Annotated in this window: 48 protein-coding genes, 1 tRNA gene and 1 riboswitch (2 of these 50 cut by a window edge); of the genes, 26 read left to right on the forward strand and 23 right to left on the reverse strand. The window is 70.3% G+C overall.

The annotated features are described in order from the left end of the window. The 8 genes in view from AB0C01_RS17720 to AB0C01_RS17755 are tightly spaced (at most 60 nt apart) and all read right to left on the reverse strand, a layout consistent with a single transcriptional unit that may run on beyond the window. On the reverse strand, positions 1 to 240 hold the start of the coding sequence (locus AB0C01_RS17720; protein WP_357571625.1) for an aldo/keto reductase. 744 nt of this gene lie to the left of the window's left edge; only the first 240 of its 984 coding nucleotides appear in the window; the start codon lies at positions 238 to 240; its stop codon lies beyond the left edge, outside the window. Then, positions 197 to 1438 carry a GNAT family N-acetyltransferase gene (locus AB0C01_RS17725; protein WP_357571626.1) on the reverse strand — a complete coding sequence of 414 codons (1242 nt, stop codon included), beginning with the start codon at positions 1436 to 1438 and terminating at the stop codon, positions 197 to 199. Before AB0C01_RS17725 ends, AB0C01_RS17720 begins: the two co-directional genes overlap by 44 nt. After that, complete coding sequence (gene lysA / locus AB0C01_RS17730; protein WP_357243119.1) at positions 1438 to 2754, reverse strand: diaminopimelate decarboxylase; 1317 nt, start codon at positions 2752 to 2754, stop codon at positions 1438 to 1440. Before lysA ends, AB0C01_RS17725 begins: the two co-directional genes overlap by 1 nt. A gap of 60 nt (positions 2755 to 2814) precedes the next feature. Continuing rightward, positions 2815 to 5016, reverse strand: a complete 2202-nt coding sequence (locus AB0C01_RS17735) for an ATP-grasp domain-containing protein (protein ID WP_357571627.1) — start codon at positions 5014 to 5016, stop codon at positions 2815 to 2817. 58 nt (positions 5017 to 5074) lie between these two features. Beyond that, on the reverse strand, positions 5075 to 6337 hold the full coding sequence (locus AB0C01_RS17740; RefSeq protein WP_357243125.1) for an MFS transporter: 1263 nt from the start codon (positions 6335 to 6337) through the stop codon (positions 5075 to 5077). A gap of 11 nt (positions 6338 to 6348) precedes the next feature. Next, positions 6349 to 7923 carry a cobalamin-dependent protein gene (locus AB0C01_RS17745; RefSeq protein WP_357243128.1) on the reverse strand — a complete coding sequence of 525 codons (1575 nt, stop codon included), beginning with the start codon at positions 7921 to 7923 and terminating at the stop codon, positions 6349 to 6351. Positions 7924 to 7939: 16 nt separating this feature from the next. Next, positions 7940 to 9493 (reverse strand): cobalamin-dependent protein, encoded by a 1554-nt coding sequence (locus AB0C01_RS17750; RefSeq protein ID WP_357243131.1) that lies wholly within the window; start codon positions 9491 to 9493, stop codon positions 7940 to 7942. A 28-nt stretch (positions 9494 to 9521) separates the two neighbouring features. Beyond that, positions 9522 to 12581 (reverse strand): amino acid adenylation domain-containing protein, encoded by a 3060-nt coding sequence (locus AB0C01_RS17755; RefSeq protein WP_357243134.1) that lies wholly within the window; start codon positions 12579 to 12581, stop codon positions 9522 to 9524. 462 nt (positions 12582 to 13043) lie between these two features. Here AB0C01_RS17755 and AB0C01_RS17760 point away from each other — a divergent pair, with 462 nt between their 5' ends. From AB0C01_RS17760 to AB0C01_RS17775, 4 genes are all read left to right on the forward strand, one after another. Beyond that, positions 13044 to 13862, forward strand: a complete 819-nt coding sequence (locus AB0C01_RS17760; protein WP_357571628.1) for a basic amino acid ABC transporter substrate-binding protein — start codon at positions 13044 to 13046, stop codon at positions 13860 to 13862. 169 nt (positions 13863 to 14031) lie between these two features. Further along, positions 14032 to 15564, forward strand: coding sequence for an acyl-CoA carboxylase subunit beta (locus AB0C01_RS17765; protein ID WP_357571629.1), 1533 nt, complete (start codon positions 14032 to 14034; stop codon positions 15562 to 15564). A gap of 78 nt (positions 15565 to 15642) precedes the next feature. Continuing rightward, on the forward strand, positions 15643 to 16791 hold the full coding sequence (locus tag AB0C01_RS17770; RefSeq protein ID WP_357243143.1) for an acyl-CoA dehydrogenase family protein: 1149 nt from the start codon (positions 15643 to 15645) through the stop codon (positions 16789 to 16791). A 132-nt stretch (positions 16792 to 16923) separates the two neighbouring features. Then, positions 16924 to 19566, forward strand: coding sequence for a helix-turn-helix domain-containing protein (locus tag AB0C01_RS17775; RefSeq protein ID WP_357571630.1), 2643 nt, complete (start codon positions 16924 to 16926; stop codon positions 19564 to 19566). A gap of 208 nt (positions 19567 to 19774) precedes the next feature. On the opposite strand, the gene AB0C01_RS17780 is transcribed toward AB0C01_RS17775, so the two are convergent. Then, the gene (locus tag AB0C01_RS17780; protein WP_357243149.1) at positions 19775 to 20281 is read right to left on the reverse strand and encodes a MarR family transcriptional regulator; all 507 of its coding nucleotides are present in this window, start codon (positions 20279 to 20281) and stop codon (positions 19775 to 19777) included. 99 nt (positions 20282 to 20380) lie between these two features. Here AB0C01_RS17780 and AB0C01_RS17785 point away from each other — a divergent pair, with 99 nt between their 5' ends. Further along, positions 20381 to 20962 carry a YceI family protein gene (locus tag AB0C01_RS17785; RefSeq protein WP_357243152.1) on the forward strand — a complete coding sequence of 194 codons (582 nt, stop codon included), beginning with the start codon at positions 20381 to 20383 and terminating at the stop codon, positions 20960 to 20962. 297 nt (positions 20963 to 21259) lie between these two features. Further along, positions 21260 to 22738, forward strand: a complete 1479-nt coding sequence (locus tag AB0C01_RS17790; protein ID WP_357243155.1) for a glutamate--cysteine ligase — start codon at positions 21260 to 21262, stop codon at positions 22736 to 22738. Between the two features lie 90 nt (positions 22739 to 22828). On the opposite strand, the gene AB0C01_RS17795 is transcribed toward AB0C01_RS17790, so the two are convergent. Beyond that, on the reverse strand, positions 22829 to 24256 hold the full coding sequence (locus tag AB0C01_RS17795) for a hypothetical protein (protein ID WP_357571631.1): 1428 nt from the start codon (positions 24254 to 24256) through the stop codon (positions 22829 to 22831). A 126-nt stretch (positions 24257 to 24382) separates the two neighbouring features. Between AB0C01_RS17795 and AB0C01_RS17800 the strand changes: the two genes are divergently transcribed. Together AB0C01_RS17800 and AB0C01_RS17805 are read left to right on the forward strand one after the other, a co-directional pair. Further along, on the forward strand, positions 24383 to 25069 hold the full coding sequence (locus tag AB0C01_RS17800) for a PASTA domain-containing protein (protein WP_357571632.1): 687 nt from the start codon (positions 24383 to 24385) through the stop codon (positions 25067 to 25069). A 158-nt stretch (positions 25070 to 25227) separates the two neighbouring features. Further along, a complete protein-coding gene (locus AB0C01_RS17805; RefSeq protein ID WP_357571633.1) occupies positions 25228 to 26037 on the forward strand; it encodes a PASTA domain-containing protein in 810 nt (269 codons plus the stop codon). A 7-nt stretch (positions 26038 to 26044) separates the two neighbouring features. Here AB0C01_RS17805 and AB0C01_RS17810 read toward each other — a convergent pair whose 3' ends face one another. The 3 genes from AB0C01_RS17810 to AB0C01_RS17820 form a co-directional block, all read right to left on the reverse strand. Continuing rightward, positions 26045 to 26497, reverse strand: a complete 453-nt coding sequence (locus tag AB0C01_RS17810) for a hypothetical protein (RefSeq protein ID WP_357243168.1) — start codon at positions 26495 to 26497, stop codon at positions 26045 to 26047. Positions 26498 to 26601: 104 nt separating this feature from the next. Then, positions 26602 to 26886, reverse strand: a complete 285-nt coding sequence (locus AB0C01_RS17815; protein WP_357243171.1) for a hypothetical protein — start codon at positions 26884 to 26886, stop codon at positions 26602 to 26604. Between the two features lie 604 nt (positions 26887 to 27490). Further along, positions 27491 to 27694, reverse strand: a complete 204-nt coding sequence (locus AB0C01_RS17820; protein WP_357571755.1) for a hypothetical protein — start codon at positions 27692 to 27694, stop codon at positions 27491 to 27493. Between AB0C01_RS17820 and AB0C01_RS17825 the strand changes: the two genes are divergently transcribed. The 3 genes from AB0C01_RS17825 to AB0C01_RS17835 all read left to right on the forward strand — a co-directional run bounded on the left by AB0C01_RS17825 (position 27603) and on the right by AB0C01_RS17835 (position 29194). Then, a complete protein-coding gene (locus tag AB0C01_RS17825; RefSeq protein ID WP_357571746.1) occupies positions 27603 to 28394 on the forward strand; it encodes a helix-turn-helix transcriptional regulator in 792 nt (263 codons plus the stop codon). The two genes, AB0C01_RS17820 and AB0C01_RS17825, sit on opposite strands and share 92 nt — an antisense overlap. Beyond that, positions 28364 to 28585 carry a DUF397 domain-containing protein gene (locus tag AB0C01_RS17830; RefSeq protein ID WP_357244072.1) on the forward strand — a complete coding sequence of 74 codons (222 nt, stop codon included), beginning with the start codon at positions 28364 to 28366 and terminating at the stop codon, positions 28583 to 28585. The genes AB0C01_RS17825 and AB0C01_RS17830 overlap by 31 nt, the downstream gene beginning before the upstream one ends. Positions 28586 to 28792: 207 nt before the next feature. Then, the gene (locus tag AB0C01_RS17835; protein ID WP_357243177.1) at positions 28793 to 29194 is read left to right on the forward strand and encodes a hypothetical protein; all 402 of its coding nucleotides are present in this window, start codon (positions 28793 to 28795) and stop codon (positions 29192 to 29194) included. On the opposite strand, the gene AB0C01_RS17840 is transcribed toward AB0C01_RS17835, so the two are convergent. Beyond that, positions 29162 to 29761 (reverse strand): hypothetical protein, encoded by a 600-nt coding sequence (locus AB0C01_RS17840; protein WP_357243180.1) that lies wholly within the window; start codon positions 29759 to 29761, stop codon positions 29162 to 29164. The two genes, AB0C01_RS17835 and AB0C01_RS17840, sit on opposite strands and share 33 nt — an antisense overlap. Before the next feature lie 215 nt (positions 29762 to 29976). On the opposite strand from AB0C01_RS17840, the gene AB0C01_RS17845 reads away from it, so the two are divergent. Further along, on the forward strand, positions 29977 to 31533 hold the full coding sequence (locus tag AB0C01_RS17845) for a S8 family serine peptidase (RefSeq protein ID WP_357243183.1): 1557 nt from the start codon (positions 29977 to 29979) through the stop codon (positions 31531 to 31533). 63 nt (positions 31534 to 31596) lie between these two features. Here the strand turns inward: AB0C01_RS17845 and AB0C01_RS17850 are convergent, their stop codons facing one another. The 3 genes from AB0C01_RS17850 to AB0C01_RS17860 form a co-directional block, all read right to left on the reverse strand. Continuing rightward, positions 31597 to 32403, reverse strand: a complete 807-nt coding sequence (locus AB0C01_RS17850; protein ID WP_357243186.1) for a WecB/TagA/CpsF family glycosyltransferase — start codon at positions 32401 to 32403, stop codon at positions 31597 to 31599. Further along, positions 32400 to 33515 (reverse strand): NAD-dependent epimerase/dehydratase family protein, encoded by a 1116-nt coding sequence (locus AB0C01_RS17855; protein WP_357571634.1) that lies wholly within the window; start codon positions 33513 to 33515, stop codon positions 32400 to 32402. The genes AB0C01_RS17850 and AB0C01_RS17855 overlap by 4 nt, the downstream gene beginning before the upstream one ends. Before the next feature lie 64 nt (positions 33516 to 33579). Further along, positions 33580 to 33665: transfer RNA gene (locus tag AB0C01_RS17860), tRNA-Leu, on the reverse strand. Positions 33666 to 33871: 206 nt separating this feature from the next. Here AB0C01_RS17860 and AB0C01_RS17865 point away from each other — a divergent pair. The 8 genes from AB0C01_RS17865 to AB0C01_RS17900 are packed head-to-tail and all read left to right on the forward strand — an operon-like array spanning position 33872 to position 43593. Then, positions 33872 to 34660: a DUF3662 and FHA domain-containing protein gene (locus AB0C01_RS17865; RefSeq protein WP_007454122.1), complete on the forward strand. Its 789-nt coding sequence runs from the start codon at positions 33872 to 33874 to the stop codon at positions 34658 to 34660. 6 nt (positions 34661 to 34666) lie between these two features. Continuing rightward, positions 34667 to 35152 (forward strand): FHA domain-containing protein, encoded by a 486-nt coding sequence (locus tag AB0C01_RS17870; RefSeq protein ID WP_357243192.1) that lies wholly within the window; start codon positions 34667 to 34669, stop codon positions 35150 to 35152. Beyond that, on the forward strand, positions 35149 to 36612 hold the full coding sequence (locus tag AB0C01_RS17875) for a PP2C family serine/threonine-protein phosphatase (RefSeq protein WP_357243195.1): 1464 nt from the start codon (positions 35149 to 35151) through the stop codon (positions 36610 to 36612). The genes AB0C01_RS17870 and AB0C01_RS17875 overlap by 4 nt, the downstream gene beginning before the upstream one ends. Positions 36613 to 36642: 30 nt before the next feature. Then, positions 36643 to 38133, forward strand: a complete 1491-nt coding sequence (locus AB0C01_RS17880) for an FtsW/RodA/SpoVE family cell cycle protein (protein ID WP_357571635.1) — start codon at positions 36643 to 36645, stop codon at positions 38131 to 38133. Beyond that, positions 38130 to 39635: a penicillin-binding protein 2 gene (locus AB0C01_RS17885; RefSeq protein ID WP_357243201.1), complete on the forward strand. Its 1506-nt coding sequence runs from the start codon at positions 38130 to 38132 to the stop codon at positions 39633 to 39635. Before AB0C01_RS17880 ends, AB0C01_RS17885 begins: the two co-directional genes overlap by 4 nt. A gap of 1 nt (position 39636) precedes the next feature. Continuing rightward, positions 39637 to 41046 carry a protein kinase gene (locus tag AB0C01_RS17890; protein WP_357243204.1) on the forward strand — a complete coding sequence of 470 codons (1410 nt, stop codon included), beginning with the start codon at positions 39637 to 39639 and terminating at the stop codon, positions 41044 to 41046. Further along, positions 41043 to 42860, forward strand: a complete 1818-nt coding sequence (gene pknB, locus AB0C01_RS17895; protein ID WP_357243207.1) for a Stk1 family PASTA domain-containing Ser/Thr kinase — start codon at positions 41043 to 41045, stop codon at positions 42858 to 42860. Before AB0C01_RS17890 ends, pknB begins: the two co-directional genes overlap by 4 nt. Before the next feature lie 13 nt (positions 42861 to 42873). Further along, complete coding sequence (locus AB0C01_RS17900; RefSeq protein ID WP_357571636.1) at positions 42874 to 43593, forward strand: ElyC/SanA/YdcF family protein; 720 nt, start codon at positions 42874 to 42876, stop codon at positions 43591 to 43593. Positions 43594 to 43640: 47 nt separating this feature from the next. Here the strand turns inward: AB0C01_RS17900 and AB0C01_RS17905 are convergent, their stop codons facing one another. Genes AB0C01_RS17905 through AB0C01_RS17920 form a run of 4 tightly spaced genes read right to left on the reverse strand, consistent with a single transcriptional unit; the run spans position 43641 to position 46876 of the window. Beyond that, positions 43641 to 44291: an aminodeoxychorismate/anthranilate synthase component II gene (locus AB0C01_RS17905; RefSeq protein ID WP_357243213.1), complete on the reverse strand. Its 651-nt coding sequence runs from the start codon at positions 44289 to 44291 to the stop codon at positions 43641 to 43643. 2 nt (positions 44292 to 44293) lie between these two features. Continuing rightward, positions 44294 to 44566, reverse strand: a complete 273-nt coding sequence (locus AB0C01_RS17910) for a hypothetical protein (protein WP_357243216.1) — start codon at positions 44564 to 44566, stop codon at positions 44294 to 44296. Between the two features lie 4 nt (positions 44567 to 44570). Continuing rightward, positions 44571 to 46079: a class E sortase gene (locus AB0C01_RS17915; RefSeq protein ID WP_357571637.1), complete on the reverse strand. Its 1509-nt coding sequence runs from the start codon at positions 46077 to 46079 to the stop codon at positions 44571 to 44573. Continuing rightward, complete coding sequence (locus tag AB0C01_RS17920; RefSeq protein ID WP_357571638.1) at positions 46076 to 46876, reverse strand: DUF881 domain-containing protein; 801 nt, start codon at positions 46874 to 46876, stop codon at positions 46076 to 46078. The genes AB0C01_RS17915 and AB0C01_RS17920 overlap by 4 nt, the downstream gene beginning before the upstream one ends. 221 nt (positions 46877 to 47097) lie before the next feature. Here AB0C01_RS17920 and AB0C01_RS17925 point away from each other — a divergent pair, with 221 nt between their 5' ends. The 5 genes from AB0C01_RS17925 (at position 47098) to AB0C01_RS17945 (ending at position 53373) form a co-directional block, all read left to right on the forward strand. Next, positions 47098 to 47361 (forward strand): cell division protein CrgA, encoded by a 264-nt coding sequence (locus AB0C01_RS17925; protein ID WP_357243225.1) that lies wholly within the window; start codon positions 47098 to 47100, stop codon positions 47359 to 47361. 209 nt (positions 47362 to 47570) lie between these two features. Beyond that, on the forward strand, positions 47571 to 49769 hold the full coding sequence (locus AB0C01_RS17930; RefSeq protein WP_357571747.1) for a (Fe-S)-binding protein: 2199 nt from the start codon (positions 47571 to 47573) through the stop codon (positions 49767 to 49769). A 106-nt stretch (positions 49770 to 49875) separates the two neighbouring features. Continuing rightward, positions 49876 to 51198 carry a hemolysin family protein gene (locus AB0C01_RS17935; protein WP_357571639.1) on the forward strand — a complete coding sequence of 441 codons (1323 nt, stop codon included), beginning with the start codon at positions 49876 to 49878 and terminating at the stop codon, positions 51196 to 51198. Beyond that, positions 51191 to 52192 carry a hemolysin family protein gene (locus AB0C01_RS17940; protein WP_357243231.1) on the forward strand — a complete coding sequence of 334 codons (1002 nt, stop codon included), beginning with the start codon at positions 51191 to 51193 and terminating at the stop codon, positions 52190 to 52192. Before AB0C01_RS17935 ends, AB0C01_RS17940 begins: the two co-directional genes overlap by 8 nt. 167 nt (positions 52193 to 52359) lie before the next feature. After that, on the forward strand, positions 52360 to 53373 hold the full coding sequence (locus AB0C01_RS17945) for an NlpC/P60 family protein (protein ID WP_357243234.1): 1014 nt from the start codon (positions 52360 to 52362) through the stop codon (positions 53371 to 53373). Between the two features lie 55 nt (positions 53374 to 53428). On the opposite strand, the gene AB0C01_RS17950 is transcribed toward AB0C01_RS17945, so the two are convergent. Then, positions 53429 to 55405, reverse strand: a complete 1977-nt coding sequence (locus tag AB0C01_RS17950) for an N-acetylmuramoyl-L-alanine amidase (RefSeq protein ID WP_357571640.1) — start codon at positions 55403 to 55405, stop codon at positions 53429 to 53431. Between the two features lie 234 nt (positions 55406 to 55639). Beyond that, positions 55640 to 55775: riboswitch (cyclic di-AMP (ydaO/yuaA leader) on the forward strand. Positions 55776 to 55788: 13 nt separating this feature from the next. On the opposite strand from AB0C01_RS17950, the gene AB0C01_RS17955 reads away from it, so the two are divergent. Next, positions 55789 to 56829 carry an NlpC/P60 family protein gene (locus AB0C01_RS17955; RefSeq protein WP_357243241.1) on the forward strand — a complete coding sequence of 347 codons (1041 nt, stop codon included), beginning with the start codon at positions 55789 to 55791 and terminating at the stop codon, positions 56827 to 56829. Between the two features lie 63 nt (positions 56830 to 56892). Here AB0C01_RS17955 and dcd read toward each other — a convergent pair whose 3' ends face one another. Then, positions 56893 to 57459, reverse strand: partial view of a dCTP deaminase gene (gene dcd, locus AB0C01_RS17960; protein ID WP_285792496.1) — the 3' portion only. The gene runs 12 nt beyond the window's last position; 567 of the gene's 579 nt are visible here — the last part of the coding sequence; its start codon lies beyond the right edge, outside the window — the gene reads right to left on this strand; the stop codon is at positions 56893 to 56895.

Consider the following 57459-nt stretch of genomic DNA (forward strand, 5'->3'; position numbering starts at 1 on the left):
CAGCCGGGTGCCGGGGTTGGCCCGCACCAGGTCGCCGAGCACCTGCTCGCTGTGCCCGCGCCCGTACACCCAGGCCGTGTCGAAGAAGTTGCAGCCCAGGTCGACGGCCCGCTGGAGGGCGGCGAACTTCTCGTCGTCCTCGACACCGGTCCAGCCGTGGAGGCCGCCGCCGACCCCCCACATGCCGTACGAGATCTCACTGACCTGCCAGCCCAGCCGACCGAACCTGCGATAGTGCATGGTCACCTTCCTGCTGTGAGGGGATGGTGGGGACGGGACCGCCCCAGGTCCGCACCGCCTGCCGGTAGTCCGAGCCGTCGATCGCGAAGGCGCGCGTCAGCTCGTCGGGGATGTCCACCGGAGGCCGGACCAGGCTTGCCGTCCACCTCGGCTCGGCACCCCGGGCGCGCTTGGCGCCGTAGGTGCCGGCACCGAGGTGCACCAGGGGCAGGCCGCGCTCCGCGGCCAGGCCCCGTGGGCGGTACATGGTCAGGTTGAAGTACGAGTACGCCGCCGCCAGCGGGTCGAAGCCGGCCGCGCGGACGTACACCCCGTCGGGCCACAGGTAGTTGAGGCTGAACCCGACCACGTCGTCGCCCGCGAATTCCAGGAGTACCAGGCTGTACGCGTCCAGCGCCGGCACCTGGGACGCGAAGTAGCGGTGCATGTCGGCGTCGGTGTCCGGGCCGCCGTACTTGCGCTGGGTCGCGCCGAGCAGCGGCGCTATCACGTCCACGCACTCGGAGAGGCGGACCGTCTCCATCCGGTCCACGGCGTCGCCGTACCGTCGGCGTTCGCGTCGCCACTCCCGCCGGTCCGCCGCCTCGGCGGCCCGGTCGGAGACCTCGCCGCCCGGGGCGGGCAACACCGCCTCGGCCGACAGCATCGCCGCCACCGGACCGCGGCCGGCCGGGCCGACCGCCCGATGCCAGGCCGCCTGGTACGCGGCCACGTGCTCGGCAGGGGTGTAGAGCAGCGCGACACTGGCCGCCCCGAGCCGCACGGCGAGCGCCTCCACCTCGGTGAAGAGGGCGGTCAGCACGGCGTCCCGCCGGTCGCCGGGCAACTCCTTGGAGATCGCGACAGCGCCGTGGTAGCCGGCCCGCGAACCCACGAGCAACGCGGGCAGGAACGCCGCGTGTTCCTCCGGCGACAGCGGCCGCTCCAGATTCTCCTCGGCGATGTGACCCGGGCTGTACGCCAGGTTCATCGACGGCACGCTCGCGCCGGCCCAGAGATAGGTCGCCACCGCCGCCACGGTGGCACCCGTGGCGTCCCGGGCCACCAGATAGGTGGTGACGAACGACGGGTCGGTCTCGGCCCAGGCCATCCACGGGTAACCGAGGTAGAACCCCTCACCCTCGGCGAGGCCGTTCCACACCTGCTCGCCGATCTCGCGGACGGACCGCAGGGCCGTGACCGACACGTCGTCGCTCATCAGCCGTCCCGGTCGCTACCGTCGTCGAGCAGCTCCAGCGCCACCAGGTCGTCGTATGTCTCCCGCCGACGGATCAACGAGATCTGGTCGCCGTGCACCAGCACCTCGGCGGGGCGCAACTGGCTGTTGTAGTTGCTGGTCATCGACATGCCGTAGGCGCCAGCCGTGAAGATCGCGAAGTGGTCGCCGGCCTTCAGCGCCGGCAACGACCGGCCCCGGGCCAGGTAGTCGCTCGACTCGCAGATCGGGCCCACCACGTCGTACGTCGTCAGACCCTCGATGCCGGACACGTCGCGGGAACTGGGGATCGCCTCCGCGGATGGCTGCACCGGCCACATGAAGTGGTAGCTGTCGTACATCGCCGCGCGGGCGATGTGCGTCATGCCGGCGTCGATCACCGCGAGTTGCTGGTCACCGGCCTGCTTGAGATAGCGGACCGTGCTGAGCAGAATTCCGGCATTGGCGGCGATGGTGCGGCCCGGCTCGAATATGACCTGACCGCCCTGCCGGGTGAACGCGGTGAGCCGATGCACGATCACTTCGGCGAAATCGTCCCAGCTCGGTGCGGTGCGATCGATGTATTCGGCCGGAAAACCGCCACCCAGGTTGAGCGTCGTGATCCGGTGCCCGGCCGCCTCCAGTCGGGCGACCAGGGCGAGCAGCCGATCCAGGGCGATGGCGTAGACCTGCGGGTCGAAGATCGGGCTGCCCAGGTGGATGTGGAAGCCCTCGATCCGCAGCGCGTCGTCGTCGGCGGCACGAGCGAACAGCGCGCCGGCCCGCTCGATGTCGACACCGAACTTGCCGCCCCGGGTGCCGGTGGTCGTCCGGGCCGGGGTGCGCTGGTCAGGCGCGACGTCGGGGTTGACCCGGATCGCCAGCCGAGGACGTACGCCCTCCTCACGGGCGATCCGTGACAGCAGCTCGACCTCCGCCTCGGACTCGACGTTGATGCAGCGGATGTTGCGGCGGACCGCCTCCCGAAGCTCGGCCTCGGACTTGCCCACCCCGGCCAGCACCGTCCGCTCGGGGTCGATCCCCGCCACCACCGCCCGGTGCAGCTCGCCCCCGCTGACCGCGTCGATGCCGGCGCCCTCCCGGCCCAGCAGCCTGAGCAGGTGGACGTTGCCCAGCGCTTTCGCGGAGAAGCAGACCAATGGGCTGACCGCGTCGAAGGCCTTGGCGAATCGGCGGTAGTGATCAATCAGGGTGCTCGCGGAGTAGACGTATGTGGGTGTGCCGTACTGCTCGGCCACCGAGGTCAGCGACACCCCTTCACACCAGAGGGAACCGTCGCGATAGGTGAACTCATCCATAAAATCCTCATTCGGGAGATCAGCGCTCAGGATATCGCCCACCCAACGAAGATCTACCCCTTATCTGTACTCGTACAGGTCCTTCTGTTCGAGGGCACGAATCCGCTGGTAGTCGTCCTCCAGCTGGCTCGGATCCTCCGCGATCAGGTAGAGGTGGCCGGGCGAGGTGAACAGGTCGATGGTCCGGTGCACCGGGGTGCCGGGCAGCAGATCCAACGCCGACCCGCAGAAGACCGAGGGAATCTCGGCCAGCCGCTGCGCCGCGCCCTCGGCGACCGTGCCGTCGTGGGGCGCCACCAGACAGACGACCATCAGGGCGCGCTGCCGCTGGTAGCCGGCGCCGATCCGCCGGGCGAAGCGGTCCGGGTCGGTGTACCGCTCGACGGTCAGCGACAACTGACTCACCCCGGTCGCCCGCTCCGGCCCGGCCGGGGTGACGCCACCCTCCAGCCGCGCCCCGGACTCGATCAGGACCGGCCCCCGGTCGTCGACCAGCAGTTCCGTGTGCGCCGGGCCGGTACGCACACCGAGCGCGTCCAGCACCTTCTCGACGAACGGGCGGAGCACACCTTCGATCGCACCGGTCCCGTCCAGCAGGACCTGCCTGTCGTACACCGGGCGGCCGTCGATGAAGAAGCGGTCGTCGCGCCAGATCTCGTGGATGTGGTGGCGGCCGTCGAGGCTCACGCTGTTGACGAAGTACTGCTGGCCGACGAGCTGCTCCTGCACCAGCAACGAGTCGTTCGGCTGGCCCATGGCGTTCGTAGCGCCGAGCAGCTTCGCGGTCGCCGCCCGCGCCTGGGCCTCGTCCGTGCAGAAGTACACCCCTTCGGAGCCGGCGCTGGCGGCCGGCTTGACCACCACCGGCAACACCCGGCTGGTCGCGAGCCAGTCGTCCAGCTCCTCGACGCTGCCCACCTTCGCGCCGAGCGGCACCCGCAACCCCGCGCCGGCGACCGCGTTCATCATCGCGGGCTTCTCCCGCCGGGGACGGTCGGCCGAGCGGACGTTGCCGGGCAGCCCCAGCAGCTCCGCGAGGTCGTCGGCCACGTTGACGCCCCACTCGCTGCCCGCGATCACCTCGACCGGACGCATCGGTGCGAGCATCTCGGCGGCCGCGCCGAGGGCCTGCGGAGATTCGCCACGCACGGTCAACACGGTCCGGAAGTCGTCGCGGCGCAGACCGGCGGCGTACCGCTCGTTGATGGTGCCGGTGAGGACCGCGACGCAGCGCCGACCCTGCTGGTTGAAGGCGGGTGCCAGCAGCGCGCCGGTCGAGAACGGGTCGACGATCACGACCACCTCGCCCGCGGCCGCCCTGGCGCCCGGTGGAGTCACGACGGTCTCCGTGACGAAGGAGGCCCGGTACGGGCGCAGGTCGAGGCCGTGCGCCGGGCTGAGTACGTCGAGCCGCATCGGCAGCGGATCCGCCCAGGTGCCCGGCCGATCCGGTGGCCGGGCGTAACAGAGGCTCAACGCCGGCTCGCTGAGCCGTTCGGTGTTGAGCACCAACTCGGCCTCGTCGCAGCCGTCGTCGTTGGGGTCGAGGTGGTGCAGCGGCACCGGCACGAACCCGAGTCGGCTCTTGAAGGTGAACAGTCCGGCCTGGGCGATGTGGCCGTACAGGGTGGGGTCGGTGCCGAGCGAGATCCAGGCGAAGTCACGCCGGCGGGCCTCCTCGAACGCGGCCAGGTAGAGCGCCCGACTGATCATCGCCTGGCGGACCTGCGGCCGCGCGGCGGAGAAGGCGATCCGCATGGCCAGGTCGGACGCGGCGACGCGGCAGACGACACCGGCGATCAACTCGTTACCGGCGCGCGCCGCGACGAGGAAGAAGTCGGCGAGCCCGGCCTCGGTGGGGTCGACCCCGTGCGCCGCCGGCAGACCGTGCGGCATTGCGGCGATCTGCGCGTCGTAGACGGCGAGGAACTCGGCGAACAATTCCGGGGTGAGCCGGGCGTGCACCTCGATGGTGAGCCCCTGCGTGTCGACGTACCGGCGCACGTCCCGGAAGTTGCGGCGCTCCGCCTTGGAGAGCCCGGCGAGGAAGTCCTCCGCGCGGGCCGGGGTGGGTCGCCCCCAGGTCACCCACCCTGGCTTGATCCGGAAGCCGGCGGCCTGAAGGCTCGCCCAGTGCTCCCGGGGTGGGTCGGGCACGACGACCACGTCCGCGTCGTCCGCCCACCGTCGGTCCAGTGCCTCCTGCGCCGTCACGATGCATCTGCGCAGGCCGTAGTAATCTTCCGCGCCGTTTCCGGACACGTGTCCCCCCGCCTTTGCGATCCCCACCCCCCGGGCGTTCTTCGACCTCGCTGTCCCGTCACGCTCCGCTGTCGGCAGTGACCATTGAATCGACGCTGCTCAGCGTAGCCCGCATCGACAAGACGGCCGCCAACGCGATCAGGGCAGCCATCGGGGACAGCAGCCGCGCCTCGGTGGGGCCGAGCCAGCCCAGGACCGCGCCCGCCGCAAGCGTCCCGGCCGCGCTGCCCACCGCCATCATCGTGGCCGCCAGGGCGAACGACTCGTTGATCACTGTCTTGGGCACCAGGCTGCCGAGCAGCCCGAACTCCTCCGAGCTGAGCGCCGCCAGGGGAAGACCCGCGAGGAACAGGCACACCGCGAGCACCGGGACCGACGTGGCGAAGACCAGCGGCACCATGCACGCGAACGCCACCGCCAGCAGCACGAGGTAGCGGTTGACCGGCAGCCGGGTGTGGTGCCGCGCGCCGTAGACCAACCCGCCGAGGACGCTGGCCGCCGGGGGCAGGGACAGCAGCGCCACGCCGGTCGCCGCGGCGTCGCCGTGCGCCGACACGGTCGCCGGCACGGTGACCTCGAGTACGGCGAACGCCGCGGCCGCCCCGCCGGCGGCCACCAGGATCGCCACCACGCCGGGAATGCGCCACGGCCTCCGCCCGCCCCGGGCGGTGCTGCGCCCAGCGTCGGGTGCGCCGGGCTCGCTGTTTTCGGCCTCCCGGCGCATCGTCGAGACGGCCGGTGCGGTGCCGTACAGGAGGGAGCCGACGACGAGCATTCCGCCGGCCAGCAGCGTCGTGGTGAGTGCGCTGAACACGCCGGTCAACAGGCCGGTCAGGGCGGGGCCGATCACGAAGAAGACCTCGATCAGCACCGCCTCCAGGGCATTGGCGGTGTTCAGTGCCGCTCCGGGCGGCAGGATCAGCGCCCAGGCCGCGCGGACGGTCGAGCCCACCGGTGCCATGGTGAGCGCAACGGGCGCGACCGAGGCCACCAGCAACCAGGTCGGGCCGCTGCTCGCGACGAGGAAGAGGGCCAGCGCCACCGCGTGCAGCGCCGCCAGTGTCAGCAGTACGACCCGCAGCCCGCGTCGGTCGATCAGTCGGCCGTGCAGCGGCCAGGCGACGGCCAACGCCGCCGAGAAGACGCCGAGGGCCGTCGCGCCGGACGTGTAGGAACCGGTTTTGGCGCTGATGTGCAGGAATATCGCGAGGGGTTCGATGGCCACCGGTAGCCGGGCGAGCATCGCGGGCAACATCACCCGGGGAACGCCGGGCGTACGCCACAGTGCGGCGTAACGCCCGACGGCCTCACCCAGCGACATCAGTCACCAGTTCAGACAACGGGGACGGACTCCTTCTGCGTGCGCGGCCGGTAGATGCCGTCGTACTGGTCGATCAGCGAGCCGTTCAACGCCTCGGTGAGTCGCAGGCGTTGCTCGAACAGCTCGTAGTAGGAGAGGTGGTTCGACGGCATCGGCGAAAGGTAGACGCTGATCACTTCCGGCGTCTCCTCGATGTCGAACGATAGTCGGTCCGCCTTCTTCCGGAAGTCCGCGGTGCCCGGGAGCAGAGTCCGGTTGAAGACATTGAAGTAGTTGGTGGCCTCGGTGCTCGCCTCGTTGAGCCGGGCCTTCAACTGCAGGCACCGGTCGAGGTACATGTCGATCATCGCCTGGTCGTCGTCGTCATGCCCGATCAGCATGTTGAAGGTCAGATAGCGGACGCCGAGGTCCAGCATCGACGTGACGATCTGGAGCTGCTCCTGGAAGGGCCGCAGCTTGTTGAACTTCTTGGTGGGCTCGTCACCGAGGTACTCGAGCGGGATCTGCACCCGGTAGCAGCCGACCCAGCGGTCCCCGCTGGTGTCGTTCCAGAACAGGGTCTCCATCAGCTCCCGGTCGACCTCACCCAGGTCGAGGAACTTGCCGAACTCCAGTCCGTTGGCGAACTCCCAGGAGAACTCCATCTCGCGGGCGATCCGGAAGATCTCCAGAGTGTCCTCCCGCCCGCTGTCGTGCAGCAGCGTCCCCCGCCCCGAGCGCTGGATCCGGGACAGCGTGTTGTCCTCCTGGAACAGGATGTTCGAGATCCCCATCGACTTCAGGTACTCGAAGTGCCGCCGCACCACGTCCGGCTTCATGTAGCGGTAGTGCCCACGCATGGGGGTCGCGCAGAACGAGCAGGTCCGGTAGCAGCCGCGCGAGGTCTCGAAACAGGTGAACGGCGCCCGTACGGTCATCGGCGGCTGGCCCTCGCCGGTGTCGTCGTACACCGACAGGTCGTCGATCAGGTCGAGTGCCATTGGCGGCAGTTCGGCCAGGTTGAGCTGGGCGCCACCCATGATGACGAGCCCGTCGCCGACCCGCCGCGTCATCACCATCCCCTCGATGGGTTGGCCGGTCGCCCGGGCCTGGATCAGTTTGGCGAAGGTGAGCTCACCCTCGAGCTGGATCACCACGTCGAAGCCGTTGGCCAGATACCAGTCCGGTCGGGCGGTGACGTCCATCCCCCCGCCGACGATCAGCGCGTTCGGGTTCACCTGCTTGAGGAAGGTGGCGAACTCGGTCACCACCCGGGCCGAGTTGGTGAAGTTGTTGGAGATCCCGATGATGTCGGCGGCACGCGCCTCGTCCGCGTACGCCTCAAACGGGCCGCCGTAGCGATGGCAGTCGATGGTGCGCGGCCCGTACTGGAACGAGGCGTAGTGCAGCGGCTCGCCGTCGTCCACCTGGGTGTCGACGATCTTGAACTCCGCGTCGACCCCCCACTCGCGCAGGTAGGCGCGAGCACCGGCCGCCAACGTGACGAGCGCGCTCTTGGGGTTGCGGACCCGCACCGGGCTGATGGTGGTGTCCTCGTCGCGGAACGACTGCCCGGGGTACGGGGCGTACAACAGGGTGACACGCATGGCCCTAACCTCCTGGTCAGCCCGCGTAGATGCCGTCGTAGAGACGGTGCATCTCGCGATCGTTGAGCATGGTCGTCATCTCGAGACGCTTCTGGTAGATGTCCCAGTACGTGAAGTGGTCGGTGTTGATCGCCGACAGGAAGATCCCGATGACCTCCGGGTTCTCGTCGATGTCGAACTGGAGCAGGGAGTGCAGGGTGGTCCAGTCCCGGGCTCCCGGCAGCAACGACAGGTTGAACACGTTGAAGTACGGCTTGTACTTTCCCTGCCCGACGGCCGTGAGCTCCTCCTTCAACCGGAGGCAGTAGTCGGTGAACATGTCGATGCCCTCGCGGTCGTGCTCGGGATAGCCGATGAACAGGTCGTACGTCTGGTGGCCGACGCCGTGGTCGGTGAGCATCGTGGCCAGGACGTCCACCTGCTCGTCGAAGCCGAGCAGCTTGGGGAACCGGCGCTTCTTGACGTTCATGTTGTCCAGCGGGATCTGCACCCGGTAGCAACCGACCCACTGGCCGTCGACCATCTTGCTGCCGAGCAGCGCGTCGGCGAGTTCGTGGTCGAATCTGCCGTTCTGCATGAACTTGCCGAACTCGATGCCGTTGGCGAACTCCCAGGCGAAGCCGTAGTCCCGGAACATGTGGAACATCGCGAGCACGTCTTCGCGCCCGGAGTCGTACAGGTAGCGACCGGTGCCGTTCTGTTGGATCCGGGACAGCGGGTTGTCCTCCTGCCACACGATCGTCTTGATGCCGTACTCCTGGAACGTCTTGAGGTGCTTCTCCATCGTCGGCAGGCTCATGTAGCGGTATCCGCCGCGGGACGGGGCCGTGCAGAACGAGCACCGCCACGCGCAGCCGCGGGACGTCTCCCAGCAGATGAAGCTGCCCTGCACGCCCTCCGGCGGCGGACCTTCCGCCGTGTCCGTGTAGACCGACAGATCGGGGATCAGGTCGAGGGCCATCGGCTCGATCGAATCCATCGGTATGGTCTCGCCGGTGTCGACCTTCGTGGGGATCAGCCGGCCCTGCAGCGAGATGTTCGGCACGGTGCCCAGGTCCTGCTTGCGGTTGAGCGCGTCGATGATCCGGGCGAAGGTCAGCTCGCCCTCACCACGCACCACCACGTCCGCGCCCCGGGACAGGTAGTACTGCGGACGGGCGGTGCAGTCGACACCGCCCACGACGACGATGGCCTTCGGGTTGACCCGCTTGATGTGCTGCGCGAGGTCGCTGACGATGTGCGCGCTGTTGGTGAAGTTGCAGGTGATCCCGTGCACCTCGGCCGAGCGGATCTTCTCGTCGGCCTCCTCGAACGGGGTGCCGTACCGGTAACAGTCCATGATCCGAGGGCCGTACGGCAGCGACTTGTACTTGACCCGCTGCCCACCGAGTTGGAGATCGATGATCTCGATGTCGCAGGAGTAGCCAAAGTGCGGTGCGTACGCCCGCAGCCCGGCGGCGATGGTGGTCAGCGCGCTCTTCGGGTTGAGTGGCCGCTCGGTGTTGATCGGCTCGCTCTCCCCCTGGAAGATCTGTGAGGGGAACGGGGCGTAGTAGAGGTTCACCTTCATGGCGTCTCCTGGGCCGTTAGGTCGCGGTTCACTGGACTGTCGCGGTGGACAGGTGCGGACGGTTCACTGACAGGAAGGTCCTCGCGAGACGGTCGACCATCGTGTCGACCCCCACGTCCCGACTCGTGCCCCAGTTGAGGCCGAGATCCCGAGCCAGCCGGGCGGCGCGGACCGTGTCGGTGCCGACCAGGGCGTCGTGGCACACCCCGGTCAGTGCGTCGGTCGCCGCGGCGCTGCGGGGCCGAAGAACAGCGAGACAGCGGGCTGTCTCGTCATCGCCGACCAGGTCGGCGGCCCGGTCGAGGAACCGGTCGTACGGGACCTCCGGCAGCGCGCCCGCCTCGGCGCGGAGCAGGGACAGCAGCTCGGTCACCGGCACCGACGTCGGCGCCACCACGTTCAGCACGGTGCCCGGCAGCACCGGGTGGTGCGGGTCGGTCAGCGCGGCGACCACCTGGGCGACCAGGTCGACCGGGGTCCAGTCCACGTGCAGGCGGGTCGGCGGCCGTACGCCGAGCCGTAGGCAGAGCCGCAGGATCATGGTGACCGAGGACCGGGGGTTGGCGTGCCCGGTCCGGGAGTGGGCGGCGACCTCCCCGAGCCGGACGACGGCGGCGGGGACACCCTGCTCGCTGGCCGCCCGCAGCAGTTGCTCACCGACCCACTTGGACTGGCTGTAACCGTCGGGTGGCAACGTCGACCAGGGCGGCAGGAACGACTCGGTGAGCGGTGTGCCGGGGGCGTGCCGCACGGTGGTCGTCGACAGCGAGATGATCCGCTTGCGGACGTGGGTGCCCGCGAGGTGGATGAGGGTACGCAGGCCGTGCACGTTGGTGGCCCGTAGGTCGACGTAGTCGCGGAGGGTGTCGACCCGACCGCCGGCGTCGACGATGGTGCCGACCTGTCGACAGAGCCGCCGCCAGTCGGCGGCCACCAACCCGAGGTGGGGTTTGTCGAGGTCACCGGCGAGGGCCGACCAACCGGTCAGCTCCGCCGGCCCGTAGCCGCCGGCCGACAGCGCGGACCCGACCCGGTGCCGGGCCGCCTCGTCGTCGGTGGCGCGGACCAGGCAGACGACCGGTCGACCACCCTGCGCGGTGAGGGCGGCCAGCACGTGTGAACCGATGAAGCCGGTCGCGCCGACCAGCAGGATCGCCCCCGGGTCGTCGGGCCGCCGGACCCGCACCCGGCCCAGCTCACCGAGGCGCAGGTCGTCGGCCAGTTCGTGTGGCGTGACAACGGGCGGGGGCAGCGGGCTGCCCCGGCGGACCAGTTCGGCCTGTGCCGCGATGGTGGTCGAACGGATCAGGTCGCGTACGTCCAACCGGATCGCGAAGGCGCGTTCGAACTCCACCGCGAGCCGGGCGGCGCCGAGTGACGTTCCGCCGAGGCAGTAGAAGTCGTCGTCGTTGGCGTTGAAGCCCAGCACCCGCGTCCAGATCTCGGCGATCCGCGCCTCGACGCTGTCCGCCGGGTAGGCGGCGTCGGTGTCGGTGGCCCTCGGTGCGGCACCGGCCAGTCGGCGGCGCAGTCGCTCCTGGTCGACCTTGCCGTTGGAGAGCAGCGGCAGGGTGGCGAGGCGGACGAATCTGCCGGGCACCAACGCGGCGGGCAGCGCGGTCCGGGCGTGCTCGCGCAGCGCCTCCTCGGTCACGGCCCGCTCGGCCGAGTAGAAGCAGACCATCGTGGCCGCCGCGCCGGCCTCGTCGACGATCACCTTCACCTGGTGCACGTCGGGCAGCGTGGTGAGCGCGTGCTCGATCTCGCCCAGGTCGACACGTATCCCGGCGATCTGGACCTGGGCGTCCCGGCGGCCGCTGAACATCAGCAGGCCGTCCTCGCGTACCCAGCCGAAGTCACCGGTGCGGTAGAGCAGGTCGCCTTCGACCTCGTCGTACGGGTTCGGGACGAACACCTGCCGGGTGCGCTCCGCGTCGCCGTGGTAGCCCGCGCCCAGGCAGACGCCGGCGAGGTGAATCTCGCCGATCTCGCCCCGGGGTGTCGGCTGACCGTCCTCGTCGAGGAGCAGCACCGAGGTGTTGGGCAGGGGTAGGCCGAGGGGGATGACCTGGCGGTCGTCGTCGTGCACGGCGTGGAAGACCGAGCCGATCGACGCCTCGGTCGGACCGTAGGTGTTGGTCACCCGGATGTCGGCGAACATCCGTCGGAAGGCCTGGACCGTGTGCGGTTTCGCGGCTTCGCCACCGATGAAGACCTGGCGCATGGACGCCAGCAGGTGCCGGTCCTGTGGCCGGTGCTCGAGGCGTTCGACGAGCAGGTCGAAGATGCTGGGGACGAAGTCCGTCATGGTGACGCCGTGCCGGTGGATCTGGGCCAGCGTCGCGTCGAAGTCGAGGATGCCGGTGCGGTCCGGGATGACCACGGTGCCGCCGCGGGTCAGCGGCCAGAGCAGCTGCCAGATCGACGAGTCGAAGGTGTGCGCGGAGTTCTGGAGCACCACCGCGCCGTCGGCGGCGAACCGCTCGGTCATGGACAGGAAGCGGTTGACCAGCCCGTGGTGCAGGTTGACCGCGCACTTGGGCAGACCGGTGGAACCACTTGTGAAGAAGGCGTAGATGGGGTCTTCCGGCCGGGGACGGTCGGTGGCGGGCGCGGGGCTCCGGTGTGTGGTCGGCTCCGTCCGCACGTCGATCACCGGCAGGGCGGGTGCGCCGTCCGGCGGCGACCCGACGGTGGCGACCGGGCTGAGGCCGTCGAGCATCCGGACCTGGCGCAGCGCCGGCCAGGCGCGGTCGAACGGCACGAACGCGGCACCCGACCGCATGGTGCCGAGCATGGCGACGAGGAGCCCGACCCGGTCGTCGAGCAGGAGCGCGACGAAGTCACCCCGCCGGGCGCCGACGGCGAGCAGATCGGTGGTGACCGCGTCGGCCAGCCGATCCACGTCCCGATAGGTGAGCGTGCCGGTGGGATGGACGATCGCGGTGGCGTCGGGATGCCGGCGGATCGTCTCGTCGATGAGGTCGGCGACTGTCTGGTGGATCGGACGTGGCCGGACCGGCCCGTTGAGGAGAGCGCCGACCTGGGCAGGACTGGGGCGCAGGCGCTCTGTTCTGGTGACGGTCAAGGTGTTTCTGAGGACACCACGGAGGCACCTCTCCCGAGCAGTTCACAATATGCCGTTGCGGCGGCACCGTGGACAGGGTGGATAGTCCCCGTTGACTGCATCGCATCGTAACTGCGAACTTTTGAAATTGTCCATGCATCGACAGCGGTAATTTGCCACCGACGAACAGGGCGAAGCGTCGAAATCGGTCAGCGTCGAATGATCTCTGGTCGGCCGCGACGGCGGGTCCACGAGCCGGGGTGGGGGCCGACCCCGCTGACGTCCGGCAGCTAGCAGGGAAATCCCAGTGCCGTCAACGATTCTCACGACTCGGGATCGACGACTTCGGGGTGTCACCGCCTCGTCTGAGCGGACCCACTGGTCAGTGCCTTTGGATCTGGTCGGCAATCCGGGTAATCAGGTACGGTCCCTCTGCCATCACCCTGTCCTGCCGTTACTTCGGGGAAACAAAGGGGCATAACTGTGAATATCTATAAGCCGGTCCGAACCATCGGTCTTGTTGTTACTGTCGGTGCACTTGTCCTCAGTGCCGGATGTGCCAAAAAGGATCAGGGTGAGGTCCAGACCAGCGGGGTCAAGCTCATCAAGGCGGGCACCCTGACCATCTGCACCCATCTGCCGTACCCGCCGTTCCAGTCCAAGGACGCCAGCGGCAAGGTGGTGGGGTTCGACGTCGACGTGATGGATCTCGTCGCCAAGAAGTTGGGCGTCGAGCAGGCGATCGTCGACACGCCGTTCGAGGGGATCAAGTCCGGTCAGGATCTCAACACGGGCAAGTGTGACGCCGCCGCCGCGGGCATGACGATCACCGAGGAGCGGCAGAAGGTGATGGACTTCTCCGCCCCCTACTTCGATGCGACGCAGGCGATGCTGGTCAAGACCGGCAAGTCGTACAAGTCGCTGGATGACCTGAAGGGTCGGAAGGTTGGCGTGCAGGCGGCGACCACGGGCCGTGACTACGCCCGCAAGTTCGAGAAGGAGAAGAGCCTCCAACTCGTGGAGTTCGAGGACCTCGCCGCCGAGCAGCAGGCTCTGGCCACCGGGCAGATCGAGGCCGCCATCAACGACCTGCCGGTCTGGGCCGAGTACATCAAGGAGAACCCGGGCGGCTTCGAGGTGGCGGCCGAGTTCGACACCGGCGAGCAGTACGGGATCTCGGTGAAGAAGGACGGCAACCCGGAACTGCTCAAGACGATCAACGAGGAGCTGGCCAAGGCGAAGCAGGACGGCACGTACGACGCGCTCTACGAGAAGTGGATCGGTCAGAAGCCGCGCGTCTGACCCGATCCCTGGCCGCTCGGCCCCCTGGTTGGCGCTCCACCTCCGGCCTGTCGTAACCGGCGGTTGGGTCGCCGCGACCCGTCCGGGTACGTTAGCCTAACGATCGTTTAGGTCGGTAGGTGTGCCCGGACGGGCCGCCGGCCGGGGGTGGCGGCAGTAGGGGGTCGGCGTGACGCTCGACGGTGAGGCACTGGAGCAGCTGCGCAAGCGGGCCCGGTCCGGTGGTGCGGACAAGTACCACGCGGCCAACGCGGCCAAGGGCAAACTCTTCGCCCGGGAGCGGGTCGCGCTCCTGGTCGACGAGGGCTCGTTCGTCGAGGACGGCCTCTACGCCAACGCGCTCGCCGAGGGGCTGCCCGCCGACGGCGTGGTCACCGGCACGGCCACCATCGACGGCCGACAGGTCTGCCTGATGGCCAACGACTCCACCGTCAAGGCCGGCAGCTGGGGCGCCCGCACCGTCGAGAAGATCATCCGGATCATCGAGCGGGCGTACGGCGCCGGCGTGCCGATGGTCTACCTGGTCGACTCGGCCGGTGCCCGGATCACCGACCAGGTCGATCTCTTCCCCGGCCGGCGTGGCGCCGGCAAGATCTTCTGGAACCAGGTCCGCGCCTCCGGCTCGATCCCGCAGGTCTGCGCGCTGTTCGGCCCGAGCGCCGCCGGAGGGGCGTACATTCCGGCGTTCTGTGACGTGGTCGCCCTGGTCGACGGCAACGCCAGCATGTACCTCGGCTCCGACCGGATGGTCGAGATGGTCACCGGGGAGAAGACCACCCTGGAGGCGATGGGTGGGGCCAAGGTGCACACCACCGAGTCCGGCGTCGGGCACTTCCTCTGCAAGACCGAGGCGGACGCGCTCGACGTCGTGAAGACCTACCTGTCGTACCTCCCGGCGAACTGGACGCAGGCGCCGCCGGCCGCGCCGGCCGTCGCCGCCCCCGCCAAGGCCGACCTGGCCGCGCTGGTGCCGGCCAGCGAGCGGCAGGCGTTCGACATGCGTCGGTACGTCAAGGGCCTGCTCGACGAGGGCTCCTTCTTCGAGATCCAGGCGCTCTGGGCCAAGGAGTTGACCATCGGGTTCGGCCGGCTCGACGGTCAGGTCGTCGGGGTCATCGGCAACAACTCGATGTTCAAGGGCGGCGTGCTCTTCGTCGACTCGGCCGACAAGGCCACCCGGTTCGTGCAGCTCTGCGACGCGTTCAACGTGCCTCTGCTGTTCCTCAGCGACGTACCCGGGTTCATGGTCGGCAGCGTGGTCGAGAAGCAGGGCATCATCCGGCACGGCGCCAAGATGATCACTGCGATCTCCGAGGCGACGGTGCCGAAGATCTGCGTGGTGGTGCGCAAGGCGTACGGTGCCGGCCTCTACGCGATGGCGGGCCCCGGGTTCGAGCCGGACGCCACCATCGCGCTCCCCAGCGCGAAGATCGCGGTCATGGGCGCCGAGGCCGCCGTGAACGCGGTCTACGCCAACAAGATCGCGGCGATCGAGGACGAGGCCGAGCGGGCCGCCTTCGTCGCGGCCAAGCGCGCCGAGTACGAGCAGGACATCGACGTCGTCCGGCTCGCCAGCGAGCTGGTGGTGGACGCCATCGTCGAACCGCACGACCTGCGTACCGAGTTGGTCCGTCGCTTCGCGGCGGCGCGTACGAAGGATCGGCACTTCTCCCGCCGTCGGCACGGCGTCACCCCGGTCTGATCACCCACCCAGACCCGCACCGCGACCCGCTTTCGGCGTCACGAGCGCCGGGACGGACCGTCCTTACAGGAGGATGAGATGGACTTCCGGCTCACCGACGAACAAGCGGCGCTGCGCGAGAGCGTGCGGGACTTCGCGCGCCAGGTGGTCGCCCCGGTCATCGCCGAGCACTACGAGCAGCACACGTTCCCGTACGAGGTGATCCGGCAGATGGGCAAGATGGGCCTGTTCGGCCTGCCCTTCGGTGAGGAGCACGGCGGCATGGGCGGCGACTACTTCGCGCTCTGCCTGGCCCTGGAGGAGTTGGCCCGGGTCGACTCGAGCGTGGCCATCACGCTGGAGGCGGCGGTCTCGCTGGGCGCGATGCCGATCTACCGCTTCGGCACCCCGGAGCAGAAGGCGACCTGGCTGCCCCGGCTGCTCAGCGGCGAGGCGCTGGCCGGGTTCGGGCTCACCGAGCCGGGCACCGGCTCGGACGCCGCCGGAACCCAGACGCGGGCCGTGCTGGACGGCGACGAGTGGGTGATCAACGGCTCGAAGGCGTTCATCACCAACTCGGGTACCGACATCACGGCCATGGTGACCGTCACCGCGGTGACCGGCACGAACCCGGACGGCTCCAAGGAGCTGTCGACGATCATCGTGCCGACCGGCACGCCCGGGTTCACCGTGGCGCCGGGCTACTCGAAGGTGGGATGGACGGCCTCGGACACCCACGAGCTGACGTTCGACGACTGCCGGGTGCCGGCGGCCAACCTGCTCGGCGAGCGGGGCCGGGGTTTCGCCCAGTTCCTGCGAATCCTCGACGAGGGCCGGATCGCCATCGCCGCGCTGGCCGTCGGCCTCGCGCAGGGCTGCGTCGACGAGTCGATCAAGTACGCGAAGGAGCGGCACGCCTTCGGCCAGCCGATCGGCGCCAACCAGGCCATCCAGTTCAAGATTGCCGACATGGAGCTGAAGGCGCACACCGCTCGCCTGGCGTACTACGACGCCGCCGCGCGGATGCTCGCCGGTGAACCGTTCAAGCGGCAGGCCGCCATCGCCAAGCTGCACGCCAGCACGATCGCCGTGGACAACGCCCGGGAGGCCACCCAGATCCACGGCGGGTACGGCTTCATGAACGAGTACCCGGTGGCCCGTTTCTGGCGGGACTCCAAGATCCTGGAAATCGGCGAGGGCACCAGCGAGGTGCAACGCATGATCATCGCTCGGGACCTGGGTCTCTGAAGGTCCGCCGCGTAGGCCTACCGATCGGCCCGGCAAGGCTGCCCGTAGGGCTGTCGGATTATCGGCGAACGGGCGTCGGCAGCCCGACGTTCGGCTGCCGACGGTCGTAGTTCATCCGTACTCTTCGTGGCCATGACTCCGGATCATGAAGGGTCACGGAGCCCGGCTGGTCGTACCCCCCTGCCGGAGCTGCTCCGCGGGCATCGACGCGCCGCCGGCCTGACCCAGGCCGAGCTGGCGTCCCGGGCCGGGGTGGGCGTGCGGACGGTGCGTGACCTGGAGCGTGGCCGGTCGGTCCGGCCGCAACGCACCACCGTCGAGTTGCTCGCCACGGCGTTGGCGCTGACCGGCACCAGCCGGGCGGCGTTCCTGGCCGCCGCCCGCGGGCACTCCGGCACCGAGTCACCCGGGCCGGACGCCACCCCGACGGCGCTCGGGACCGGCGACCGGACGACCTCCCAGTCGCTCTCCACCAACCCGCCGGCCACCCTCCCGCCGCCGATCGCGCTTGTCGGCCGAGATCGCGACCTCGCCGAGCTGGCCGAGATGCTGACCGCGGAGCGCGGGCCTCGGCTGGTGAGCCTGGTCGGGTTGGCCGGGGTCGGCAAGACCGCGCTGGCAACGGCGGTGGCACATCTGGTGGCTGTCGACCACCCGGGCGGTGTGGCCGGAGTGCTTGTCGCTGAGGGCTCGGACGGGCCGGACGTGTTCGCCGCCGCGATGGCCGTACTGGGCGCGGCACGGCTGCCGGACCTCCTGACCCGGCTCGCCGGACAGCCGGCGCTGCTGGTGCTGGACGCGGTGGAGCATGCGCCGGACCCGGTGGCCGCGACGCTGCACCGGCTGATCGGTGCGGTGCCGTCACTTCGGGTGCTGGTCACCGGGCGGCATCCGGTCGGACTGCCCGGCGAGAGGGTCTGGCCGGTCGCACCACTCGATGTGCCGCCGCCGGGCGACGGACGCGCTGGAGCGGCCCCGCTCGAATCGTGGCCGGCGGTCGCGTTGTTCACCACCCGACTGGCTCAGGTGCGTCGGGAGCCGCCCAGTCCCGATGAGCTGCCCGCCCTTGTCGCGCTGGTCCGCCGGCTGGGAGGGCTGCCGCTGGCCATCGAGCTGATGGCCGCCCGAGGTCGACTGCTCGACCTCACCGAGCTGCTGGACCGGTACGGCGACCACGTGCTCGACCTCGCCACTCCCGCCGATCCGGTGGTCCACCCCGGCGCGGCGGCGGCGGTGTCGGTCACCCTGCGCGACGCGGTGGCGACCAGCTACCGATTGCTGGCCCCCGACGAGCGGGCGGCGCTGCGGCAGCTCGCCGTGTTCGGCGACCGCTGGTCGGTGGAGTTGGCCGAGGAGATGCTCGGCGACCGGGCCGACCGGGACGGCGCGGTGGCGATCGACCCGGTTCCGCTGTTGGACCGGCTCGTCGAGCTGGGGTTGCTGGGCGTGCGCGGCACCGGGCCGTTCCGGTTCCGCCTGCTCGACGCGGTCCGCGACTACGCCATCGAGCAGGCGGCCGCCGCGGGTGAGCTGACCTGCATCCGACGTCGGCACGCCGAGGTGATCGCGCGCCTGGTGGCGCGGATCGCGAGCGACCTGGTCGGCCCCCGGCTGCCCGACGCGGTGCACCGGCTGGACGAGATGAGCAGTGACATCAGCTCGTCGCTGGCCCACGCGACCACGGACGACCCGCTCACCGCGCTGCGGCTGGCGGCGTGCCTGACCCGCTGGTGGCGGTTCCGTGGGCGAGACGTCGCCGGGCGACAGTGGCTGCGGCGGTTGCTGGCGGACCCCCGGACCGCCGACGCCGATCCGATCCTGCGTGGCTGGGCAGCGCTCGGGGTTGCCCAGCTCGCGGCCGAGCACGGTGCGGGCGCCGAGGAACTGTCGACGGCGCGTACGGCGTTGGGCATCTTCCGACAGGCCGGCGACGTCACCGGGGAGCTGGAGGCGCGAAACATCCTCGGCATCCTGCTGAGCTCCGTCGGCGGGCAGGACGAGGCTCGCGAGCAGGCCGAGACGGCGCTGCGGTTGGCCGCCCGTAACGGACGTACCCGGGATCTGGCGGTGGCCCAGAACAGTCTTGCCTGGCACGAGATCCGGACCGGTGACCTGGCCGCCGCCCGTCGCAGGCTGGCGGCGGTGGACCGCCTCGCCGCCGAGAGTGGCGAGCAGCGCCTCCGGGTGCTGGCCTGGGCCAATCGAGCCGAGGTCGCCCGCCTGGAGGGCTGGTACGCGGACGCCGTCGACCAGGGCCGGCGGGCGCTCGCGGCGTTGTCCGAGCTGGGTGATCCGAGACGCCGTCGCCGGGTGCTCGGGAAGATCGGGTTGGCGCTCGCTCAGGACGGGCGTGCCGTGGAAGCGACAGAGGTGCTCACCGAGCTGCGCGCGGGGACCGCTGAGGCGGTGGCAGCCGAATCACCGCGAGCGCCGGCTCGCCGGGCCGTGGCGCCGAGGCAACGCTCGGGGGAGTCGGCGCTGTCCGCGGGCGGGCCGGAGGTGGGTCTCGGTGCGTTGATCGAAGGGAATCTGGCGCTGCACCGGGGTGACCGGGAGTTGGCCGCAGAGTGGTTCGCCGCGGCCGTCGACGCCAAAGGTCAGGAGCGCCGAGACGTGGTGGAGGCGCTTGTGGGACTGGCTGCGAGCACCGCGGACCCGGCGGTCCTGGAGCGGCTGGAACGGGTCTGCGAGGAGAGCGGCATTCGGCTGCTGCCGCAGGAGTCGGGACTGCTCTACGCGCTGACGGCGACCCGTAGTGGGCCGGAAGCACCGTAGGTGCCCGTGCGCGGGCGGGGAGAGTGGCGCGGACGAAGAGCCCCCTTGGTGCTACCCCTCGCTGTTCGCCCGCGCCGTCACCCCCCGGTGATTCCCCGGTGCAGGAAGCCTGCCACCGCCAGCAGAGCGAAAAGTCTGATTAGCCGAAATTCTTCGCCTTGGCTCGCTCAGTTCTGCCGGTCTTTCTGCCGGTGCGGACAGCCGGTGTTCAGGGCTGGGTGGCGGCGGACTCCTGCTCGGGGCTGACGTCGTCGCTGCCGGCGGTGGCGCACGGGTGTGCGGCGTCGCGTACCCGGCGCAGCCCGTCGAGCAGGGCGGTCAGCGCCTCCGGGTCGAGTTGGCCGGTGAACCACTGCTCGATCATCTGGAGATGCCCGGGTAGCGTCTCGTTCAGGCGTTGCATCCCGGCGGCGGTGACCACCGCGTACGAGCTGCGCCTGTCGTTCGGGCAGGCCCGCCGGGTGAGCAACCCGTCGCGTTCCATCCGGTCCACCACACGGGTCACGCCGCTCGTCGACAACGAGGTCTGCGCGGCGAGGTCGGTCATGCGTAGTTGGTTGCCCGGCGAGCGGGCCAGTCGGGTGATGACCTCGAACTCGACCGAGGACAGGCCGTGCTCCTCCAGTTGAGCGTTGAACCGGGCTGACAGCCCGGCGTGTGCCTCGAAGAGCAGGCCGACGGCGGTGATCCGGGGATCGTCGAAGACGTTGGTCACTCGTTAATCCTAGCAGTACTTGACAGGAGGAATATTGTTGGGGTTATATTTGCTCAAGCAGTCGTTGGGCTACTAAACAATCTCCTGGAGGACAGCAGCATGACCAGCAGCATCGATGCCGTTACCCGCGAATGGGACGGCCTCACCATCCCGGCGGCTGGCACCTACGTCCTCGACGTGGCGCACAAGCGGGTGGGCTTCGTGGCCCGGCACATGATGGTGAGCAAGGTTCGCGGTGAGTTCAAGGACGCGACCGCCACCATCACCATCGCCGAGGACCCGCTGCAGACGTCGGTCGTCGCGACCATCCAGGCGGCCAGCATCGACACCACCCAGACCGACCGGGACGCACACCTGCGCAGCCCCGAGTTCCTGGACGTCGAGAAGTTCCCGACGCTCGAGTTCCGCAGCACCGGGGTCAAGTCCCGTAGTGGCAGCGAGTTCGTGCTCACCGGTGAGCTGAGCATCAAGGGCGTCACCCGGCCGGTCGAGCTGGAGGTGGAGTTCGAGGGTGTCGGCCGCAGCCCGTTCGGTCAGGACATCTTCGGTTTCTCCGCGAGCACCGAGATCGACCGCGAGGAGTTCGGCCTGACCTGGAACGTCGCCCTGGAGACCGGGGGCGTGCTGGTCAGCCGCAAGATCAAGATTGAGATCGAGGGCGAGGCTGTCCGCCAGGCCTGATCTTCCCCGCATCGCCGGTACACCGGGCCCACGCCGCACGTCGGCGTGGGCCCGGTGTCGTCTCCACCTCCGACGCCGATGTCGTGGTATTTGTCACGAGCGGCTCGCGCCGCCATCGCGTCCGCTCGCTCGGTGAACGGGGTACAGATGGCGCCACGAGCGCGCCCGCTCCGGTCGATGTCGGATCACCGCCGTCGGCCTCTGGCTCCGGTCAGGTGGGCGCTCTTACCGTGGAGGGTTCACAATGCGCTTTCCGGGACGGACGAATCCCGACCGCGCCGGCTGTCGGGAGGACACATGGGCAGGGACGTCGCACAGGGCGCCTTCACCCGGGATGACCGCGTCCGCTACCGGCAGAAGGTACGACGCTGCCTGGACGTCTTCGCCCTCATGTTGGACGACTTCGGGTTCGACGCCGACCGGCCGATGACCGGCCTGGAGATCGAGCTCAACCTGGTCGACTCGGCGGCCGAGCCGGCGATGCGCAACGAGGAGATCCTCGCCGACATCGCCGACCCGCTGTTCCAGACCGAGTTGGGGCAGTTCAACCTGGAACTCAACGCCGAACCCCGACTGATCGAGGGCACCGGCTTCGCCGACTACGAGCACGACCTGCGCGGCAGCCTCTCCAGGGCCGACGAACGCGCGGCGAAGTCCGACGCGAAGATCGTCCTGGTCGGCATCCTGCCCACCCTCACCGAGGGGCACCTGGTCGAGGACAATCTCTCCACCAACGAGCGCTACCGGGTGCTCAACGACCAGATCGTCGGCGCCCGTGGCGAGGACATCGAGCTGGACATCCGCGGCGTCGAGCAGTTACGGACGCACACCGACTCGATCGCCCCCGAGGCTGCCTGCACCAGCCTCCAGTTCCACCTCCAGGTCGCACCGGACAGCTTCGCCGACTACTGGAACGCCTCCCAGGCCATCGCCGGGGTCCAGGTGGCGATCGGAGCGAACAGCCCCTACCTGTACGGGCGCCACCTGTGGGCCGAAACCCGGATCGCGCTGTTCCAGCAGGCCACCGACACGCGTCCCGACGAGCTGAAGGCCCAGGGCGTACGGCCCCGGGTGTGGTTCGGCGAACGGTGGATCACCTCGATCTTCGATCTCTTCGAGGAGAACGTCAGGTACTTCCCGCCGCTGCTGCCGATCTGCGAGGACGAGGACCCGGTGGAGGTGTTGCACGCCGGCGGCGTCCCGAAACTCGGGGAGTTGAGGCTGCACAACGGCACGGTCTACCGGTGGAACCGCCCGGTCTACGACATCATGAACGGCCGGCCGCACCTGCGGGTGGAGAACCGGGTGTTGCCGGCCGGCCCGACGGTGGTGGACATGCTCGCCAACGCGGCCTTCTACTTCGGGCTGGCACGGGGTCTGGCCGAGGCGGACCGCCCGATCTGGAGCCAACTCACCTTCTCCTCCGCCGAGGAGAACTTCCAAGCCGCCGCCCGACGTGGTCTCGACGCCGTGCTGCACTGGCCCGGGCTCGGCGACGTACCGGTCACCAAGCTGGTGCTGGAGCAGTTGCTGCCCACCGCCGCGGCCGGCCTGGACGGCTTCGGCGTCTCCCCGGCGCAGCGGGACCGGCTGCTCGGCATCATCGAGCAGCGCTGCCGCACCGGCCGCAACGGTGCCGTCTGGCAGACCGAGGCGGTGTGGGCGGCGGAGCGGCGGCACGGCATGGACCGGGCGGCCGCGCTGCACCACATGGTCCAGCGCTACGCGGAACTCCAGCGCGCCAACGAACCAGTCCACACCTGGCCGGTCCCCTGACCCCACCCCACCCCCCGATCGCGTTGATCATGGGGTTTATTGCCGCGACACGCCGCTCGGGGTCGCCGAGGGGCCGGGGGCCGGGGGTGGTTAGTCGGAGGTGGGGCGGGTGGGGCGGCGAGTTGCGCGGCTGCGGCGGGCGCTTGGTGTCGGATCCTCTGCGGGGGCGGAGATGGATGGTTCGGTGCGCGGCGCGGGCACCCTGGGCGCGGGCACCCGCGGCGTGGCATCCGCACCTGGCGTGGCATCCGCACCAGGTGCGGCGCCTGTCGTGGTTGTCCGGTGCGCGGCGTCGGTCCTGCCGCGTCGGCCCGCGGCGGTGATGGACGAGCGGAAAGTCGACGGCTCGGGCTCGGCGTTCGGAGCCGGATCGGTCCGAGGCCCGTCGACGGTGATCTGCGTCGAGTCGACCTGAACTGCCGGGTGCGGCTCGGGTTTCGGGGCCGCGACTGAGGCGCTCCGATGAGCCGCCCGACTCCGCTCGGCGCGATCGGCGAGGACAGCGGCGAGTACGGAGCCGCCGATCCCGGCGATCACCGCGTACGGGGCGATCAGTTGGGTGGAGAGCTGCGCGGGACCCAGCGTCGACCAGTGCGGCAGGGTGGTCAGGTAGGCGAGCGCGACGAGCACCGGACCAGCGGCCCCGGAGGCAGCGGCCCCGACGCGGTGCCCGGCCGATCGGGCCGTCCGCCGAGCGGCCAGCACGCCGATCAGCAGCGCCGGCACGAGTGCCAACAGCGCACCTGGCCAGTAGAGCTGGTCGGAGATCCAGTACCGCGGGTGGTCCGGATCAAGCTGCCAGGTGCCGAGCTGGGCTCCGGTCAGCCCTCGTCCGACGCGTACCCCGTCGATCACCGAGACCACCGCGAGCAGCCAGAGCCAGGCGGCCGTCGCGGTCACGTTGATCGCGGCGGCCCGGGAGCGAAGCGCCCAGCCGGCGACGAGCACGCCGATCAGGATGCCCAGCATCGCCTGCACGGCGGCGGTCCGTTGCGGTGCCCCGGTGTCGGCGCCGGTGGCGACCCGCGCGGGAACGGCGATCAGCAGCACGGTGACCAGCCCGCCGATCCCGGCACCGAGCGCCAGGACAACCCGTCGCAGCAGGCCCGCCCGGTCGGCGGACGGCGCCTCGGCCACCTGCGGTGATCGGCTGTCCGTCGGCTCCGGGTCGGGCCGGTCGGCGGCAGGTGGATCCAGGGCGGTGGCCGGGTCGGACTCCTCGGTCGCTGCCGGGTCGGTCGCCGGTGGCGTGGCCGTCACTGGCGGCGTGGGCGTCATCGGTGCGCCGCCGCGCTGGTGGAGCCGCTGCGCGCAGACCGCGCCGAGGACCGTCGAGCTGGCGGCGAGCCAGGTGGCCCAGGCGAGGCCGTCGGCCCAGGCCGTGTCGCTGGCGCCGGCATCGCTGGGCGTCCAGGTGATGACGCCGAGCCCGTAGCCGAAGCCCAGTTGCGCGGCACCCGCGCCGGCAGCGACCCCGATCGCGGTCGCGATCGACACTCCCCAGCCCTGTCTGGCCATGCCGGGCAGCGTAACGTCCCGTCGTCGGCGCGGCGAGTCGCAACGACCCGCCGGTGTGGGCCGACCGTCGGTGCGGCGGATTGGGCGGCGGGCGGTACCGTCGCCGGTGATGAGGCGGTGGACGGTATGACGGACACGAGCACGAACCCGCAGGATGCCGCGGGCGGCGGTGCGAGCCGGGCCAGTATGTGGCTGGGTGGTGGGTTGGCCGTCGTGCTGCTCGCCGCGATCGGCGCGACCGGCGGTTGGCTGCTGGCCGGCGACGGCGAGAAATCCCCGGGGGACCCGCTGACCGCCGCGACCACGACCAACCCGCCGAGCAGCCGGGCCACCTCGGCTCGACCGAGCACCGGTCGGGCCACGCCGTCGGCCGTCCGGACCTCCGCCACACCGACCAAGGGCACCGGCCTGACCGTGCCACCGGTGATCGGCGTCGAGTTCGTGCAGGCGCGGGACATGCTGCGCGAGCATCGGCTGGGCTGGCGGCTGGTCTTCGGCGGCGGAGCCGGTAGCACTGTCGAGAGCGCCGTACCCGCCGTGGGCACTGAGGTCGCCCGGGGCACGACCGTGCAACTTCAGGTGACGGGGCCAGCGCCAGCGGCCGAGGTGCCGGACGTGGTCGGCAAGGACTGCGCCAAGGCCGTCGACGAGCTGATCGACGAGGGCCTCTACCCGCGTTACATCAGCGGTCGCAACGGAAAGGTCGCCCGGCAGGAGCCGGTCGAGGACGGCTCGGCCCGGTGGAACGACGAGGTCAGCATCTGGTGCGGGGCGGGCGCCCCCGAACAACCCTCGACGAAACCCACTCCCTGAGCTGAGACCCGTGCGCCGATCGTCGACGCAGCCGAGGCGGAGCGACGTACCCGCGAACGGCGCGGCACGGCACGCTGATCCCCACCGATGGCAGGTTGGGCGACTAGGTTGACGGTCGAGGGCCATGCCGCCCGTCCGGTTCGCGGAAAGGACGTGCGATGAGCGACGACCGCCAGGAGCCTCCCGCCGGCGAGCACGAGGACGATCGGACCCGCCCACTGCCACCGTCCGCCGACCGGGCGGAGCCACCGCAACCGACCCGACCCACCGGCGAGCCGGACGAGACGGCGCCGATCGACCGGACGGTCCCGGCTCGTCCCACCGGGTCGTCCGACCAGACCATGCCGATCGACCGTGCCGCCGCCACCGCGCCGCCCAGCCCGGGTACGCCCTCGTGGGCCGGGCGGGCCGAGGTCCGGCCGCCCCGGCCGGATGAGGCATCCGGGGATTGGTACGTCGAGGAGCAGGGCGGTCGGCGCTGGTGGCTGCCGATCCTGTGGGGTGTGCTCGCGCTGCTGCTCGCCGGCCTGCTCGGCGGGGCGCTCTGGTTGGTGCTCGCCAAGCAGGATGACGACCGGGACGATCCCGACCCCACCCCGTCGGCCAGTGCCACAAGTGCCGCACCGACCAGCGCATCGCCCACCTCGGCCGCGCCGACGAGCGAGGCACCGAGCAGCGCGCCGGCCACCAGCGCGCCGGTCCAGGTGCCCGTGCCGCCGCTCGTCGGCCTGCCGCAGGCGACCGCCGAGGGGTTACTGGGCCGGCTCGGCCTTGCCTACCAGGTGGTGTACCGGTCCTCGGAGTTGCCGCCCGGAACTGTGGTGGGCACCGAGCCGGGAACGGGCACGCCGGTGTCGACCGACGACGAGGTGCTGTTGATCATCTCTCAGGCCCGGCCCTCGACCGGGGTGAGTCCGACCCTGCCGAGTCCGACCGCGCCGAGCCCGACGGTGACCAGTACGCCCTGACCGGTGGTCACCACATTCGCCGGCGGGTGCCGACCAGGCCGAGGCCGGCCAGTGCGATGGCGAGGCCGAAGATGCCGGACCAGAACAGGGAGCGGCGGGTGTCCGCCGCGGTGCGTCCGGCCGGAGCCGCTTCGGTGACCTGCGGACGGTCGTCGGACTGGCTGCCGGCGCCACGGCCGGCCGCCGACCCGGTTGGAGTGGTGACGCCGGCCTGGCTGCCCGGGGCATCCGCGCCGGTCCGGTCGGAGTTCCCGGCTGCCGGTGGAGAGTCCTCCGTCGGTGGGTGGTCGTCGACCACGGTGATCTCCGGTGCGGGCACCGGTGCGGTCAGCCGGGTGGACGACATCGCCGGGTCGCGGACGAGAACCAGGGCTGTGACCATCGCCCCGAGGAGGACGAGCAGTCCACATGCATAGGCGATACGGGAGCGGTGGTGCCGCAGGGCGGGCTGATTGACCATGACCATCCCAGGGTCAGGGTCCTGGACGCGCGGGTGGAACGGTGCCGGGGTGGGCGTACCGATTCTATGGCGACGGCACGCCCACCGGCGGCGGATCGGGTCGGTCAGCCGACCCGGAGCGGGGTACGGGTGACCGGTCGCCGGGCCCGTACGGTGTGCGGGCGGGGCTCGGGGGCGGCCTGTAGTTGCTCCAGCCCGTCGCGCTGGACGAAGATCGATCGTCGGTTGACCGCGTCGCCCGCGGCGTTCAGCTCATAGCCGTCGAGCCAGAGCCAACCGTCGTAGGTGGGCCAGTCCAGCACCCGGATCACCCGGAACTTGATGGGCTTGAGGAACTGGACACTCGCCGCGCGAGTCACGAGCAGTACGTCACCGGTGCGGGGAAGCACATGGGCTCCTGGGGAGGATGGCCGGCAACTGTGCCGGCGGTGCCTGATCGGGGGACGTCTCGGCCGGTGACGGGGTCGTGCCTCGTGAACCGGTGGTGCGGATGGTGGTGGCCGGGCCGTACCTCGCTGGTGGCGTGCCGCCACCCGACCATCACCCGGATGCTTCCGGGAACCGCGCCCGCCGCCGCAGCTTGCCGGCTTGCAGCGGCGGGGTCATTACCCCGGAGCACGTCTCGGTTGTGCCGGCCGGGTCCGCGCCGCGTCGGGCTTCCCCGCCTCGGTGGGTTCACCACTGCGAGGGAGCGGATCGAGACGCTGAGTAACCCGTGCCATACGGACAGAGTGCATGAGGGACGTGCTGCATGCAAGTTGCACGTCGACTTTTGCCGATACGTGAGCGAGTCCCGCGAAAGGCCTATTGAAGCCTTCCGCGTACGGGCGGCACACTGGGAGCCGGTTTCGCCCGTCGCGGCCGGCCGAGGACCGGCACCACCCCCTTCGTCGCGAACGTTCGCCGGACGACGGTCGCGCCCCCGGCGGGTGTCAGCCAGTGGCGCGTCGACCGGAGGTAGCCCGAGTGGGGCCGAGCAGCCAGCCGCGGGGATCAGCGACTCACGGGTTGCGCGATGAGTGAGCGGCGCAGTCCCACCATCAGAAGGCGGCGGCTCGGTGCCGAGCTGCGGCGCCAGCGGGAGTCCGCCGGGATCACCATCGAGATGGTCGCCGAGCAGTTGGAGTGCTCGGCGTCGAAGGTCTCCCGGATCGAGACCGGGCACACCACCGCCACCCCTCGCGACGTCCGGGACATGCTGCGGATCTACGGGGTGGTCGGTGCCGAGAGCGACGAGCTGGTGCAGATCGCCAGGGAGGCCCGACAAAAAGGTTGGTGGCATCCGTACAGCACGGTGCTCGTCGGCGCGTACGTCGGGCTGGAGGCGGCCGCGAGTTCGATCCGGGCGTACGAACAGCAGGTCGTACCGGGTCTTCTGGAGACCGAGGAGTACGCCGGAGCGATGATCCGCGCGGCTCGGCCAGACTTCACCGCCGATCAGGTGCACCAGAGGGTGCGTGTCCGTCTGGGCCGTCAGTCGTTATTGACCCAGGACGATCCGGTCGATCTGTGGGTGGTACTCGATGAGGCGGTGGTACGTCGGCCGGTAGGCGGGGACGAGGTGATGCGTGGCCAACTCAAGCGGTTGGTCGAGGTGGCCGAGTTGCCGAACGTGACGTTGCAGATCCTGCCCTTCGAGGTGGGCGCGCACGCCGGCATGGACGGCACCTTCACGATCCTCAGCTTCCCTGAGCCCGGTGATCCTGATGTTGTGTACGCGGAGAACGCCACGGGTGGGCTTTTCCTCGAGAAGAGCGACGAACTGCAGAAGTACAGCTTCATCTTCGATCACATCCGCGCTGCGGCCATACGTCCAGAGGAGTCCGTCGCACACATCGCAAAACTGGCAGAGGAGCCGTTGTGGAAATGGCGACCAAAAGGTTCCCCGTGGACCTGACGCAGGCAGCATGGTTCAAGAGCTCAAAAAGCGGGCCGAACTGTGACAACTGCGTGGAGGTGGCGTACGTGACGGGGGCGGTCGGAGTGCGGGACTCGAAGGACAAGACAGGCCCGGCCCTGGTTTTCGCACCGAGTGACTGGCACGCCTTCGTCGGCGGCACCCGAGGCGGTGCGTTCGGCGAGGTCTGACCGAGTGGTCAACTGAGGCCCTCGTCCGGATTCGGATCCGGACGAGGGCCTTGCCGTGTCCGGGGCGGGCCGGGCGGGTGGGGCGGTCGGCGAGGTTCCGCCGGGATTCCCGTCGCCACAGGCCGCCCGTCTCGTTGAACTGGTCGGTACGGCGCAGGTCGACGACCCGTCGCACCGACCGGCAACCGAGCGAGGTAGGCGAGACGGATGACGACGATCGGGTCAGACAATCTCACCAGCGGTCCGGGTAAACCGGAGCGGTTCGGTGGCAAGTACCGCGGAGCGCGTCGGGACAGCGTACTGACCGAGGTGGTGTCGACCGACCAGGAGATGAGTGGGCGGGACACGTCGGCCTCCGAGTCGGCGGACCTGCCGCTCTCGCTGCCCTCGCTGGACACGAACCCACTTGTCGAGCCGTCGTTTCCGCCCACCGGCTGGCCGATGGAGCCCCGCGGGTCGCTGGCCGACCATCCGCTGCTTCGTGGCCTGCTGATGGAGTTGCCGCCGAAGGGCAGCCTGCCGCCAGCGGAGTGGCTGGACCGCTGGTTCGAGGCGACCAGGGCGATCCTGGAGTTGCTATACGTGCAGGGGGCCGGTCGTCCGCGCTGATCGCGGAACGGCGGGCTGCGCCCGCTCGGCGAACCGGCTGTGCCGCAGCGCGTGCCGGACTCCGATGGCGATCACCGCGAGTGCGCCCACGGTGATCGCCGGCCCGGTGACCCCCGGGTTGGCGCTCAGGTCGGTGCCGACCGCCTCGATCACCGCCGGCACCGTGGCCAGGGCGGTCACCTGTAGTGGCAGCCCGACGAGTGGGTGGGCCGCGGCGGCGCGCAGCCCGTGGGGCGCAGGCGTGCCGGGGGCGTTGGCGAACGCGCCCGCCCCGGCCCGCAGCCGGCGGATCCGCCGTAGGGAGCAGACCGTCGCCACCAGCGCCGGACCGGCGGCCAGGGTGAGCCCGGCGGCGGCCCGGTCGACGGGCGCGGTGCCGGCACTGAGCAGGCCGCCACCGACCACGGCTGCGGTGAGCGCCACGCCGATGAGGGACAGCACCAGCAACCATCCGGTACGCCGGCGCAGCATGCGGGTGTTACGCAGCCGGGGAAGCCCGTCGGCGAGGACTCCGGCGGCCAGCCAGACGGCGGCGATCGGAAGCAGGATGGTGAGGTGACTCTCCATGTTCGAGAGTCTTTCCCGAATCACGGTCGGGCGAATCCGGGCCGGTCCCCAGTTCGCCCCGGACGATCGGCCCGTAGGGGTCATCCCACGGAGATATGGACGTTCCGGCATGTCCAACAGCCCGCTCACTGACCTACTCTCAGCTAGATCGGCAAGCGTCGATTGATGTTGGGACCGGTGGTCACGTTCCGCCGCCGGTCAGAGGGAGGTAGGAAATGGGTCTTCCACGAAGGTCCGTACTGGTCGGGGTGGCCGCGGCGACGGTGCTGGCCGTCGGCACGCCGGCCCTGGCCGCCGAACCTGCCGGTGTGGTCAGGGCGGCCGGCGGAGCCACCGCCGTGCCGGACAGCTACATCGTCGTTCTCAAGGACAGCGCCGTGGCCCGCGACCGCGTCGGCGACACCGCGAAGCGGCTCTCCGGCCGCCACGGCGGCACGGTGGCCCGCACCTACGGCGCGGCGCTGCGCGGCTTCGAGGTCACGGTGAGCGCGAGCGCGGCGGCGCGGATCGCGGCCGACCCGGCGGTGGCGTACGTCGAGCAGAACCACACCGTGTCCATCTTCGGCACGCAGGCCAACCCGCCCTCCTGGGGCCTGGACCGGATCGACCAGCGCAACCTGCCGTTGGACAGCTCCTACACCTACCCCAACACGGCGAGCAACGTGCACGCCTACATCATCGACACCGGCATCCGGTTCTCCCACAACGACTTCGGCGGCCGGGCCACCTCCGGCTACGACGCGGTCGACGGCGGGTCGGCCGACGACTGCAACGGGCACGGCACGCACGTCGCCGGCACCGTCGGCGGGTCCGCGTACGGGGTGGCCAAGGCCGTCCAACTCGTCGGCGTACGGGTGCTCAACTGCTCCGGCAGCGGCACCAACGCCGGTGTGATCGCCGGCGTCGACTGGGTCACCGCGAACGCGATCAAGCCGGCGGTGGCGAACATGAGCCTCGGCGGCGGCGCGAACACCTCACTCGACAACGCGGTCCGCAACTCGATCGCCTCGGGCGTCACGTACGGCCTGGCGGCCGGCAACGACAACGGCGCGAACGCCTGCAACACCTCGCCGGCACGTACCACCGAGGCCATCACGGTGGGCTCGACGACGAGCTCGGATGCCCGCTCGTCGTTCTCCAACGTCGGTACCTGCCTGGACATCTTCGCGCCCGGCTCGTCGATCACCTCGGCCTGGTACAACAGCAACACCGCGACCAACACGATCAGCGGCACCTCGATGGCCACGCCGCACGTGGTCGGAGCGGCGGCCCTGGTGGCCAGCGCCAACCCGGGCTGGACGCCCGCGCAGGTCCGCAACCAACTGGTGGCCAACGCGACACCCAACGTGGTGAGCAACCCCGGCTCGGGCTCACCGAACCTGCTGCTCTACGTGGGCACCGGCACCACCCCGCCGCCGCCCACCGGCTGCACCGGCACCAACGGCACCGACGTGTCGATCCCGGACGTCGGCTCGGCGGTGACCAGCTCCATCACCATCTCCGGCTGTGGACGCAACGCCTCGTCGGCCTCCACCGTCGCGGTGAACATCGTCCACACCTACCGGGGTGACCTGGTCATCGACCTGCTCGCTCCGGACGGCAGCGCGTACCGGCTGAAGAACAGCAGCACCTCGGACAGCGCCGACAACGTGAACGCCACGTACACGGTGAACGTCTCCGGTGAGGCCGCCGACGGCATCTGGCGGCTTCAGGTGCGGGACACCTACTCGGCCGACACCGGCTACATCAACACCTGGACCCTGACCGTCTGACGGTTTCTGACGGCCGAGGTCCCATCCGGTGGACCGGGTGGGGCCTCGTGCCGTACGGATCGATCAGACCGAGAAGGTCGCCGGCCGCTCGCTGGCCGGCGCCGGCGGGCGGGCCTTCCACAGGCCGAGCTTCTGGGCGGCGAGCCGGCTCAGGTAGGCCGGGTTGAGGATGACGTAGCGCCGCCAGAGCCGCTTCGGCTCCAGACCGAGACGCCAGAACCACTCCAGACCGGCACGCTGCATCCAGCGCGGGGGCTGACGGAGCAAGCCGGCGTGGTAGTCGAAGGCCGCGCCGACCGCCATCAACGGCATGTCCAGCAGCGGTCGCATGGCGTACGCGAAGACCTCCTGGCGCGGGCAACCCAGCCCGACCAGGACCAGCCGGGCACCGCTGGATCGGATGCGGTCGGCGATCTCGGCGTCCTCGCCCGGTTGGGCGGCCCGGAACTTGGACGGCTCCACCCCGGCGATCTTCAGGGCCGGGAACATCCGCTCCAGCGCCGGAATCAACCGGGAGAGGGTCTCCTCGGTCGACCCGTACAGGTAGATCGGCAGCCCCTCGTCGGCGAAGCGCGACAGCACGTGCAGGGTCAACGTCGGCCCGTAGACCCGGTCGGAGAGCCCGGCGTGGTGCAGCAGGTTGAGCGCCCACCGCACCGGCTGCCCGTCCGGGGTGACCACGTCGAAGGAGTTGAGCCGCGCGTTGTGCGCCGGATCGAGCACCCCGGTCATCACGCCGTGCACGGCCAACGCGGTGAGCGCGAGCGGACGCCGCTCATGTGCCGCGGTCACCACCGCATCGGTCGCCGTCGCGTAGTCGGTGGCGTCGACCAGGACGCCGAGTACGTTGCGCTTGGTTCGCGCGGTCATGCCTTGACTACCCACTTACCCACGTTGGCCTCGTAGATCTCCCGCAGGATCATCGGCACGTCGTAAGTGATCTTCCAGTCCGGGTACTGCTCCTCGAACCGGGCCATGCTGCTGACATACCACTGGTGGTCGCCGGTGCGGGCCTGCTCGACGTAGTTGATCCGCGCCTCGCGGCCGGTGATCTCCTCCGCGATGCGGAACGCCTCGATGTGCGAGGTGTTGGAGTGCCGGCCGCCGCCGAGGTTGTAGACCTCCGCGGAGCGCGGGGCCCGGAAGAACGCCTCGAAGGCGGTCAGTACGTCCCGGGAGTGGATCGCGTCCCGGACCATCTTGCCCTTGTAACCGAACAGGTTGTATGTCCGGCCCTCCATCACGCAGCGCATCAGGTACGCCAGGAACCCGTGCAACTCGGCCGCCGAGTGCGCCGGACCGGTGAGCGTGCCACCCCGGAAGCAGGCGGTCTTCATGTCGAAGTAGCGCCCGTACTCCTGAACCATCACGTCCGCCGCGACCTTCGAGGCGCCGAAGACCGAGTGCAGCGAGTGGTCGATCGACATCTCTTCGGTGATGCCCTGGTACCAGCGGTGGTCCTCGGGCAGCTCGTACCGTGTCTCCAGCTCGACGAGCGGCAGGGTGTTCGGCCGGTCGCCGTAGACCTTGTTCGTCGAGCAGTGGATGAACGGCGCGTCGATCGCGTGCCGGCGGGTGTTCTCCAGGATGTTGAGCGTGCCGCCGGCGTTCACGTCGAAGTCCGTGTACGGCTCCTTGGCCGCCCAGTCGTGGCTCGGCTGAGCCGCGCTGTGGATCACCACGGCGATGTCCGAGCCGTACTTCTTGAACACCTGCTCCAGGCCGTCCCGGTCCCGGATGTCCACCGCGAAATGGGTGTACGCCCCGCCCAGGTCACGGGTGAGCCGATCCAGGCTCCAGGATGTGGAGCCGTCCTCGCCGAAGAAATACCGGCGCATGTCGTTGTCGATGCCGACGACGTCCAGACCGAGGCCGGCGAAGTGCCGGACCGCCTCGGAGCCGATCAGGCCACCCGACCCTGTCACCAACGCGACACTCACACGCCACTCCTGGTCCATCGGAGACAGAATCCATCGCAGCATAGCCTGGCGTCCGACACGCCCCGATATGACGGAAGGGCCCCGCGGTAAGCGGAGCCCTCGTCGCTGGTGGGGATGGGGGGAGTTGAACCCCCACGCCCTTTCGGGCACACGGACCTGAACCGTGCGCGTCTGCCATTCCGCCACATCCCCGTGGCACAACCCGGAACACTGTAGCCGCCCCGGCCCCGCTGTCTCCAACGGCCTCGGGAATACTACGCTGTCCCAGGTGCTCGCCACGAGCGGTTACCGTTCGTGGCGGACGAAAGATTAGCACGGCAGTCCCGACCCTTCCGAACGGGTCGGGAGCAGGTGGCCGAGCGGCGTGTGAGCTGCGCGCGCGCCGGCCGGATACCATCATGTCCTCGGGACCCGAGGAGGAGCCGGTGAGCGTGCTGCAACGCTTCGAGAAGCGTCTGGAAGGCCTGGTCGAAGGGGCCTTCGCCAAGGTCTTCAAAGGGGTGGTCCACCCCGTGGAGATCCTCAACGCCATGCAGCGGGAGGCCGAGGCGCACAAGGCGATCCTGGCCGGTGGGCGCACGTTGGTGCCCAACCGCTACGTGATCGATCTCTCGCCGTTCGACCACAGTCGGCTGGCGCCGTACGCCGCTGCGCTGGCCCAGGAGTTGGCCCAGTCGCAGGCGGAGTTCATCGGCGAGCAGGCCTGGACTGTCTACGGCGACGTGATCGTCGAGATCGAGCGAGGCGAGGGCCTGGACACGGGCATGTTCCGTGTCACAGCCGAGGTCTACACCGGTGGCGAGGTCGCCCCGGTGTCGGCGCCCGGCTACGACGCCGGCCCGCCCGCCTACCCGGCGTACGACCAGGGTGGTGGCTACGGCCCTCCGCCCGGGCACGGTGGCGGTCGCAACGTGCGGCTGGTCTCCGGTGACGGTCGCACCTACCCCCTCCAGATGGGGTCGACGGTGATCGGTCGCGGCGATCAGGCCAACCTGCGTCTGCCCGACGTCGGCATCTCCCGGCGACACGCCCGGTTGGATTTCGACGGGGGCCAGGTCGTGCTGACCGATCTGGGGTCGACCAACGGCACCATGGTCAACGGGCAGCGGGTCTCCGCTGTCGCACTGAACCCTGGTGACATGGTCCAGCTCGGGACGACGACGCTGACCTTCCGCGTGGACGGCTGACCCGCCTTGCCGGAACTGGTCATCACCGTTGCCCGGTTCGGGTTCCTGATCCTGCTGTGGATCTTCGTGTTCACCGTGGTGGGCGTGATCCGAAGGGATCTCTTCGCGGGCGCCCGCTCCGGTCGTCTGGTGGCCGCGCCACGCGCGGTTGGCGCCTCGACCGGTCAGGCGGCGAAGCCGGCGAAGGTGAAACGGGGCAGGGCGGCGCACCAGCTGGTAGTGACAGCCGGTCAGCTGGCCGGCACCAAGATCACTCTCGGTGACGCGCAGATCACCATTGGGCGAGCTGAGGACTCCACCCTGGTCATCACCGACGACTACGCCTCCGCGCGACACGCCCGGCTCATGGCGCGTGACGGGCAGTGGTTCGTCGAGGACCTCGGCTCGACTAACGGCACGTACCTCGATCGCGCTAAGGTCACCGGACCAACCCCCGTCCCCCTCGGCGTGCCGATCCGGATCGGCCGCACTTCCCTCGAATTACGGCCATGACTCTGACCCTGCGCTATGCGGCCCACAGCGACCGCGGTCTGATCCGAGACGGCAATCAAGACTCCGTCTACGCCGGGCCGCGGCTACTCGCCGTTGCCGACGGCATGGGCGGCATGGCCGCCGGTGACGTCGCCAGCAACATCGTCATCGGTGCCATGGCGCCGCTCGACGAGGACGTCCCCGGGGACGCTCTCGTCGACGCGTTGCGTTCGGCCGTCGGCACCGCCAACCAACAACTCCGCGACACGGTGGACGCCAACCCGCAGTTGGAGGGGATGGGCACCACACTGACGGCGACCCTCTTCACCGGCAGCAAGCTGGGGATGGTCCACATCGGTGACTCGCGGGCCTACCTGCTGCGCAACGGTGAGTTCGCGCAGATCACCAAGGACGACACGTACGTCCAGATGCTCGTCGACGAGGGTCGGATCAGCGCCGAGGAGGCGAGCAGCCACCCGCAGCGATCGCTGCTCACCCGGGCCCTCGACGGCCGGGACATCGACCCGGAATACTCGGTGCGCCAGGTGCTGCCCGGCGACCGTTACCTGATCTGCAGCGACGGCCTGTCGGGTGTGGTCAGCGCCGAGACCATCGGCGAGACCCTGCGGGAGTACACCGACCCGCAGAAGTGCGTCGAGCGGCTGGTGCAGCTCGCGCTGCGCGGCGGCGGACCGGACAACATCACCGTGATCATCGCCGATGCCACGGATCAGGACATCGTCGAGGCGAGCCCGATCGTCGGCGGTGCCGCCGCCCGGGACCGGGGTATGGCGACCTCGGCGGACGACTCCACTCCGGCCGCCCGAGCCTCGGCTCTCGCCGCGCCGCGTCCGGCCGTCCCGGAGGAGCCGGCGGCCTCGGACGACGAACCGGACCGGCCGAAGCGCCGCCCGGTGCGGACCGCCGCCATGGCGGTCGCCCTGCTGGTGATCATCGGCGGCGCGGCGTTCGGGGGCTGGACGTACACCCAGCGGCAGTACTACGTGGGAGCCACCGAGGAGGGCCAGGTCGCCGTCTTCCGTGGCGTCCAGGGTCAGATCGCCGGGATGGACCTCTCCACCGTGCACCGCCGCAGCGGCACCCGGTTGGACGACCTCACGGTCGCGGCGCAGGACACCGTCAAGGTCGGCATCCGGGCCAAGAGCGAGCCGGACGCCGAACGCCAGCTCGCCGAGCTGACCAGCGACACCCCGAGCAATCCCAACCTGAAGCCGCTCTGCGCGCTCGATCCGACCGCCGCGGCGAGCGGTACGCCGACACCGGCCGATCCGTCGCCGAGCCCGAACGGCAGTCCGAGCACCATCGCGTCGCCAACCTCCAACGGAGTTGCCAGCGCGAGCCCGACCGTCGGTGCCACCGCCGCTGTCGGTGCGACCGGTTCGTCCACCACGCCCGACAACACGCCCTCCGACTCGGCCACGCCGGCGCTCGACCCGGCCACCTGCCGGTCTCCTGAGTGAGCGTCGGCTGAGATCCCAAGGACTCCACCTGTGACCGTAGCGGCCACACCGGCACCCTCGCCCGCCACCGCGGGCGAGCAGTCCGGCGTACGCCTGGCGCGGTCGCGCCGTAACGCCGAGCTGTCCCTGCTGCTGCTCGCCATGGCGTTGGTGGCCGCGTACGGGGCGACCGTCGAGGCGAACCTGCTGGACACCGTCACCCCGGACTTCTGGATACCCGCGGCCGTGCTCGGCGCGGTCTTCCTCGGTCTGCATCTGGTCATCCGATTCCTCGCCCCGTTCGCCGACCCGGCGCTGTTGCCGGCGGTGGCCCTGCTCAACGGGCTCGGGGTGGGCTTCCTCCGCCGGATCGACCTGGGCGACGCCCCGGTGGCCGAGCGGGAGAGCCTGGCCGTCTTCGCGGGGCAGGGCGGGCGCCAGTTGGCCTGGACGCTCGGTGCGGTGATCCTCGCCGCCGGCCTGCTCGCCATCATGCGCGACCACCGGTCGATCTCGCGATACGCGTACACCCTGGGGTTGGCCGGCATCGTGCTGGTGATGCTCCCGGCGGTACTGCCGGCGAGCATCTCGGAGAGAAACGGCGCGAAGCTGTGGATCGATCTCGGCGCCTTCTCCATCCAGCCGGGTGAGTTCGCCAAGCTGGCGCTGCTTGTCTTCTTCGCCTACTACCTGGTCCGCAAGCGTGAGGTGCTCTCGCTGGCGAGCCGACGCTTCCTCGGCATCGACTTCCCGCGCGGGCGCGACCTCGGCCCGGTGGTCGGCGTCTGGCTGGTCAGCCTCCTGGTGCTCGTGTTCGAGAAGGACCTGGGCACCTCGCTGCTGTACTTCGGCATGTTCGTGGTGACGCTCTACATCGCCACCGAACGGGTCAGCTGGCTGCTGATCGGTCTCGTCCTCTTCTTCGGCGGGGCCTACCTCGCCTACGTCCTCGGCTCGACGGTCGGCGGCCCGTTCGCCAACTTCTACGTCCGGGCGGAGATCTGGCTCGACCCGTTCGCCGACCCGACCGACAAGGGCTACCAGCTTGTCCAGGGCCTGCTCGCCCTGGGCACGGGCGGGCTCTTCGGCGCCGGGCCGGGCGGCGGCCAGCCGGACATCCTGCCCGAGGTGCAGAACGACTTCATCTTCGCCGGCATGGGCGAGGAGCTCGGCCTCTTCGGCCTCTCCGCCCTGCTCGTCGTCTACCTGTTGATCGTGGAGCGTGGGCTGCGGGCCGCGCTCGCGGTCCGGGACTCGTTCGGCAAGCTCCTCGCCGGCGGTCTCGCGTTCACTCTCGGCCTCCAGGTCTTCGTGATCGTCGGCGGGATCAGCAAGCTCATCCCGCTGACCGGTCAGACCACCCCGTTCCTGTCCGCCGGTGGCTCGTCGTTGATGGCCAACTGGTTGCTCATCGCGGTGCTGCTGCGGGTCTCCGACGGCGCCCGCCGGCCGGTCGGCGGGAGCGTCAGCAAGGCCGCCCGACCCACCGGTGGTGCCCCGGAGCAGCTGCACGGTGCTCCCACGGAGGTGATCAAGCCGTGAACGCACCACTGCGCCGCGTCGGCGTCGTCGTCATGGTCCTGTTCGGTCTGCTCTTCGCCAACCTCAACTGGGTGCAGTTCCAGAAGGCCGACGAGTACCGCACCAGCGACTACAACGGTCGGGTCCAGGTCGCCGACTACAAGCGCAAGCGCGGCAACATCGAGGCCGGCGGCACGGCGGTGGCGACCAGCAAGGAGACCACGGGCAAGCTGAAGTTCCAGCGCACCTACCCGGGCGGCGCGGAGTACGCCCACGTGCTCGGCTACAAGCCGGTCAGCCTGGCCGACACGGGCATCGAACGGGTGGAGAACGACTTCCTGGCCGGCACCAGCGACCAGCTGATCGGCGACCGGATCAAGGACATGTTCACCGGCGACGAGAGCGGTGGCGGCAACGTGCTGCTCAGCCTCTCCAAGAAGGCCCAGGACGCGGCGTACAACCAGCTGCGGAACAACCAGGTGGGGGCGAAGCGGGGCGCGGCCATCGCCATCGACCCGCGTACCGGGGCGGTACAGGCGCTTGTCTCCATGCCCAGCTTCGACCCGAACCCGCTGGCCAGCCACACCGACAAGGAGGCGGCCGCGGCGTTCAACAAGCTGGATCAGGACCCGGCGGGTCCGTTGAAGAACCGGGCGCTCTCCGAGACGCTGCCGCCGGGCTCCACGTTCAAGATCGTGGTCGCCGCGGCGGCGCTGGAGAACGGCGTCACCAAGACCACCCAGATCCCGGCCGGCCCCAGTTGGACTCCGCCCACCTCCGGCACCCCGATCCGCAACGCCGATCCGTCGATCTGCCCGCAGCCGAAGGTCACCCTGCTGACCGCGGTCACCGACTCGTGCAACACCGGCTTCGCCCAGCTCGGCGTACGGCTCGGCGCCGACACGATCAAGGAGAAGGCCCGCCAGTTCGGTTTCGAGCAGGAGGACCTCACCGTCGGTCACCTCGGCGAGGACGGTCTGCCCACGGCGGCCAGCCGGACCGGAGACATCCAGAACCCGGACGGCACCCCCGACCAGGCCGCACTGGCCCAGTCCTCGATCGGCCAGAACAACGTCCGGATGACTCCGCTCGAAGGCGCCATGATCGTCAGCGCGATCGCCAACAACGGCAGCCAGATGCGGCCGTACCTGGTGCAGCAGCTGCTCGCCCCGGACCGGACCACCAGTTACCACACCGCGAAGCCGCGTGAGCTGCGTCAGCCCATCGAACCGCAGGTCGCCGCCGACCTGCGCGAGATGATGGTCAGCGTCGTCCAGAACGGCACCGGACGGAGGGCCGCGATCCCCGGCTACACGGTCGGTGGCAAGACCGGCACCGCCCAGTCCGCGCCGGACCGGCCCGACCACGGCTGGTTCATCGGCTTCGCGTTGGACAAGAACGGCACTCCGGTCTCCGCGGTCTGCGTGATGCTCGAGCAGGCCGGTTCCGGTGGCAGCGGCGAGGCAGCCCGGATCGCCGGCCAGATCATGAAGGCCGCCATCGCCGACCCCGGGGGCCGCTGACATGCTCAGCCCCGGCGTCCAGCTCGGCAACCGCTACCGTCTCGACGAGCGGATCGCCAGCGGCGGCATGGGCGACGTCTGGCGCGGCACCGACCAGGTGCTCGGCCGGACGGTCGCGGTCAAGAGCCTGCTTCCCGCCCTGCTCGACGACCCGGACTTCGCCGAGCGGTTCCGTGGTGAGGCCCGCACCATGGCCACGATCAACCACCCGGGCGTGGTGGACGTCTACGACTTCGGCAACGACCAGCAGATCGCGTTCCTGGTCATGGAGTACGTCGAGGGCGACGCCCTGTCGTCCACGCTGAGCCGGGTCGGCCGGCTCACCCCGGCCCGGACGATGGCCCTCGTCGCGCAGGCCGCGGACGCGTTGCACGCGGCGCACGAGAAGGGCATCGTGCATCGCGACGTGAAGCCGGGCAACCTGCTCGTCCGGCCGAACGGCACGCTTGTGCTCACCGACTTCGGCATCGCCCGCTCCGACCTGGTCGGCCAGCTCACCGCCGCTGGTTCGGTGCTCGGCACCGCCTCGTACATCTCACCCGAGCAGGCCACCGGAGGCGTGGCCACCCCGGCCTCGGATGTGTACGCGCTCGGCGTGGTCGCCTACCAGTGTCTCGCCGGGCGGCGTCCGTTCGAGGGTGACAACCCGCTCGACATCGCGATGCGGCACGTGCGGGAGACGCCCCGACCGCTGCCCGCCGACATCCCCCCGCAGGTCCGCTCGGTGGTGGAACGGGCGCTGGCCAAGGACCCGGCCGCCCGCTGGCCGAGCGCCGCCGCTCTCGCCGGGGTGGCCCGTCAGCTCAAGGCCGCGCTCTCCCAGCAGGCCCGGGCCGGCGCCAACTCCGGGCCGGTCTCCGCGGCGCCCGCCTCGCCGGCCGCGCCCGGCCGAGCCCAGGTGCCGCAGGCGCACCAGATGCGTCCGCCGACCGCCCGCCCGCCGGTGGCCGGGCCGAGGCCGACAGCGATCGCGCCCGTCCAACAGCCGCGCCCCACCGCCGTCGCGCCGTCCGTCCCGTCCGCCCGGCCGCCGGCCGCACCGAACGGGTACCCGCGCGGTGCCGCGTCGGTGCCGTCGGCACCGCCCCGGCAGCAGCAACCGGCGGCGTACGCCCGGCAGGCCGTACCGTCGGCGCCGTCCCCCGAGCCCCGGCGGTCCCGGCCTGGCCTGGTGCTCCTCGCCATCTTCCTGGCCGTGCTGGTCCTGCTCTGCTCCGGCGTGATTTCCTACTACCTGAACAAGCAGTCGCAGGCCGCCGAACCCGTCGGGACGAGTGGGCGCACCGCGACGTCCGGCGCGCTGCGACTCGACGGACGCGACGATCCGACCCAGACGTCGTACCGTCGGGAGATACGACTCCAGCCGAGCGACGGCGGGACGACGACGAGCGAAGGACGACAGACGCGATGACAGCGCAGGCCCGCCTGCTCGGTGGCAGGTATCAGGTCGGCGAGCTGCTCGGCTACGGCGGCATGGCCGAGGTGCACCGCGGTCGCGATCTCCGGCTTGGTCGGGACGTCGCGATCAAGATGCTCCGGACCGACCTCGCCCGGGACGCGACGTTCCAGATGCGGTTCCGCCGGGAGGCGCAGAACGCCGCCTCACTCAACCACCCGGCGATCGTGGCGGTCTACGACACCGGCGAGGAGACCGCGCCGACCGGCGAGACACTGCCGTTCATCGTGATGGAGTTCGTCAACGGGCGGACCCTGAAGGAGGTCCTCGGAGCCGAGGGTCGGCTGCAGCCGCGCCGGGCGCTGGAGATCTGCGCCGACATGTGTGCCGCGCTGGAGTTCAGCCACCGGCACGGGATCATCCACCGGGACATCAAGCCCGGCAACGTGATGCTCACCCAGACCGGCCAGGTCAAGGTGATGGACTTCGGCATCGCCCGCGCGTTGGCCAGCGGCGCGACCACCATGACGCAGACCAGCGCGGTGATCGGCACGGCGCAGTACCTGTCCCCGGAGCAGGCGCGGGGAGAGGCCGTCGACGCCCGCTCCGATGTGTACGCGGCCGGCTGCGTGCTCTTCGAGCTGGTGTGTGGGCACCCGCCGTTCGTCGGGGACAGCCCGGTCAGCGTTGCCTACCAGCACGTACGGGAGACGCCGCCGACGCCGAGCGACATCAACCCGGACGTCACCCCGGCGGTCGACGCGATCGTGCTGAAGGCGTTGTCGAAGAATCCGCTCAACCGCTACCAGAGCGCCGGCGAGATGCGTGCCGACCTGCTCCGCGCCGCCGCCGGCCGGCCCGTGTTGGCCACCCCGGTGCTGCGCGAGGCGGAGACGGTGGCGATGGCCCCGGCCGGCGGCCGGGGCGGTTACCCCGCTCCCGCCGGTGGGCCGCAGACCGGGCAGATGGCCCGGGTGGGCGATCCGCGCCAGCGCAAGGCGTCCTCCTGGTTGATCGCGACGTTCAGCGCGGTCGGCGTGCTGGCGGTGATCGCCCTGGTCGTCGCCCTCCTCTGGAACCAGCAGCAGGAGAAGGCCAACAAGGCGGTACCGAACGTCACCGGCAAGACCCAGGCGGTCGCGGTCACCGAGATCCAGAAGGCCAACCTGCAGCCGAAGCTGGGTGACCCGGTCCAGGACAACGACTGCACGAAGGGCACGGTCGCCAAGCAGGATCCGGCGCCGGGTACTCGGCGGGCGCAGTCCAGCACGGTGACCATCCAGCTCTGCGACGGCAAGCCCGACGTGAAGATCCCCCCCAACCTGGCCAACTCCCAGTTCGAGCTGGTCAAGTCCCAGCTTGAGGCCCAGGGGTTGAAGGTCCAGGAAAAGCCGGTGGACAATCCGGCGACGAAGGGCACCGTAATCAAGTTGACTCCGTCGTCGGGGACCACCGTCGAGCAGGAAAGCACGGTGGTCGTCGAGGTCTCCAAGGGCAACGTCAGCAAGGTGCCAAACGTGCTCAACTCGACGCGGGAAGAGGCCACCGCGGAGCTTCGCGAGGCGGGTTACAACGTCGAGGTCCGCGACGGTGACGAGGTGCCGGCGGACCGGGCCGGTCGGGTCGAAAAGCAGAGTCCGAGCGCGGGCACCACACTGGCCAAGGACCGGACCGTGACCATCGAGGTCGGCGTACCGGAGAAGGTCGTCGAACCGCCGCCCTCCGGCACACCGACCAGCACGCCGTCGGCCACGCCGACCACGCCCGGCACCGGGGGCGGCGTCGGTCTGCCGTTCCCGCCCCCGCCGAGCCGGCTCCCCGAGGACTAGAGCGTGCCCGCCGGTGGCAGACTCAGGCGGCGGTGTGAGTGACGCCGAGGTGGCCGGCGGCGGGTCGGTGGTGCGTCGACGTCCTCGACGCCGCAGACGTCTGGTGATCCTCGGGGTCGTCGTGCTGCTGCTCGCCAGTCTTCCGTGGCTGTGGACGACGCTCGCCGCACGCGGCCACGTGTACGCCGAGGCCGACGCGCCGGCCGCCGACGTGGTGATCGTCCTCGGTACCGCCGTGGCGACCGATCGGCAGCGGCCCGGTGAACGGCTCGCCGGCCGCCTGGAGACCGCCGCCGAGTTGGTGACCAGCGGGCGGGCCGAGGTCGTGCTCGTCTCGGGCGACGGGGGCGGCACGTCGGGTGACGAGCCCGCGGTGATGACGGCGCATCTCACCGGGCTCGGTGTCGACGCGCGTCGTGTGGTGGCCGACCCGTTCGGCCTGGACACGTACGACAGTTGCACCCGAGCGCGCGAGGTGTACGGCGTCCAGCGGGCTCTGATCGTGACCCAGTCCTACCATCTGTCCCGGGCGGTGACGCTGTGCCGGCATCTCGGCCTCGACGTCGACGGGGTCACCGCACGATGTGACGACTGCGGCCCGTTCCTGCTGGCCGAGAAGTCGGTCCGGGACTACTTCGCCAGCGGCAAAGCGGCGTGGGACGCGGTCCGTGGTCGCCCGCCCGCGGTCCGCTCGCCCGCGGATCCGGCGGTGCGGGACGCGCTGCGCGGCTGATCCGGCCAACGTGCCGTCCACCGGCCCGCTGATCGGGCGGCGCGGCCTCAGGTGGTGACGAAGGCCGACCGGCGGCGGGCGTCGACCTCGGCGGCCAGTGCGGGCGCACGCTCCAACGCCTCCTGGTGACCGCAGCCGGCCAGCCAGTTGGCCAGCATCAGGTGACCGCCCTGGGTGAGCACCGACTCCGGGTGGAACTGGACGCCCTCGATGGGAAGGGTCCGGTGCCGCATCGCCATCACCACGCCGGAGCCGGTCCAGCCGGTGACCTCCAGCTCGTCCGGGAGCGTGTCGGGCAGCACGGCGAGCGAGTGGTACCGGGTGGCGGTGAACGGGTCGGGCAGGCCGGCGAGTACGCCCACCGACTCGTGCCGTACCTCGGAGGTCTTGCCGTGCAACAGTTCGGGCGCCCGCGTCACGGTCGCCCCGAACGCCTCACCGATCGCCTGGTGACCGAGGCAGACACCGAAGATCGGCAGTTCGCCCGCGTACTGCCGGATGACGTCCAGGCAGATGCCGGCCCGGTCCGGGCTGCCCGGCCCCGGGGAGAGCAGGATGCCGGCCGCGCCCACCCTGCCCACCGCGTCGACGTCGATCTCGTCGTTGCGGCGGACCTCGCAGGTCACGCCGAGCTGACCCAGATACTGCACGAGGTTGAAGACGAACGAGTCGTAGTTGTCGATCACCAGGATGCGCATTGTCACCTGCTTGGGGAGGGTGGCGCGGGGTTGTTCTGATCGGTGTCGTACGGAAGTTCGTGCTCGTCGCCGGCCGGGGCGTCGCCGGTCGCCGGGCCGCCGCCGCCCGATTCCGCGGGGGACTCGACCTGCACGTCGTCGAAGGGCAGCAGGGGCTCGGCCCAGGGGAAGGCGACATACCAGAGCAGGGCCACCGTGGCGGCCACCAGCAGCACCGAGCCGATCAGCTTTCCGGCCAGGCCGAAGGGAAGCTTCCGCCAGATGAACGAATACATCGGGTCAGCCTCCCAGCTCCGCCGGGCGGCCCGCCGTCTTGGGTTGGGTGCGTTCCAGCTCGGCGTGGATGATCAGGCGTTGGTAGTTGTCGAACTTCGGGTTGCACGTGGTCAGGGTGAGCATCCGCTTGGTCGGCTTCTTGTTCGGCTCGCCGGGCACCGGTGCCACCACCTCGACCTGGGTGGGCCGGACGATCTGTGACCGCGACACCAGGTAGACGTACCAGTCGGTCTTGCTCTCGACCACGATCGCGTCGCCCTCGTCGAGCTCGTCCAGCCGCCAGAAGGTGGCCCGGTTGCGGTGGCCGGCGACGGAGAAGTTGCCCACCTGGCCGGGCAGGGCGCTAGCCGGGTAGTGGCCCGGGGCGTAGCGGATGTCCTGCTGGGTGACGCCTTCGACCACGACCCAGTTCTTGTCGAGCTTGGGGATGTAGAGGCCGGCGAGCGGCTTGCCGCGTACCGGGGGCGTCGGTTTGACGCTCGGGCCGGCCGACGGAGCGACAGTCGGGTCGTCGGACGGGCCCCACTCCTGGGCCAGGGCCTTGTTGAGGTCGTTCTGGTGGGCGTCGACGATTGCCGACTTGCCCCACACCTCGTAGCCGGCGAAGAGCAGCACCACCAGGCCGAAGGTGATCAGGACTTCGCCGGTGACGCGGACACCGGTGCGGATTCGGGAGCCGAGCGACGGGCGGGTGAGCTCGGAGTAGACGCTCTTGTAGCCCTCTCCGGTCTGGTGGGGCCGGAGTTGGACCACGCGCTCGCCGCGCCGGGGCCGGGGCGGCTCGCCGGGGTTGTCGCCGCCGTCGGTCGGCTCCTGGGGGCCCGCCGTGCGGGGGACGGCACCCATCAGCGCGGTCGAGTCCAGGGTTGGTGGCCGGGTGGCGGTGGTGCCGGGCACGGCGGGAATCAACGCGGTGGCGGCCGGGTCGGCGACGCGATCCGGCCCGGTGGGCGGGACACGGCCCGGGCCGGCGGAAGAGGAGGCATCCGGGCCAGGGCCGGGCGCGGACGGAGCGACCGGGGAGCCGGTCGGGCGCGTGGGTCGGGCGGCGATCTGGGGGATGAACGCGGTCGGTGAGTCGGCCACCGGTGGGGTGGACGGGCCGGACGGGGCCTGCTGACCCGGTGTGCCGGAGGTCGTCGCCCGGGTCGGGGCGTCGTCCGGGGCAGCGGGCCGGATCGGGCCCGGATTGGCCACGGCCGGCTGGCCGGGCGCGGTCGGACCGGCGGACCCTCCGTGCGAGCCGGATCGGGGGGCGGGGCTGCCTGGCCACGGCGGGGGTGCGTCGACACCCCGGGGGTCGGGGGTCGGGTCGGCTGGTCGGGGGGGCTCCGGCGGGGCCGGCGGACGCGACGTGCCGGGTCGGGCGGGCAGCATCGGCTCGGGCCAGTTGCCGGCCGGGGTCGGGCGGACCGGCGCCGGCTCGGGCCGGTCGACCTTGGGCAGGAAGGCGGTCGGATCGTCGGTCTGGTTCCGGTGTCGCCCGTCCCGACGCTCGTCCGGCGCGCTCACTTAGGCACCGTGGCCGAGCGTAGGGAGGTCGAATCTTCGAATGCCGGGACTCGCACCGTGGAAGCCGTTTCGTTGTAGCCGAGCTGGTAGTCGTCGACCGCGTCCTTGAACCACTGGACTCCCTCAGAGCTGGCGAGGGCCTGCTGGAGGGCAGCGGGATCGCCGATCGCTACGATCTTGAACGGTGGGGAGTACACCCGGCCGTGGAGCAGCAGGGTGTTACCGACGCAGCGTACCGCGCTGGTTGCGAGGACGCGGACGTTCATGATTGACATGGCCTCCGCTCCGCCGGCCCAGAGCGCGTTGACCACGGCCTGCACATCTGCCTGGTGCACCACCAGGTCGTCGTTGTCGGCGTCCGACTGGGTCTGGTCGAGCTGCGGCGCGTCGTTCAGCTCGACCGTGACCCCGGGTCCGCTGAGGGCGGTGAATCCGGCGGCCTGGAGGCTGCCCTGGGCGCGATCCTGCTGATCCTTGATCGGGGCGTCCGAGCCGGCCAGCATGTTGGTGCGTTGCTGGACCTCGTCGCGCAGCGTGGCGGCCCGGCGTTCGCTCGCCGCCACCTGCTCGCGCCGGTCCTCGATGAACTGGTTGAGCTGGGGCCGTCGGTCCTCACGCAGCGCGGTGCCACCGGCGGTGGTCGCGGTGGTGGTGAAGAGCAGCCCCGCCGCGGCGGCGATCAGGGGCACCCCGATCGACCAGCCCGGTCGGCGTTGACGCGGTCGCCGGGGCAGTAGCCCGGCGGCGGCCCGTCGGAGGACCTTCTGCCAGGAGGTTGCGCCGGATGTGTACTCCACCGAGCGTTCCTTCCGCGTGTCGGGGATCGGTCCGCCCCGGCCGGGCCGGTGATGCGAACAGTCCCGCCTTTTTCGGTCACTCCGTGCACCGGCCTGACCCCATTCATGGTCCGGACGGGCAATCGGGACTACGCTAGCTGTCGAACATTATTGGCCATGGACCGTCGCCCCCGCGCCCGGTTGTCAGGCCGGACGAGGTCGTCACCCCTCTGGAGAGCGTCGTGCCCAAGTCTCAGGTCCGCAAGAAGAAGGTGTACACCCCGCCGACGGACGTTCGTCCGACGACGGCGGCGTCGACGCGCAAGCCTAGCCCGGTGTGGTTGCCGGCCACCGCCGTCGCCCTGATCGTCGTGGGCATCGGCTGGCTGGTGCTCTATTACCTGTCCGAGCAGGAGTACCCGGTCGCCGCGTGGGGTTATTGGAACCTCGCGGTCGGCTTCGGCGCGATGGTCGCCTCGCTGGGGCTGCTCTCCCGCTGGCGCTGAGCCGGCTCGGGGGCCGTCGTGTCGGCGGTCCCACGTCAACCCACCGCGCCCCTGTCCGGCAGGCGCGGGTGGGGACCCCTATGGTGTCCGCAGGCAGCGTGGCCTACTGCGAGATGACTCACGTTACCGCTGGGTAACATTCGCGTAGGCTGCACTGCATGACCGAGCTAAGCGAGGTCATCAGGCAGCAGACCGGGGAGGCCAACTCGATGGGCAGCGTCCAGATCGTCACCACGATCCTCGCGGCCGCCATCACCGCCGTAGCGGTGTGGCTTGCGGTGCGTGCGGTCCTGAAGATGGTGGCAGTCATCCGGCTCGGGCAGCCGGCACCGGAACGGTTCACCGACAAGGTCACCCGCGCCAGGACCATGCTGGTCGAGACGGCCGGCCACACCCGGATGCTCAAGTGGGGCGTGGTGGGTGCCGCGCACTGGTTCGTGATGGTCGGCTTCGTCGTCCTGTCGCTGCTGGTGCTCGAGGCGTACTTCGAGGTGGTCACCACCGACGGTGGCCTGCCGATCATCGGGCACTGGACGGTCTTCGGCCTGGTCACCGAGATCATCGGGGTGCTGGGCCTGGTCGGCATCCTGGTGCTGATGGCGATCCGGCTGCGCAACAGGCCGACGCGGCCGGGCGGGCGGTCCCGGTTCACCGGCTCGACCATGTGGCAGGGCTACTTCGTCGAGTGGATCGTGCTGCTGGTCCTGATCTTCGGGTTCGTGATCCGGGGATTCAAGGTCGCCACCGACCACTTCGAGTTCCCGTTCTGGGCCACCCCGGTCAGTCACGCGGTCGGCGCGGTGCTTCCCGACTGGGCGGACGGCGTCAGCGTCGCCGCCGCCATAAAGATCATCATTTCGATGACCTGGCTGATCGTCATCTCGCTGAACGTCACCATGGGTGTCGCCTGGCACCGCTTCCTGGCGTTCCCCAACATCTTCTTCAAGCGTGAGCCGGCCCGGCCGGCCGGCTCCGGCCTCGGCGCGCTGCGCCCGATGACGAGCCAGGGCAAGCCGCTCGACTTCGAGGAGGCCGACCCGGAGAACGACCAGTTCGGCGTCGCCCAGGTCGAGCAGTTCAGCTGGAAGGGTCTGCTGGACTTCAGCACCTGCACCGAGTGCGGCCGCTGCCAGTCGCAGTGCCCGGCCTGGAACACCGGCAAGCCCCTCTCGCCCAAGCTGCTCATCCTGAGCCTGCGCGACCACGCGTACGCGAAGGCGCCCTACCTGCTGGCCGGCGGTGGCAAGGACCTGACCGGCGAGGAGAAGGCCACCCAGGCGCAGTTGGCCCACCTGGACGTGCTGTCCCTCGCCGAGGCGGACAAGCCGTTGATCGGCACCGCCGAGGAGGGCGGTGTCATCGACCCGGACGTGCTCTGGTCCTGCACCACCTGCGGCGCCTGCGTCGAGCAGTGCCCGGTGGACATCGAGCACGTCGACCACATCGTCGACATGCGCCGCTACCAGGTGCTGATCGAGTCGAGTTTCCCCTCCGAGGCCGGCGTGATGCTGCGCAACCTGGAGAACAAGGGCAACCCGTGGGGCGCCCCGCAGAACACCCGCGAGGACTGGACGAAGGGTCTCGACTTCGAGGTGCCCCGGGTCGGCGAGGTGGACGACTTCGAGTACCTGTTCTGGGTCGGCTGTGCCGGCGCGTTCGAGGACCGGGCCAAGAAGACCACCCGCGCGGTGGCCACGCTGCTCAACGAGGCCGGGGTGTCGTTCGCGATCCTGGGCGAGGGCGAGACCTGCTCCGGCGACCCGGCGCGGCGGATCGGCAACGAGTTCGTCTTCCAGATGCTCGCCCAGCAGAACGTGGAGACGCTGAACGAGGCGTTCGAGGGTCGGGAGAAGGCCAAACGAAAGATCGTCGCGACCTGCCCGCACTGCTTCAACACCCTGGGCAACGAGTACGGCCAGCTCGGCGGCGAGTTCGAGGTGGTCCACCACACCCAGTTGCTGGCCCACCTGGTCGCCACCGGCAAGCTCACCCCGGTGCAGCCGGTCGACGGTGGGGTCACCTACCACGACCCCTGCTACCTGGGCCGGCACAACCGGGTCTTCGCGGCCCCCCGGGAGGTCCTCGGCGATGCCATCGCGGGCGAGCTGACCGAGATGCCACGCAACAGCGAGCGTTCCTTCTGCTGCGGCGCTGGCGGCGCCCGGATGTGGATGGAAGAGAAGATCGGCAAGCGGATCAACGTGGACCGGGTCGAGGAGGCCATGGCCACCGGGGCGAAGACGGTCGCGGTCGGTTGCCCGTTCTGCTCGACGATGCTCAGCGACGGCGTCAACGGCAAGGGCGCTGGCGAGCAGGTCGAGGTGATCGACGTGGCGAGTGTGCTGCTCCGTTCGGTCAAGCCGGAGCAGCCGCAGGGCGGCAGGGAGACGGCGCCGGTCGGCGGCTGAGGCCGTACCCCCCGCGGTGCGCAGATCGACGGCGGCGGCCCTCAGGGTCCGCCGCCGTCGTGCAAGAATCTCGCCGAGGTGAGGCGACATCGACGGCCTGCTCTTGATGACGCTGTTGCCCCTGGTCGGCTTCGTTGCGCTGACCGCGGGCAACGCGTTCTTCGTCGCGGCCGAGTTCGCCCTGGTCACGGTCGACCGCGCGGAGATCGACAGGCGGGCCGCCGCCGGCGACCAGGCCGCCCTGACGGTACGCACCGCGCTGCGCGAACTCTCCTTCCAGCTCTCCGGCGCACAGCTCGGCATCACCATCACCGCGCTGCTCACCGGCTACCTGGCCGAGCCGGCCCTGGCGCGGCTCTTCACCCCGCTGTTGCGCCCCCTGGCCGGGGAGAGCACCGAGCGCTACACCCCGTTCCTGGCGTTGGCACTGGCCACGTTGCTCTCCATGCTCTTCGGTGAGCTGGTGCCGAAGAACGCGGCGCTGGCCCGGCCCATGCCGGCGGCGCTGGCCACGGCCGGGCCGATGCACACCTTCTCCCGGACGTTCGGCTGGCTGATCCGGGGCTTGAACGGCTCTGCGAACCGACTGGTCCGGGCGCTCGGTGTGGAACCGCAGGAGGAGTTGGCCAGCGCCCGCTCGCCGGAGGAACTGGGTCTGCTGGCGGCCATCTCGGCTCGGGCCGGCGCGCTGCCGACCGACACCGCGATGCTGCTGCGCCGCACCATCCGCTTCGGTGACAAGCGGGCCGCCGAGGCGATGACCCCCCGGGTGGACGTGGTCGCGCTGCGTGCCACGGCCACCGTGGCCGAGCTGCTCGAACAGTCCCGGCAGACCGGGCGGACCCGGTTCCCCGTGTACGAGGAGACCCTGGACCTGGTGACCGGTGTGGCCGGGGTGCCCGACGCGCTGGGCGTGCCGCTTGCCGACCGGGCGTCGACCATGGTCGGCTCGGTGGCCCGGGAGCCGGTGTACGTGCCGGAGAGTCTCAACCTGGACGGTGTGCTGGCCGCGTTGAAGTCGGCCGGGGCCGACCTGGCCATCGTGGTCGACGAGTACGGCGGCACGGACGGCGTGGTGACGATCGAGGACCTCGTCGAGGAGTTGGTCGGGGAGATCGCCGACGAGTTCGACCCGGCGAGTGTGGACGACGCCGAGCCGGTCGAGTTGAGAGTGCCCGGCGGCGAGCGCACCGTGCTCGTCGACGGGGTGCTCCGCTCCGACGAGGTGGCCGAGCAGACCGGCTTCCGACTGCCCGAGGGGCCGTACGAGACGCTGGCCGGGTTCCTGATGGCCCAGCTCGGGCACATCCCGCTGGCCGGCGAGACGGTCGAGGCGAGCGGCTGGGAGTTCACCGTGGTCGAGGTGGAGCGGCACCGGATCGAGCAGGTCCGGGTGTTGCGCCCGGCGGAACCGGACGACGATGACTGAGCTGCTGGTGACCGTCCTGCTGCTCCTCGGCAACGGGTTCTTCGTGGGCAGTGAGTTCGCGCTCATCGCGTCCCGCCGGACGGTGATCGAGCCGCTGGCCGCCGGGTCGAAACGCGCCCGGTGGGCCTTGTCGGCGATGAACCAGATCCCGTTGATGATCGCCGGTGCGCAGCTCGGCATCACGGTCTGCTCGCTGGGCCTGGGCGCGATCGCCGAGCCGGCGTTGGCGCACCTGCTGGAGCCACCGTTCCACGCGGCCGGCCTGCCGGAGCGGGCGGTGCACCCGGTGGCCTTCGTGCTGGCCCTGGGTGTGGTGGTCTTCCTGCACACGGTCGTCGGTGAGATGGTGCCGAAGAACATCACGCTGGCCGGTCCGGAGGTCTCCGCGCTGTGGCTCGGCCCGGCGATGCTGGCGTTCTGCGTGGCCACGAAGCCGCTGCTGCTGGCGATGAAGTGGGCGGCCCGCCGGGTGCTCGCGATCTGGCGGATCGAGGCGTCCGAGGCGGTGAAGACGGTGTTCACCGCCGAGGAGTTGGCCGGGCTCGTCTCGCAGGCCCGCACCGAGGGGTTGCTCGACGCGGAGCAGCACGCCCGGATCACCGGCGCGCTGGCCCTGCACAGCCGTACGGCGGCGGACGCCCTGCAGCCGTGGTCGACGGTGGTGACGGTCGCCGAGGACGTCTCGCCGGCGTCGTTGGAGGTGTTGGCGACCCGGACCGGCCGGTCCCGGTTCCCGGTGGTGCAGCGGTCGACCCGGCGGGTGCTCGGCTTCGTGCACGTCAAGGACGTGCTCGGATACGCGGGGCAGGGTCGCCGGTCGCCGGTGCCGGCCCAGGTCTACCGGCCGCTGGCGGTGGTGCCGCCGGAGCGTACGCTGGCGGACCTGCTGCTGGCGATGCGCCGCGAACGGCGGCACATGGTGCTGGTCAGCGACGGCCGGCGCCCGCTCGGTGTCGTCACTCTCGACGATGTATTGACGGCAATCGTTGGCTGACGCGCCAATACCCTTGGTGTGCAAGCGGTTGCACGACAGTGACGGTTACTCCACTCGCCTTGATTACCGCCTCGCGCTTCCCTAATGTGGGGCACCGACCGCTGTGGGTCGTCTGCCTCGGCCCTTCCCTCACGCGAGGCGCCCGGCGGTCGGTTGCAAAGGAGTCGGTGCCGGTGGCAACCATGCCCCCTCATCGTCACGACCTGTCCGCGTCTGCTCGGCCGGGTGGTCTGCGCCGGGCCGGTCGTCGTCTGCTCGTCCTGGTCGCCGCCGCGGTGGTCGGCGCGGGCCTGCTTGCCGCCCCGGTGCACGCCGCGCCCACGGTCGACGAGATTGAGGCGCAGATCGACAAGAAGTGGGAGCAGTTGGAGCCCACTATCGAGCAGTACAACAAGGTCAGGGCGCAGCTGAAGGTCAATCGGCAGAAGTCGGCGGACCTGCAGAAGAAGATCGAGCCGCTGGCGTTGCAGAGCGAGTTGGCGCTCAACCGGGTCGGCGATCTCGCCTCCCGCTACTACATCTCGGGCCCGTCGCACGACATTGGCGCACTACTTGTCAGCGCCAAGCCGGACACGCTCACCGAGCAGCTCACCATCCTCGACCGGCTGGCCGCGCAGGAGCGCAAGGAGGTCGAGGGCGTCCTCGCCGTGCGGGCCAAGTACGATGGCGAGAAGCAGAAGCTGGACACCCTGATCGCCACGCAGACCAAGCAGCAGAACGAGCTGGCGGCCAAGAAGAAGCAGATCGACGCCGAGATCAAGCAGCTTGAGGCGTCGATGCCGAAGACCACGGTCAAGACCGCCGGCTGCCCGACCATCAACGGTGTGCTTGCCGTGGCCGCCCAGAAGGCGATCAAAACCGCCTGCCAGCAGGTCGGCGACCCGTACGTCTGGGGTGCCACCGGCCCGAACTCGTTCGACTGCTCGGGGCTGACCCAGTACGCCTACAGGTCGGCCGGGATCTCCCTCACCCACCACACCGGAGACCAGTGGAACGAGGGCAAGGCCGTGCCGCGATCCGAGGCTCGTCCTGGTGACCTGGTCTTCTTCTACTCGGGCCTGAGTCATGTCGGGCTGTATCTGGGTAACAACCAGATGGTGCACGCACCACGAGCCGGTAAACCGGTGCAGGTGTCCAGCATCAACACGATGCCCGTCGCCGGGTTCCGCAGACCTGGCTGATCCACCCCGTGCGACACGACGGCCCCCGGTCACCGACCGGGGGCCGTCGTCGTTGTCAGCGGGGTGCGCCCACCGGGGACGGCAGGAGCTGCACGTCGGCCAGGTCGACGTACATGATGCGGTGGCCGAACTGGATCTGCGCGTACCTGTTCTTGCCGCGGATCACCGTCCAGTCACCGGGCGAGGAGCCATCGACAGTGCTGGCCCGGTAGTACTCGCCCGGCAGCACCGCGCCGACGGCGTACCGTTGCCCGGCGGCAAGGGTGTACTGCAGTGGCGAGATCGTCTGGTAGGGCACGCCGGCCGGGTAGGCCGCCTGTTCCGGGTAGGCCCGTCCGTACACCGGGATGGTGGTGCGGCCGGGCTTCGGAGTGGCCACCACGCCGACCGTCCAGCTGGCGGTGGGCGCGGACGCCGGGTTGTGGAACCAGGCGCGTTGCCCGAGATACCAGATCGCCGTCCAGTCGCCCTGCCGGCCGGCCAGCGCGTACGTCTGACCGGCGGAGGCGCGGGCGCCGTGATCCGACACCTCCATGGTGTTCGGGGTGCCGTCGGGGCGGAGCGCGATGTCGTTCACCAGTGGCGCGTCCGCGGCCGGCGCGGAGCGCAGCACCACCGCCGAGGAGCCGCGTGGCGCGCACGGCACGCCGGCGGTGACGCAGCCGACGAACGCCGGCTGGTTGGTGGCGAAGTCCGGGTCGATCCGGACCAGACCGGTGGCGGGGGTGCCGGTGTCCAACCGGGGCGCGTGCAGCAGCTCGAAGTAGTGGTTCCAGTCCCAGTACGGGCCGGTGTCCCAGTGCATTCCACGGACGTTCGCGGCGATGGTGCCGGGCACGTTGTCGTGGCCGATGATGTGCTGGCGGTCCAGCGGGACGCCCAGCCGCAGCGCGAGGTGTCGGACCAACTTCGCCGAGGTCCGGTACATCGCCTCGGTGTACCAGGTGCCCTGCGCCGCGAAGCCCTCGTGCTCCAGCCCGACCGCCTTGGCGTTGACGTACCAGTTGCCGGCGTGCCAGGCGACATCCTTGGTCTTGACGTGCTGGGCGATGTGCCCGTCCACCGAGCGCAGCGTGTAGTGCCAGCTCACGTAGGTGGGGTCTTGGACGAGTCGCAGGGTGGTGGCCCAGCTTCCCTCGGTGTCGTGGATGACGATGTACTCGATCTTCTGCCGGGCGGGCCGGTCGGACAGGTCGTGGTTGCCGTAGTCCCCGTCGCCGAACGCCGCGTAGGGCGCCGGGATCCACTCGCAGGAGATGGTCCGGGGGCATTCCAGCCCGTCCGGGCGGGCGAGCCGACGCAGACCCAGCCGGTCCAGCCACGATCGCTGCGGCCGGATCGCCCGGGCCGGCAGCGTGATCCGCTGGCCGTCGTCGGTCACCCGCGACTCGCCGCTGCCGATGGTGGTGAAGACCTCGTCGGCGAAGGCCGCCGCGGCGTCGGCGCTGTCCGCGCCGGCGTAGCGGGCCACCGCGCCGTACCAGCTGGCCGGGTCGGTGCCGGCACCGACCGGCGCGCCCAACTCCCGCTGGTACGAGGCCAGCAGCGCGGCCCCGCCCCGGATGTTGACGTCGGCGTCGGTGCGCAGCGCGTCGGGGGTCGCGCCGGTCAGCGCGGCGGCGGCATCCACGGTCTGCAACGCGGCGGCGGGTGGCGCCGGGTCCTCGGCCGGCCGGGGCGCGGGTGCCAGCGCGGTGCGGGAGTCGTCGCCACGCGGGTCCTCGGTGCCGGTGTCGTGGTGGCCGCCCACGGGCAGGGCGGTCACGTGTCGGGCGTCGGTCAGGTGCATGGGGCCGTAGCCGCCACTGGTGCTGGGTGTGCCGGCGTTGCTGTCCCAGCGGGACTCCAGGTAGGAGACGCCGAGCAGCACGTCGGTCGGTACGCCGTACTCGGCCGCCGCGGCGGCGTACCGCTGCTGGCGGTCGGCCGTGGGTGCGGCGGCGGTTGCGGGTGGTGGGACCGCGGTCGCGGCGGCGACCACGGCGGCGGCGAGCAGCGCACGCCGGCCGAGGAGCAGGGTTGGATGGTGCATCGAACCCCCTAGATTTCACGGATGAAGGTGAGGTCACCCTCGCGCCGTCCGGGAGTCCGCGTCAATACCTTTCTATGTGTCGACTCGTTGGGAAAGAATTCTTCACCTACGGCCGGTGATCCTCTCCGATCGGTACGGAGTGTCACGGCCGCACGGGTTGCGGAGTGGTAACAAGCGTCTCTACTCTGGTCATTCGTCGGCCCGATAGCAGCTCCGTCCAGCCCGGGCGGTAACGGTCCGACACCGCCGAGTCGTTTCCGAACGAACCGGGGACCCATGTCCCCCGGGGTGAATCCGCAGTCACTGCGGTAGGGCGCCCACTTCCCGCCCGAACCCGTCAGCTAACCCGGTAGGCGGTCAGGAAGAAGGAGTACGGAACCCCGGTGGCACTCCATGCCCCGCGGCCGTCGTCCGAGCGGTCGGCAGCAGCCGGCCCGCCGTCGATCGCGCCGCGCCCACGCTGGTCCCGCTTCACCACCGCGCTCGCCGCCCTGGCCGGCGTCGCCGTCGTCCTGACCGGCAGCGCCACGGCGGCCCACGCCGACCCGTCCGTCGCCGAGATCGAACGCCAGATCGACGCCGACTGGAACAAACTCGAACCGGTCATCGAACAGCACAACGCCACCCGCATCGACCTCGCCAACAAGCGCAGGCAGGCCCAGGCGCTGGCCGCCCGGATCGCCCCGCTGGAGCGCCAGGTCGACGCCGCCATGGACAAGGTCAGTGCCCTGGCCGTACGCGCCTACAAGGGTGAGAACGTGCTGACCGTCAACGCGGTGCTGGGCAGCCAGTCACCCAGCGAGGTGGTCGGCCAGCTCGAAATGCTCGACCGCTTCGCGCACAACCAGCAGCAGGACGTCCGCGAGGTGGCCGACCTGCGCGACGAGCTGGCCAGGCAGAAGGCGCCACTCGACGAGATGGTGACCCAGCTGACCCGTACCGAGGCTCAGTTGGCGGCGAAGAAGAAGCAGATCAACGAGGAGATCGACAAGCTGCAGAAGCTGCGCCTCAAGGTGTACGGCAGCGGTGGCGGCGGTCCGTTGCGCCCAGCTCCCTGCCCCGGCAGCTATCCCGGCGGCGCCGCGGGCACGGCGGTCAAGTTCGCCTGCGCGCAGATCGGCAAGCCCTACGTCTGGGGTGCCGAGGGTCCGAACTCGTACGACTGCTCCGGGCTGATGCTGGCCGCCTGGGCGAAGGCCGGGGTGTCCCTGCCGCACAACGCCGCCGCGCAGAGCCGCGTCACCAAGAACGTCAGCAAGGCCGACCTGCGCCCCGGCGACCTGGTCTTCTACTACAGCGACATCCACCACGTCGGCATGTACGTCGGTGGCGGCTGGGTGGTGCACGCATCGCAGGCCGGTCAACCGGTCAAGATGAAGAAGGTCGACGACGGGCCGATCCACAGCTACGGCCGTCCAGGCTGATCAGGGGTACTGACCGAAGGGCCCGCCGCGACTCGTCGCGGCGGGCCCTTGTCGTTCACGGGGTCAGCGGGTGGGCCAGGTGCGCCAGTGCTGCCAGGCGCGGCTGGGCGTCGGCCCCCGCTGCCCCTGGTAGCGCGAGCCGTAGACCGCCGAGCCGTACGGGTGCTCGGCCGGCGAGGAGAGCCGGAAGATGCAGAGCTGCCCGATCTTCATGCCCGGCCAGAGAGTGATGGGCAGGTTCGCCACGTTCGAGAGTTCGAGCGTGACGTGACCGGAGAAGCCGGGGTCGATGAAGCCGGCGGTGGAGTGCGTCAGCAGCCCGAGCCGCCCCAGTGAACTCTTGCCCTCCAGCCGGCCGGCGAGCTGGTCGCCCAGCGAGATGACCTCAAGCGTCGAGGCGAGCACGAACTCCCCGGGGTGCAGCACGAACGGCTCCCCGTCGGGCACCTCGACCGCCGACGTCAGGTCGTCCTGCTGCATCGCCGGGTCAATGTGGGTGTAGAGGTGGTTGTTGAAGACCCGGAAAAGCCGGTCCAGCCGTACGTCGATGCTGGAAGGTTGGACCAGGGTGGGCTCGAACGGCTCCAGGCCCAGCGTGCCGGCCTTGATCTCGGAGACCAGGTCGCGGTC

The sequence above is a fragment of the Micromonospora sp. NPDC048905 genome (assembly GCF_040649655.1).
Lineage (GTDB): Bacteria > Actinomycetota > Actinomycetes > Mycobacteriales > Micromonosporaceae > Micromonospora.

Bases quoted from the DNA above. Each gene is read 5' to 3' on its own strand.
- AB0C01_RS17725 (WP_357571626.1), bottom strand. From the start codon at position 1,438: ATGAGCGACGACGTGTCGGTCACGGCCCTGCGGTCCGTCCGCGAGATC.
- lysA (WP_357243119.1), bottom strand. From the start codon at position 2,754: ATGGATGAGTTCACCTATCGCGACGGTTCCCTCTGGTGTGAAGGGGTG.
- AB0C01_RS17740 (WP_357243125.1), bottom strand. From the start codon at position 6,337: ATGTCGCTGGGTGAGGCCGTCGGGCGTTACGCCGCACTGTGGCGTACG.
- AB0C01_RS17745 (WP_357243128.1), bottom strand. From the start codon at position 7,923: ATGCGTGTCACCCTGTTGTACGCCCCGTACCCCGGGCAGTCGTTCCGC.
- AB0C01_RS17750 (WP_357243131.1), bottom strand. From the start codon at position 9,493: ATGAAGGTGAACCTCTACTACGCCCCGTTCCCCTCACAGATCTTCCAG.
- AB0C01_RS17770 (WP_357243143.1), top strand. From the start codon at position 15,643: ATGGACTTCCGGCTCACCGACGAACAAGCGGCGCTGCGCGAGAGCGTG.
- AB0C01_RS17775 (WP_357571630.1), top strand. From the start codon at position 16,924: ATGACTCCGGATCATGAAGGGTCACGGAGCCCGGCTGGTCGTACCCCC.
- AB0C01_RS17785 (WP_357243152.1), top strand. From the start codon at position 20,381: ATGACCAGCAGCATCGATGCCGTTACCCGCGAATGGGACGGCCTCACC.
- AB0C01_RS17790 (WP_357243155.1), top strand. From the start codon at position 21,260: ATGGGCAGGGACGTCGCACAGGGCGCCTTCACCCGGGATGACCGCGTC.
- AB0C01_RS17795 (WP_357571631.1), bottom strand. From the start codon at position 24,256: ATGGCCAGACAGGGCTGGGGAGTGTCGATCGCGACCGCGATCGGGGTC.
- AB0C01_RS17800 (WP_357571632.1), top strand. From the start codon at position 24,383: ATGACGGACACGAGCACGAACCCGCAGGATGCCGCGGGCGGCGGTGCG.
- AB0C01_RS17805 (WP_357571633.1), top strand. From the start codon at position 25,228: ATGAGCGACGACCGCCAGGAGCCTCCCGCCGGCGAGCACGAGGACGAT.
- AB0C01_RS17810 (WP_357243168.1), bottom strand. From the start codon at position 26,497: ATGGTCAATCAGCCCGCCCTGCGGCACCACCGCTCCCGTATCGCCTAT.
- AB0C01_RS17825 (WP_357571746.1), top strand. From the start codon at position 27,603: ATGGTCGCCGAGCAGTTGGAGTGCTCGGCGTCGAAGGTCTCCCGGATC.
- AB0C01_RS17820 (WP_357571755.1), bottom strand. From the start codon at position 27,694: ATGTCCCGGACGTCGCGAGGGGTGGCGGTGGTGTGCCCGGTCTCGATC.
- AB0C01_RS17830 (WP_357244072.1), top strand. From the start codon at position 28,364: ATGGCGACCAAAAGGTTCCCCGTGGACCTGACGCAGGCAGCATGGTTC.
- AB0C01_RS17835 (WP_357243177.1), top strand. From the start codon at position 28,793: ATGACGACGATCGGGTCAGACAATCTCACCAGCGGTCCGGGTAAACCG.
- AB0C01_RS17840 (WP_357243180.1), bottom strand. From the start codon at position 29,761: ATGGAGAGTCACCTCACCATCCTGCTTCCGATCGCCGCCGTCTGGCTG.
- AB0C01_RS17845 (WP_357243183.1), top strand. From the start codon at position 29,977: ATGGGTCTTCCACGAAGGTCCGTACTGGTCGGGGTGGCCGCGGCGACG.
- AB0C01_RS17850 (WP_357243186.1), bottom strand. From the start codon at position 32,403: ATGACCGCGCGAACCAAGCGCAACGTACTCGGCGTCCTGGTCGACGCC.
- AB0C01_RS17855 (WP_357571634.1), bottom strand. From the start codon at position 33,515: ATGCTGCGATGGATTCTGTCTCCGATGGACCAGGAGTGGCGTGTGAGT.
- AB0C01_RS17865 (WP_007454122.1), top strand. From the start codon at position 33,872: ATGTCCTCGGGACCCGAGGAGGAGCCGGTGAGCGTGCTGCAACGCTTC.
- AB0C01_RS17875 (WP_357243195.1), top strand. From the start codon at position 35,149: ATGACTCTGACCCTGCGCTATGCGGCCCACAGCGACCGCGGTCTGATC.
- AB0C01_RS17890 (WP_357243204.1), top strand. From the start codon at position 39,637: ATGCTCAGCCCCGGCGTCCAGCTCGGCAACCGCTACCGTCTCGACGAG.
- pknB (WP_357243207.1), top strand. From the start codon at position 41,043: ATGACAGCGCAGGCCCGCCTGCTCGGTGGCAGGTATCAGGTCGGCGAG.
- AB0C01_RS17905 (WP_357243213.1), bottom strand. From the start codon at position 44,291: ATGCGCATCCTGGTGATCGACAACTACGACTCGTTCGTCTTCAACCTC.
- AB0C01_RS17910 (WP_357243216.1), bottom strand. From the start codon at position 44,566: ATGTATTCGTTCATCTGGCGGAAGCTTCCCTTCGGCCTGGCCGGAAAG.
- AB0C01_RS17930 (WP_357571747.1), top strand. From the start codon at position 47,571: ATGGGCAGCGTCCAGATCGTCACCACGATCCTCGCGGCCGCCATCACC.
- AB0C01_RS17935 (WP_357571639.1), top strand. From the start codon at position 49,876: ATGACGCTGTTGCCCCTGGTCGGCTTCGTTGCGCTGACCGCGGGCAAC.
- AB0C01_RS17940 (WP_357243231.1), top strand. From the start codon at position 51,191: ATGACTGAGCTGCTGGTGACCGTCCTGCTGCTCCTCGGCAACGGGTTC.
- AB0C01_RS17950 (WP_357571640.1), bottom strand. From the start codon at position 55,405: ATGCACCATCCAACCCTGCTCCTCGGCCGGCGTGCGCTGCTCGCCGCC.